General features: G+C 60.0%; 50 protein-coding genes and 1 tRNA gene (1 of these 51 only partly in view). 29 read left to right on the top strand and 22 right to left on the bottom strand.

Features of this window, described 5'->3' with window-relative positions:
* Positions 1–1,394, bottom strand: the start of a protein-coding gene (recC, locus tag ACJO5Y_RS20815) for an exodeoxyribonuclease V subunit gamma (RefSeq protein WP_406989859.1). Its footprint begins 2,200 nt before the window's first position; 1,394 of the gene's 3,594 nt are visible here — the first part of the coding sequence; its start codon is at positions 1,392–1,394; its stop codon lies beyond the left edge, outside the window.
* Positions 1,395–1,530: 136 nt separating this feature from the next.
* Between recC and ACJO5Y_RS20810 the strand changes: the two genes are divergently transcribed.
* From ACJO5Y_RS20810 to ACJO5Y_RS20795, 4 genes are all read left to right on the top strand, one after another.
* On the top strand, positions 1,531–1,968 hold the full coding sequence (locus ACJO5Y_RS20810; protein WP_406989857.1) for a DUF4864 domain-containing protein: 438 nt from the start codon (positions 1,531–1,533) through the stop codon (positions 1,966–1,968).
* Between the two features lie 195 nt (positions 1,969–2,163).
* Positions 2,164–3,870, top strand: a complete 1,707-nt coding sequence (locus ACJO5Y_RS20805; RefSeq protein ID WP_406989856.1) for a VRR-NUC domain-containing protein — start codon at positions 2,164–2,166, stop codon at positions 3,868–3,870.
* Positions 3,867–6,113 carry a helicase C-terminal domain-containing protein gene (locus tag ACJO5Y_RS20800; RefSeq protein ID WP_406989854.1) on the top strand — a complete coding sequence of 749 codons (2,247 nt, stop codon included), beginning with the start codon at positions 3,867–3,869 and terminating at the stop codon, positions 6,111–6,113. The genes ACJO5Y_RS20805 and ACJO5Y_RS20800 overlap by 4 nt, the downstream gene beginning before the upstream one ends.
* Positions 6,114–6,288: 175 nt before the next feature.
* Complete coding sequence (locus tag ACJO5Y_RS20795) at positions 6,289–6,591, top strand: BON domain-containing protein (protein WP_406989853.1); 303 nt, start codon at positions 6,289–6,291, stop codon at positions 6,589–6,591.
* Positions 6,592–6,644: 53 nt separating this feature from the next.
* Here ACJO5Y_RS20795 and ACJO5Y_RS20790 read toward each other — a convergent pair whose 3' ends face one another.
* Together ACJO5Y_RS20790 and ACJO5Y_RS20785 are read right to left on the bottom strand one after the other, a co-directional pair.
* On the bottom strand, positions 6,645–9,173 hold the full coding sequence (locus tag ACJO5Y_RS20790; protein ID WP_406989851.1) for a chemotaxis protein CheB: 2,529 nt from the start codon (positions 9,171–9,173) through the stop codon (positions 6,645–6,647).
* Positions 9,173–9,790, bottom strand: coding sequence for a PAS domain-containing protein (locus ACJO5Y_RS20785; protein WP_406989850.1), 618 nt, complete (start codon positions 9,788–9,790; stop codon positions 9,173–9,175). The genes ACJO5Y_RS20790 and ACJO5Y_RS20785 overlap by 1 nt, the downstream gene beginning before the upstream one ends.
* Before the next feature lie 225 nt (positions 9,791–10,015).
* Between ACJO5Y_RS20785 and ACJO5Y_RS20780 the strand changes: the two genes are divergently transcribed.
* Positions 10,016–11,383, top strand: coding sequence for a diguanylate cyclase domain-containing protein (locus ACJO5Y_RS20780; protein WP_406989849.1), 1,368 nt, complete (start codon positions 10,016–10,018; stop codon positions 11,381–11,383).
* A 38-nt stretch (positions 11,384–11,421) separates the two neighbouring features.
* Here ACJO5Y_RS20780 and ACJO5Y_RS20775 read toward each other — a convergent pair whose 3' ends face one another.
* Positions 11,422–12,144: a Crp/Fnr family transcriptional regulator gene (locus ACJO5Y_RS20775; RefSeq protein ID WP_406989848.1), complete on the bottom strand. Its 723-nt coding sequence runs from the start codon at positions 12,142–12,144 to the stop codon at positions 11,422–11,424.
* Between the two features lie 111 nt (positions 12,145–12,255).
* Positions 12,256–13,257 (bottom strand): catabolite repressor/activator, encoded by a 1,002-nt coding sequence (cra, locus tag ACJO5Y_RS20770; protein WP_406989847.1) that lies wholly within the window; start codon positions 13,255–13,257, stop codon positions 12,256–12,258.
* Positions 13,258–13,408: 151 nt separating this feature from the next.
* Between cra and ptsP the strand changes: the two genes are divergently transcribed.
* Genes ptsP through ACJO5Y_RS20755 form a run of 3 tightly spaced genes read left to right on the top strand, consistent with a single transcriptional unit; the run spans position 13,409 to position 18,956 of the window.
* Positions 13,409–16,240 carry a phosphoenolpyruvate--protein phosphotransferase gene (gene ptsP / locus ACJO5Y_RS20765; RefSeq protein ID WP_406989846.1) on the top strand — a complete coding sequence of 944 codons (2,832 nt, stop codon included), beginning with the start codon at positions 13,409–13,411 and terminating at the stop codon, positions 16,238–16,240.
* Complete coding sequence (gene pfkB / locus ACJO5Y_RS20760) at positions 16,240–17,205, top strand: 1-phosphofructokinase (RefSeq protein ID WP_406989845.1); 966 nt, start codon at positions 16,240–16,242, stop codon at positions 17,203–17,205. Before ptsP ends, pfkB begins: the two co-directional genes overlap by 1 nt.
* Complete coding sequence (locus ACJO5Y_RS20755; RefSeq protein ID WP_406989844.1) at positions 17,202–18,956, top strand: PTS fructose-like transporter subunit IIB; 1,755 nt, start codon at positions 17,202–17,204, stop codon at positions 18,954–18,956. Before pfkB ends, ACJO5Y_RS20755 begins: the two co-directional genes overlap by 4 nt.
* A 50-nt stretch (positions 18,957–19,006) precedes the next feature.
* Here ACJO5Y_RS20755 and ACJO5Y_RS20750 read toward each other — a convergent pair whose 3' ends face one another.
* Positions 19,007–19,378, bottom strand: a complete 372-nt coding sequence (locus ACJO5Y_RS20750; protein ID WP_406989843.1) for a VOC family protein — start codon at positions 19,376–19,378, stop codon at positions 19,007–19,009.
* Between the two features lie 199 nt (positions 19,379–19,577).
* Positions 19,578–19,654, bottom strand: a tRNA-Pro gene (locus ACJO5Y_RS20745).
* Between the two features lie 202 nt (positions 19,655–19,856).
* Between ACJO5Y_RS20745 and ACJO5Y_RS20740 the strand changes: the two genes are divergently transcribed.
* Entirely contained in the window at positions 19,857–21,302 is a 1,446-nt protein-coding gene (locus ACJO5Y_RS20740) for a TrkH family potassium uptake protein (RefSeq protein ID WP_406989842.1), read from the top strand.
* Positions 21,303–21,315: 13 nt separating this feature from the next.
* Here ACJO5Y_RS20740 and gmhB read toward each other — a convergent pair whose 3' ends face one another.
* From gmhB to def, 7 genes are all read right to left on the bottom strand, one after another.
* Entirely contained in the window at positions 21,316–21,864 is a 549-nt protein-coding gene (gene gmhB / locus ACJO5Y_RS20735; RefSeq protein ID WP_406989841.1) for a D-glycero-beta-D-manno-heptose 1,7-bisphosphate 7-phosphatase, read from the bottom strand.
* A 23-nt stretch (positions 21,865–21,887) separates the two neighbouring features.
* A complete protein-coding gene (gene glyS / locus ACJO5Y_RS20730) occupies positions 21,888–23,969 on the bottom strand; it encodes a glycine--tRNA ligase subunit beta (RefSeq protein ID WP_406989840.1) in 2,082 nt (693 codons plus the stop codon).
* A gap of 2 nt (positions 23,970–23,971) precedes the next feature.
* A complete protein-coding gene (glyQ, locus tag ACJO5Y_RS20725) occupies positions 23,972–24,997 on the bottom strand; it encodes a glycine--tRNA ligase subunit alpha (RefSeq protein WP_406989839.1) in 1,026 nt (341 codons plus the stop codon).
* A 135-nt stretch (positions 24,998–25,132) separates the two neighbouring features.
* Positions 25,133–26,536, bottom strand: a complete 1,404-nt coding sequence (gene trkA / locus ACJO5Y_RS20720; RefSeq protein ID WP_406989838.1) for a Trk system potassium transporter TrkA — start codon at positions 26,534–26,536, stop codon at positions 25,133–25,135.
* Positions 26,533–27,834, bottom strand: coding sequence for a 16S rRNA (cytosine(967)-C(5))-methyltransferase RsmB (gene rsmB / locus ACJO5Y_RS20715; RefSeq protein WP_406989837.1), 1,302 nt, complete (start codon positions 27,832–27,834; stop codon positions 26,533–26,535). The genes trkA and rsmB overlap by 4 nt, the downstream gene beginning before the upstream one ends.
* On the bottom strand, positions 27,835–28,770 hold the full coding sequence (gene fmt / locus ACJO5Y_RS20710; RefSeq protein ID WP_406989836.1) for a methionyl-tRNA formyltransferase: 936 nt from the start codon (positions 28,768–28,770) through the stop codon (positions 27,835–27,837).
* 133 nt (positions 28,771–28,903) lie between these two features.
* Positions 28,904–29,407: a peptide deformylase gene (gene def / locus ACJO5Y_RS20705; protein WP_406989835.1), complete on the bottom strand. Its 504-nt coding sequence runs from the start codon at positions 29,405–29,407 to the stop codon at positions 28,904–28,906.
* 351 nt (positions 29,408–29,758) lie between these two features.
* Here def and ACJO5Y_RS20700 point away from each other — a divergent pair, with 351 nt between their 5' ends.
* The 8 genes from ACJO5Y_RS20700 (at position 29,759) to ACJO5Y_RS20665 (ending at position 36,540) form a co-directional block, all read left to right on the top strand.
* Positions 29,759–30,775 (top strand): LysM peptidoglycan-binding domain-containing protein, encoded by a 1,017-nt coding sequence (locus ACJO5Y_RS20700; RefSeq protein ID WP_406989834.1) that lies wholly within the window; start codon positions 29,759–29,761, stop codon positions 30,773–30,775.
* Between the two features lie 151 nt (positions 30,776–30,926).
* Positions 30,927–32,099 (top strand): DNA-processing protein DprA, encoded by a 1,173-nt coding sequence (gene dprA / locus ACJO5Y_RS20695; protein ID WP_406989833.1) that lies wholly within the window; start codon positions 30,927–30,929, stop codon positions 32,097–32,099.
* A 3-nt stretch (positions 32,100–32,102) separates the two neighbouring features.
* Positions 32,103–32,681, top strand: a complete 579-nt coding sequence (gene tsaC, locus ACJO5Y_RS20690) for an L-threonylcarbamoyladenylate synthase type 1 TsaC (protein WP_406989832.1) — start codon at positions 32,103–32,105, stop codon at positions 32,679–32,681.
* A 9-nt stretch (positions 32,682–32,690) separates the two neighbouring features.
* Positions 32,691–33,620: an oxygen-dependent coproporphyrinogen oxidase gene (hemF, locus tag ACJO5Y_RS20685; protein ID WP_406989831.1), complete on the top strand. Its 930-nt coding sequence runs from the start codon at positions 32,691–32,693 to the stop codon at positions 33,618–33,620.
* Positions 33,610–34,437 (top strand): shikimate dehydrogenase, encoded by an 828-nt coding sequence (gene aroE / locus ACJO5Y_RS20680; RefSeq protein WP_406989830.1) that lies wholly within the window; start codon positions 33,610–33,612, stop codon positions 34,435–34,437. The genes hemF and aroE overlap by 11 nt, the downstream gene beginning before the upstream one ends.
* 55 nt (positions 34,438–34,492) lie before the next feature.
* The gene (locus ACJO5Y_RS20675; protein WP_406989829.1) at positions 34,493–35,266 is read left to right on the top strand and encodes a motility protein A; all 774 of its coding nucleotides are present in this window, start codon (positions 34,493–34,495) and stop codon (positions 35,264–35,266) included.
* Positions 35,267–35,270: 4 nt separating this feature from the next.
* The gene (locus tag ACJO5Y_RS20670) at positions 35,271–36,104 is read left to right on the top strand and encodes a flagellar motor protein MotB (RefSeq protein WP_406989828.1); all 834 of its coding nucleotides are present in this window, start codon (positions 35,271–35,273) and stop codon (positions 36,102–36,104) included.
* 118 nt (positions 36,105–36,222) lie between these two features.
* Entirely contained in the window at positions 36,223–36,540 is a 318-nt protein-coding gene (locus ACJO5Y_RS20665) for a PA4642 family protein (protein ID WP_406989827.1), read from the top strand.
* A gap of 33 nt (positions 36,541–36,573) precedes the next feature.
* Here ACJO5Y_RS20665 and ACJO5Y_RS20660 read toward each other — a convergent pair whose 3' ends face one another.
* Both ACJO5Y_RS20660 and ACJO5Y_RS20655 read right to left on the bottom strand, forming a co-directional pair.
* Positions 36,574–37,029 carry an Hsp20/alpha crystallin family protein gene (locus tag ACJO5Y_RS20660; protein WP_406989825.1) on the bottom strand — a complete coding sequence of 152 codons (456 nt, stop codon included), beginning with the start codon at positions 37,027–37,029 and terminating at the stop codon, positions 36,574–36,576.
* A 186-nt stretch (positions 37,030–37,215) separates the two neighbouring features.
* Positions 37,216–37,755: a gamma carbonic anhydrase family protein gene (locus ACJO5Y_RS20655; protein WP_406989823.1), complete on the bottom strand. Its 540-nt coding sequence runs from the start codon at positions 37,753–37,755 to the stop codon at positions 37,216–37,218.
* A 213-nt stretch (positions 37,756–37,968) separates the two neighbouring features.
* On the opposite strand from ACJO5Y_RS20655, the gene prlC reads away from it, so the two are divergent.
* Both prlC and ACJO5Y_RS20645 read left to right on the top strand, forming a co-directional pair.
* Positions 37,969–40,014, top strand: coding sequence for an oligopeptidase A (gene prlC, locus ACJO5Y_RS20650; protein ID WP_406989821.1), 2,046 nt, complete (start codon positions 37,969–37,971; stop codon positions 40,012–40,014).
* Between the two features lie 153 nt (positions 40,015–40,167).
* Positions 40,168–40,419, top strand: a complete 252-nt coding sequence (locus tag ACJO5Y_RS20645) for a YheV family putative zinc ribbon protein (RefSeq protein WP_406989819.1) — start codon at positions 40,168–40,170, stop codon at positions 40,417–40,419.
* A gap of 373 nt (positions 40,420–40,792) precedes the next feature.
* Here ACJO5Y_RS20645 and ACJO5Y_RS20640 read toward each other — a convergent pair whose 3' ends face one another.
* Both ACJO5Y_RS20640 and ACJO5Y_RS20635 read right to left on the bottom strand, forming a co-directional pair.
* Entirely contained in the window at positions 40,793–42,115 is a 1,323-nt protein-coding gene (locus ACJO5Y_RS20640) for a Na+/H+ antiporter family protein (protein WP_406989817.1), read from the bottom strand.
* Between the two features lie 114 nt (positions 42,116–42,229).
* Entirely contained in the window at positions 42,230–42,460 is a 231-nt protein-coding gene (locus ACJO5Y_RS20635; protein ID WP_406989815.1) for a DUF1653 domain-containing protein, read from the bottom strand.
* Positions 42,461–42,619: 159 nt separating this feature from the next.
* Between ACJO5Y_RS20635 and ACJO5Y_RS20630 the strand changes: the two genes are divergently transcribed.
* Complete coding sequence (locus ACJO5Y_RS20630) at positions 42,620–44,440, top strand: sensor domain-containing diguanylate cyclase (protein WP_406989813.1); 1,821 nt, start codon at positions 42,620–42,622, stop codon at positions 44,438–44,440.
* Here the strand turns inward: ACJO5Y_RS20630 and ACJO5Y_RS20625 are convergent.
* From ACJO5Y_RS20625 to ACJO5Y_RS20615, 3 genes are all read right to left on the bottom strand, one after another.
* Positions 44,385–44,771, bottom strand: coding sequence for a DoxX family protein (locus ACJO5Y_RS20625; RefSeq protein ID WP_406989812.1), 387 nt, complete (start codon positions 44,769–44,771; stop codon positions 44,385–44,387). The two genes, ACJO5Y_RS20630 and ACJO5Y_RS20625, sit on opposite strands and share 56 nt — an antisense overlap.
* A gap of 59 nt (positions 44,772–44,830) precedes the next feature.
* Complete coding sequence (locus tag ACJO5Y_RS20620; protein ID WP_406989810.1) at positions 44,831–45,478, bottom strand: hypothetical protein; 648 nt, start codon at positions 45,476–45,478, stop codon at positions 44,831–44,833.
* A 198-nt stretch (positions 45,479–45,676) separates the two neighbouring features.
* Positions 45,677–46,948, bottom strand: coding sequence for an MATE family efflux transporter (locus ACJO5Y_RS20615; protein WP_406989808.1), 1,272 nt, complete (start codon positions 46,946–46,948; stop codon positions 45,677–45,679).
* Between the two features lie 261 nt (positions 46,949–47,209).
* Between ACJO5Y_RS20615 and coxB the strand changes: the two genes are divergently transcribed.
* The 3 genes from coxB (at position 47,210) to ACJO5Y_RS20600 (ending at position 50,933) form a co-directional block, all read left to right on the top strand.
* Positions 47,210–48,334 (top strand): cytochrome c oxidase subunit II, encoded by a 1,125-nt coding sequence (gene coxB, locus ACJO5Y_RS20610; RefSeq protein WP_406989807.1) that lies wholly within the window; start codon positions 47,210–47,212, stop codon positions 48,332–48,334.
* Between the two features lie 53 nt (positions 48,335–48,387).
* Positions 48,388–49,974 carry a cytochrome c oxidase subunit I gene (gene ctaD / locus ACJO5Y_RS20605; protein WP_406989805.1) on the top strand — a complete coding sequence of 529 codons (1,587 nt, stop codon included), beginning with the start codon at positions 48,388–48,390 and terminating at the stop codon, positions 49,972–49,974.
* Between the two features lie 71 nt (positions 49,975–50,045).
* Positions 50,046–50,933 carry a cytochrome c oxidase subunit 3 gene (locus tag ACJO5Y_RS20600; RefSeq protein WP_406989804.1) on the top strand — a complete coding sequence of 296 codons (888 nt, stop codon included), beginning with the start codon at positions 50,046–50,048 and terminating at the stop codon, positions 50,931–50,933.
* A gap of 7 nt (positions 50,934–50,940) precedes the next feature.
* On the opposite strand, the gene ACJO5Y_RS20595 is transcribed toward ACJO5Y_RS20600, so the two are convergent.
* Positions 50,941–51,144 (bottom strand): twin transmembrane helix small protein, encoded by a 204-nt coding sequence (locus ACJO5Y_RS20595; protein ID WP_406989802.1) that lies wholly within the window; start codon positions 51,142–51,144, stop codon positions 50,941–50,943.
* A gap of 50 nt (positions 51,145–51,194) precedes the next feature.
* Here ACJO5Y_RS20595 and ACJO5Y_RS20590 point away from each other — a divergent pair, with 50 nt between their 5' ends.
* The 6 genes from ACJO5Y_RS20590 (at position 51,195) to ACJO5Y_RS20565 (ending at position 56,570) form a co-directional block, all read left to right on the top strand.
* Complete coding sequence (locus ACJO5Y_RS20590) at positions 51,195–51,935, top strand: SURF1 family protein (protein WP_406989801.1); 741 nt, start codon at positions 51,195–51,197, stop codon at positions 51,933–51,935.
* Positions 51,916–52,563, top strand: coding sequence for a redox-active disulfide-containing membrane protein (locus ACJO5Y_RS20585; protein ID WP_406989799.1), 648 nt, complete (start codon positions 51,916–51,918; stop codon positions 52,561–52,563). The genes ACJO5Y_RS20590 and ACJO5Y_RS20585 overlap by 20 nt, the downstream gene beginning before the upstream one ends.
* 75 nt (positions 52,564–52,638) lie before the next feature.
* The gene (locus tag ACJO5Y_RS20580; protein WP_406989863.1) at positions 52,639–53,697 is read left to right on the top strand and encodes a COX15/CtaA family protein; all 1,059 of its coding nucleotides are present in this window, start codon (positions 52,639–52,641) and stop codon (positions 53,695–53,697) included.
* Positions 53,694–54,614 carry a heme o synthase gene (cyoE, locus tag ACJO5Y_RS20575; RefSeq protein WP_406989797.1) on the top strand — a complete coding sequence of 307 codons (921 nt, stop codon included), beginning with the start codon at positions 53,694–53,696 and terminating at the stop codon, positions 54,612–54,614. The genes ACJO5Y_RS20580 and cyoE overlap by 4 nt, the downstream gene beginning before the upstream one ends.
* A 21-nt stretch (positions 54,615–54,635) precedes the next feature.
* Positions 54,636–55,298 carry an SCO family protein gene (locus ACJO5Y_RS20570; protein WP_406989795.1) on the top strand — a complete coding sequence of 221 codons (663 nt, stop codon included), beginning with the start codon at positions 54,636–54,638 and terminating at the stop codon, positions 55,296–55,298.
* A gap of 78 nt (positions 55,299–55,376) precedes the next feature.
* Entirely contained in the window at positions 55,377–56,570 is a 1,194-nt protein-coding gene (locus tag ACJO5Y_RS20565) for a YbfB/YjiJ family MFS transporter (protein WP_406989793.1), read from the top strand.
* Positions 56,571–56,628 lie beyond the last annotated feature (58 nt).

Raw genomic sequence — 56,628 nt, 5'->3', positions numbered from 1 at the left:
TCGGAAATGGTAAAGGGTATATGGCGCTTGCGGCCGGGCTGGTAACGGCCGAACACGGCCTGGATATGGGCCGCATAGACGTTGATATCCGGCACCATCACGATGACATCCCGGGGTCGCAGGTCGGGATCAGCATTGAATGCAGCCAACAGCTGGTCGTGCAGGATTTCCACTTCCCGCTGGGGGCCGTGGGCATCGTGGAACACCAGGGAATGGTCGTGGGTCAGATCCAGCTGCCGCTGCTGCTCGCGGATTTCCTGCAGCGGGGTCAGGTTGTGGATATCGTTCTGCAACTGGTGCAGCAGGCGGGGCTTCTCGCCGGCACCGTGTTCCGAAAAAATATCGATCTTCTGGTCCGGGGTCTGGAAGCTGCCGCGGTAGTCGTCCGGGTTGTCGAATTCATCCAGCAGACGGATATAGTCCCGGCCCTGCTTGCCCCAGGCTGCCAATAGCGGGTTGGCGTGCTGGTGCAGCTGATCCGGATCGTCAATCTGTGACAACACCGGGTGGGCCGCGCCCCGCTTGCGTTCGGCTTTCAGCAGTTCCCGGTCGCTGATGATATCCGCCCAGTAGAACTGGCAGGGATTGTGAACGCACAGCACCACCTGGCTGAAGCGACTGAGAACGTACAGGGCTTCCAGCGCCTGTCGGGGCAGTGACGACACGCCGAACACCACAATGCGTCTGGGCAGCCGGACCGGATTGGCCGGGGTGTGAATGTGCTGGCCCTGTTCCATAAACCGGGTATGGATTTGCGAGCGGCTGGTATCGGAGGCTTCGCCCACGTCTTCCACCAGCTTGCGCCAGAGTAACGGTTGCCAGCGGGTTTCCGGGTCCAGGGCTTTTTCTTCGCCCCGGGCGGTGATGATCACATCTTTGCCCTGCTCCCAGGCGGCCAGCCAGTCGGCGCGGAACACCTGGTATTGGTCGAACAGGTCCGCCACTTTTTCGGCCAGCTGGAAATTCCGCAGATCCGGGTCGGTGCCTTCCAGAAACCGGGCCAGCGGGGTGAACGCCTCATCCTGCCCCACCAGTTCCGGCAGCAGCCGGTACAGCCGCCATACCAGCCGGCGTTTGTCGAAAGGAGACTGCTCCGGCACTTCCCCGTCTGGCAGTACCGCCCGGTAGGCCTGCCAGATGAAACGGGCCGGGAACAGGAAGTCCATGCCGGCGGCAATGCCGAGCCCGCCCTCGACACCGTCATCCGTGCGCTTCTCCGCCAGCGCCAGCTTCAGCCACTGGGCAATACCGTTACTCTGTACCAGAAAGGTTTCGCTCTGCAGCGGCGGCATGGGGTTCTGCCGGCAGATGTACACCACGGCACGGCGCAGGTCTTCCAGATGGTTGGCGTGGATGGCGTGAAAGCCGGGTTCGATGGCGTTTGTCTCGGGCATACCTGCTCTTTTGGGGTCCGGGTAAACGTGGCGACTACAGAGTAGCGCAAACCCGGGTGAAATTTCTCGAAAACCCATCCGCCAACCAAAGAATGGCGTAAGCTGGTAGTAGGGTTCCCTTTGAAGGACGCCGCTTATGATCTCGTCCATGATTCGTGCCCGGTCCGGACCTCCGGCGTTGTTGTTGATTGCAGTGCTGGTTTTTATGGTACCGGTTTCGCCCCATGCGGATGACAAGGATTCCGCCATCCAGGCCACCATATTGAAGCAGATAGAAGCGTTCGCCAACGACGATGATGAAGCAGCCTGGAGGGTGGCGTCGGATGGCATAAAACGTCGCTTCGGCAGCTCCGATGTGTTTATGGCGATGGTGAAGCAGGCGTACCCTGCGGTTCACCGGGCAAACGCCATTGAATTTATGAGACGGGTGCCGCATGGTGATTTCGAGATTCAGGTGGTGCGTCTGAAAGGACCGGAAGGCAAGCGCTGGGATGTTTTTTACCGGATGGTACAGGTCGAAGACGAATGGAAAATCGGTGGTGTACAGATGCAGCCGGCGGATCTGGGGATTTGAGGCTTGTTCTTGGTCATCGTAGAGTTGGGTGGACTGCGACCGAGCGGGTAAGATCTTCCAAAATACGCTGTGAATACGTCCCTGTACGCTCGGCTCCGCCATCCATGGCTCCGCACGATTTTGGAAGATCTTACCCGCTCGATCGCGTGCAGGCTAAGGTAGTTGCGGTCCCTCAATAAGGTTCCCTGGAACAGTATGACCACCGAATTAAAAGGCCAACGCCCCCAGACGGCGGACCTTGAAGATCCCCTGTATTACTTGAGGAACATGGACACAGTCGTGTCGTGGGTGACCAGTCACCACGGGGATCTACTGACCGCCGATGAGCAATCCCGTTTAGGTAATTTCTTCGAGCTATCTACCGCCGCGCGGGGACTGCTGACGCGCATGGTGATGCGTACTGGCGAGTTGTTTCGGGTAGATAAGCTGAACTATCCGGAACTACCGGGATCCGTGGCTGACGCCTTGGTCGAACTGAGCGACAGCAACTGGCTGGAGTTGTCCCCTCTGCTTGGCATTGATGACCTGTTTCGGCTGTTTACCCTGGCGGAGCTCCGACCAGTGTTTGCCGAGTGGCTGGTTGAGCGGAATCTACCGAGAACCCTGCCTAAAGCCCGAATGCGTGAAGTGCTGGCTGAACATTTCCCGGACCCGCAACGTCCGGAGGAATGGGTTGGTGATGAGGTTCCGGCAGTGGTTCGGCTACAGGATATGCCTCTGTTTGACCGCATCCGTTTGATGTTCTTCGGCAACCTTCGCCAGAGCTGGACTGATTTCGTGCTGGTGGAACTGGGTTATCAACAATATGAGCAGGTGACCTTCTCCACCGATTCCCGGGCCTTTCATCAGCGGGCGGATGTGGATTGCTACCTGCAGATGCACCACTGCCGTGAGCGCTTGGACGAGGGCGTGCCCGCCATCGAGGTGTGGCCGGATGTACCGGGCACCACCGATAATCCCTGGCTGACCAGTCGGCGGGAGCGGTTGCTGCTGGAGCTGGGCCGGCAGGCGGAGCAGCAGGGCGAGCGGGAACTGGCGCTGGAAGTGCTGGCGGCCAGTCACCACCGGGAGGCGCGGCTGAAACAGTTGCGGTTGCTGGAGCGCCTGAAACGTTTCGGGGAAGCCTGGGACATTGCCCGCCAGTGGCACACCCGGGATCTCAGCGATGCCGAGGCCCAGGGGCTGGCGCGTATCCTGAAACGGCTGGCGCCGAAAATGGGTGAGGCACCGCCGGTGGTGGATACACCGCCGCCAATCCGCGAATTTACCGTGACCGTGCCAAAACCCGATACCGGTCCGGTGGAACTGGCCGCCCTGGAATATCTGGGAACCGATGAGGCTCCGGTGTTCTATGTGGAAAACACCCTGATCAATGGGCTGTTCGGGCTGCTGTGCTGGGACACCATTTTCGCGGCCATTCCCGGCGCGTTCTTCCATCCTTTTCACGTGGGCCCGGCGGATCTGACGCGGGAAGACTTCGTGGTCCGGCGTCAGCATGACTTCGACCGGTGTTTTGCGCGGTTGCGGGAGGGCGATTACCGGCAACGCATCCTCGAGGCTTGGCAGGAGAAGCAGGGTATTGCCAATCCTTTCGTGGTCTGGCCGGTAATGTCGGAAGACCTGCTAATCATGGCCATGGACTGTATTCCGGCGCCTCACCTGGAGCGGTTGTTTGAGCGCCTGTTGCACAACCTGAAGGAGCATCGCAGCGGCTTCCCGGACCTGATACGGTTTCGCCCCGAGGCCGCCGGTGCGGAGCTGTGTTACGAGATGATCGAAGTGAAGGGGCCCGGCGACCGGCTGCAGGATCACCAGCGGCGCTGGCTGGCTTTCTTTGCCCGGGAGGGCATGCCCGCCAGTGTCTGTTACGTGCGCTGGCAGGCAGATGAGGACAGCGGATGAAGGTTGCTGTCCGTACCCTTTGTGAGTTCGCTGCTCGCCACGGTGATCTGGATTTCCGCTACACGCCGGCACCCAGTGCCGAAGAGGGCATTGCCGGCCATCAGGCCATTCAGTCCCGGCGGGGCTATGGCTACAAAAGCGAGTACTTACTGACCGGGGAGTGTCTGGGATTAGTGCTCTCTGGGCGAGCGGATGTTTACAATCCGCACAAGGGCCGGCTGGAGGAGATCAAGACCCACCGGGGCGATTTGTCCCGTATTCGCGAGCACCAGCGCGCGCTCCACCGCGCCCAGCTCAGAGCCTACGGTGCCCTGCTGTGCCGGCAGGAGAACCGCAAGAAACTGGAACTGGCGTTGATCTACTACGACACCGGCAAGGACAAGGAAACCCCGGTGATGGAAACCGCCACAGCGGATGAGCTCTGGCAGGAGCTTGAAGGTCTGTGCCGGCAGTACAAGGCCTGGGCCGAGCAGGAAGCCCATCATCGGGCGCTGCGGGATGCCCTGTTATCCGAATTGACGTTTCCCTTTGCCGAATTCAGGCCCCGGCAACGCCAGTTGGCGGAAACGGTGTACAAGAATTCGGTAAAGTCCGGCACTTTATTGCTGGAGGCTCCCACTGGTCTGGGAAAAACCCTCGGCACCCTGTTTCCGGCCCTGATGGCCATGCCGGCGGCGCAACAGGACCGACTGGTTTACCTTACCTGTCGCAATACCGCCCGCCAGTTGGCCATGGATGCGGTGGCCCGCCTGCGGACCGCTCAGAATCTGCCACGTTGGCCGCTGCGAACTCTGGAGCTGGTATCGAAAGACGATGCCTGCGAGCACCCGGACAAGGCCTGCCACGGCGATTCCTGCCCGCTGGCGAAAGGCTTTTTCGACCGCCTGCCGGATGCCCGGGCCGAGGCTGCACAGACCACCGGTACGCTCGATCAGGCAACTTTGGCGAAGATCGCCGCAGGTCACGGCATTTGCCCCTATTTTCTCGCCCAGGAGATGGCGCGCTGGTGTGATGTGGTGATTGGCGATGTGAACCGGCTGTTTGACCAGTCCGCCCTGCTCCACGGCCTGATTCGCCAGAACAACTGGAAGACCAGCGTGCTGGTGGATGAAGCCCACAACCTGGTGGACCGGGGCCGGGGCATGTATTCCGTGCGGCTGGAACAGCAACGATTGCTGAAGGTCAAAAAGATCGCCCCGAGACCGTTGAAGGCGGCAATTGATCGGACTGGCCGGGCCTGGCAGAGCCTGATCCGGGATCATCAGACCGACGACGACACCTCGATGTTTCTGGAAACCCTGCCTTCGCAACTGCTGGGGGCGCTGCAAGCCTTGGTCTCCAACCTCACTGATTACCTGACGGACAATCCGCCGGACCTCGCCCTGCAGGAACTGCTGTTTGAAAGCGTGGCCTTCATGAAGCTGGCGGAGTCCTTCGGTGATCATTCCCTGTGCGAATTCCAGCGCACTGGCCGGGGCCGGGCGAGCCTCACCATCCAGAACCTGATACCGGCGGATTTTCTGCGGGAGCGGTTCGAGGCGGCGCAATCGGTCCTGTTGTTCTCTGCCACATTGAGTCCTGGCGTCTATTATCGGGACCTGCTGGGTATGCCAGAGGATGCCCGCTTCACGTCCCTGCCCAGCCCGTTCAGCGCTGACCAGTTACAGGTGCATTTCACGCCGGGCATCAGCACCCGTCAGAATCACCGGGAGGCCTCCCTACAGCCCATCGCGGACCTTATCGCCCGGCAATTCCGCGAACGGCCTGGTCACTACCTGGCGTTTTTCAGCAGCTTCAAGTATGCACGGGCGGTCAGTGAGACCCTTGCCAAAGAGGCGCCGGACATTCCCCAGCGTACCCAGCAGCCCGGGATGAGTCCGCAGCAGCGGGCGGAGTTCCTGGCGGGCTTTCAGGAGCCTGAGGGGCGTGTTGCTTTTGCGGTTCTGGGCGGCGTGTTCAGCGAGGGCATCGACCTGCCTGGCGATCAATTGATCGGCGCCTTTGTGGCCACTCTCGGCCTGCCGCCCTTCGATGCCTGGCATGAAATCCTCAAGGCCCGTCTCGAGCAGCGATTCGGTGCCGGCTACGACTATACCTATCAGATTCCCGGCCTGCAGAAAGTCGCCCAGGCGGCCGGGCGAGTGATTCGTACCCCGGAGGACCGGGGCGTGATCTGGCTGATTGATGACCGGTTTCTGCAACCGGCAATCACCCGGCTTTTGCCTCGCTGGTGGTTCCCGTAAAGCTCCGATTCGGGAAGCTGGCCGGCGGGTTGTGTTGGCAATCGAACAGACTCGATGCGGGGGGCAGCGTTAACCTTGAGAGTGCCCGGTCAGCCAACCACCGGGGCATGGCCCGGCCAGGGCCACACGATGTCTGGTGTTGGCGAGAACAGGAGCGCAAGATATGGAAAGAATAATGGGATTGGTCCCGATGCTGGCGATAGCGGTGCTGCTGGCCTTGTTCGTCGGGTGCGCCTCTACCGAATCCCGTTCGGGCACCGGTGAGTATATCGACGATACGGTGATCACCACCAAGGTTAAGGCCGCGATTTTCAATGAATCAACGCTGAAGAGTGCCGAAATCAACGTTGAGACGTATAAGGGTGTCGTACAGCTGTCGGGCTTCGTAAGCTCGCAGGCCGACATTGATACTGCCGTCAGAGTGACCCGTGGAGTGAAAGGCGTTAAATCGGTCAGCAATGATATGGAGCTGAAATAGATTATAGCGAGCCACTCAGGGATCTTGTGGAAGAGCCCGGCCTGGCCACCCGGTCAGGCCTCGGGTTTCTTCCGTAAGGAGGATTCCAGTTTCTTGGTCGCGGTGATATCCACCAGGGTGATGACGACCCCGTCAATCACATTATCCAACCTCCGGTAGGGTATGATCCTGACCGAAAACCAGCGGTCATCGTCGGTGGTAATCTGCTTCTCGCTGACCGCCAGGGTCGTCAGGGTTTGCCGGGCGTCGTCCTGAAGCTCCGGGTAACGGAGGCTGGTGGTCAGGTCGCTGAGCGGGCGGCCGATGTCGCTTTCCCGCAGGCTGATAATGGCTGCGGCCCGCTCGGTATAGCGCCGCACATTCAGGTCCTGATCCAGGAACAGAACCGCGATTTCGATGCTGTTGAGCACGTTCTGCATATCGCTCTGGGCGAGCGCGAGGTCATCCAGCTTGGTTTGCAGCTCCGTGTTAATGGTTTGCAGTTCCTCGTTCATTGACTGCATTTCTTCCTTGGACGTTGTCAATTCTTCATTGGCGGACTGCAGCTCTTCGTTGGTGGACTGAAGCTCTTCGTTGGACGCCTGCAGTTCCTCCCGCGTCCGCTTTGCCTGTTGTCGCAGGCTTTCAATTTCCTTCTGATACCGCTGGATTTCCGCAGCGTGGTCCGAGTCGGCCGCCGAAGCAGGTTTGCTGCGCCGGGAGGCCGCCAGTGCGGGTGCATCGCGGAACACCACCATGGTCATGCCCTTCAGGGCATCGGGTTCACGGATGGCCTGAAGGGTCACGTCAACGGCCTGAGTGCCAGCGTCGGTCTGTACCAATAATCCTGTGAGCTCCACCGGTTCTGTTTCGCCAGGCGTTTGTTTCAATGCGGTATACAGGGGTTCGCGCAGCCCTTCCCGGGCCATGGCATGGATGTTCCAGTTGGCCTTGCCGGCTGCGGGTTCCAGATACTTGCCGGTACGCCCGCTGATATAAACGATATCGGCGTCCGCATTGAGCACCACAGCGGCCGGTGAATAGACCTGCAGCAGCAGATAATCCGCGGCGGATTGCAGGGTGGTGGCAACCTCTTGTGAGGGAACCTGGTTGGATGGCACGGGATGCTCCTTGGGCAGGGTGGACATCGGAGGAAACGATTTTAGCAGGAAGTCAGAGTGGCGGACGGATTGGAAGGGCTTGCATCGGTACAGGCGCATTTTCGGCTTCAGCGGTGCGAACAGATGATTCAGCCGGCCAATGGTTTCCGAGCTGCCGAGCATCAACAATCCGTTGGGACGAAGGCTGTAGTGGAACAACGGCAGTATCCGCCGTTGCAGCGCGAGGTCGAAATAAATCAGCAGGTTGCGGCAGGCAATCAGATCCAGCTTGGTGAAAGGTGGATCCAGAATGACATCGTGCCGGGCAAACAATACCTTGTCCCGTATCGATGGCCGTATCTGGTAATGGTTGTCGTGTTTGGTGAAAAAGCGCGACAGCCGGGTTTCCGACACGGAGTCTGCAATATTCAGTGGGTATTGCCCTCGTCGCGCCACGGTAATGGCTTCCGGGCTGATATCAGAGGCAAAGATCTGCAGGTCCAGTTTCCTGCCTGGTCCGATGTGTTCCTGAGCTTCGGTGAACGCAATGGCCAGGGAATAGGCCTCCTCCCCGGTTGAGCAGCCCACTACCCAGACGCGCAGGGTGTGTTCCGGTGGCTGCCGGGAAAGAAGTTCTGGCAGCCCCGTATCGACCAGGTAGTCCCAGGTTTCGGGATCCCGGAAAAACTGGGTAACACCGATCAGCAATTCCCGGAACAACAGCTCTACTTCCTGGTTGTTTTCGCTCAGGAAGCGGGTGTAATCGGTCAGATCCGAGATAGCATGAATGGCCATGCGGCGCTCAATCCGACGGTTCAGAGTCGTCGGCTTGTAAAGGGAAAAATCGTGCCGGGTGTACTGTCGCAACAAGCGGAGAATGGGGTCCAGCCGCGTCAGCGAAGTGTGGGCCTTGGGGGTGTGTTCCGGGCTACGGCCCGGTTCGGGAACGCGTCGGACATAAGCCAGTATGCGATCCGGTAATTCATCGGCTGGCGCCACAATGTCGGCACATCCCGCGGCTATGGCGCTTTGGGGCATGGCATCGAATTGCGCCGAGTCAGGAGTCTGCACCACCGACAGCCCGCCAGTGGCTTTGATGGCCTGCAGGCCCAGAGTGCCATCAGAGCCCATGCCGGAGAGTACAACAGCAATGGCCCGCTCACTCTGTGCGCTGGCCAGGGATGAGAACAGCACATTGATGGGTAGGCGCAGCCCTCGGGGTTGCGCTGGCTGATCCAGTTTCAGGGTGTCATCAACCACCCGCAGCTCCCGGTTCGGTGGGATGACATAGACCGAATCCGCACGAACCGGCATGTTCTGCTCCGCTTCATACACCGGCATTTCGGTATAGCGCTGCAGGAGTTCCGGCAGCATTGCCTTCTGGGTCGGGTCCAGATGCTGCACCACCAGAAACGCCATGCCGGTATCGCACGGCGTATTGCGAAAAAAGTCCTCAAGGGAAGCCAGGCCGCCGGCGGACGCGCCAATACCAACAATACGCATCAGGACCTGGCGGAGCCTGTCGTGGCTTCAGTCAGGATCATCAAAACACAGTCGCCGGAGAGGGCAGAATTTGCGGTAATCGTCAGCCTCCTGAGATCCGGGAGCTCAACCGATACGCTTGCAGCGCCCTGTTTACCTGAGTCTTGTTCTTTCGTCTTTCTGAGCAGTGCGTTCACTGCACTTTCCTGGCCGGGGGCCAGAAGCGCGTACAGGGCCTTGCCGGTCAGTGGCTGTGCGGATTCATCGAAAAGCACGCCTGCGGCCTGGTTGCCTTCAATAATCTCACCGTCGTTAGCGACGATCAGATAGGCGGCGGGAGCCAGCTCATAGAGCGACTTATAGTATGCCAGTTCTTCGCTGATTTCGTGTTCGTTAGCCTGAAGCTGCTCATGCAGAAGATCCAGCTCCACCTGATAGGTCTGAAGCTCATGGAGTAGCTTGAGGGCGTCGGCGGCGGATTCGGGTTTGCTCGCGCGCTGGTAAAGCAGTTGCAGCGCCTCCACGCTGAGCGTACCGCTATGGTTGGGCGGCGGCACACCGTGGTCGATCAGGTCCCTGGCGCTGCGGCGCAGCCGTTCATGGCTTTCGGCATTCGGGTTTTCGTGGGTGTCGTCCATAGTGCCTCCCAAAACTGTGCCTCCCAAATCCGGTGTCTGAGTTACGTCAATTGAGTCTACTCCACCTTGAGGCCCCGGAATAGCGAGTGTTGGGGTTTCCGCCCAGAGGAATCCTCCTGTGTGCGTTAGCGAACGGACGATGTGTGGCCTGAGCCCCTAGTGTTAGAAACGAGAAGCGTTGCCGAACCGTGAAGCTGCGGAAATATCGAAAACTGGGAGTAAACCATGCTGCGATATCGAGATTTCTTCCCGATGGCGGCGGACACACAGGCCAACGCCGGCCTGGAAAAAAGCATTCCACTCAGTGATGCCCTGCCATTGGGCATTTTGGTGACGGACCAATATGGCAAATGCCTCTATAGCAATGCGGCCTATCAGAAACTCTGTGGCTGGACCGGCGACGAGCTGATCGGATCGCACTGGAGTTCGGTTGTCCATCCGCTGGATCATGACCGGATCCTCCGCCAATGGAACGCGGCGGTGCAGGGACATAAGTCGTTCCTGTGTGAAACGCGGTTAAAGCGTGCAAACGGAGAGGTTATCTGGGCCCGCCACAACGCGGCGATGTTGACCGACAACGCGCCCGGCGACGGCTATGTACATACGATAGAGGATATCAGCACCTATAAAGCCCGTGAGAAGGCTGGGCGAAAGGCCGAGGAGGAGCTGTTCGAGGAGAAGGAAAGGGCCCAGGTCACCCTCGACTCCATAGGTGATGCGGTGTTGAGCACCGATATTGACGGGCGGGTATCCTACATGAATCTGGTGGCAGAGACGCTGACCGGCTTCAGCCGCTACGAAGCCATCGGGCGGCCCTTGAGTGACATTTTTCGTGTGGTGGATGCGAGCACCCACAAACCGAAAGCCGATCCGGCCCGGCGCGCCATTCAGTCAGACTGCATTGTGGCACTGGAAGCGAACGCACTGTTGGTAGCCAAAGACGGTGTGGAGCTTGCGATCGAAGACTCGGCGGCGCCTATCCACAACCGCTTCGGTGTCGTTGTCGGAGCGGTGATTGTATTCCATGACGCCCGCTTTTCCCGGGAAACCACCGCCCGCATGGCGTATCTTGCCCAGCATGATGAGCTGACCGGCCTGCACAACCGCAACGCGTTCTATGAGCGATTCGAGCAGTCCCTTGCGTTGGCCCGGCGACACGGCAAACAGATGGGCCTGCTGTTCATTGATCTTGATAATTTCAAGGATATCAATGACGTTCTCGGCCATGACAGCGGTGACATTATCCTGGCGGCACTGGCCGGAAAACTGCAGAGTTGTGTAAGGGCGACGGATACAATCTGCCGCTATGGCGGCGATGAGTTTGTGGTGTTATTGAGCGAGATCGCCCAGCCCGACCACGCCTTTGCCGTGGCTGACAAAATACGTGAAGCCGTTGCTGTCCCAATAGATATCGAAGGGCATGATGTGGCGCTTGAGCTCAGTATCGGGGTGAGTGTCTATCCCGACAACGGGGAGACCGCCAACGAGCTTCTGAAACAAGCGGATACAGCCATGTACCGGGTCAAGATATTGAACCGGCGGCCCGTGATCGGGGGGCTGAACCCTGTCCTGGAAAGCCACCAATCAACCTAGTGCCCCGCAGTAGGTTAACGAATTAGCCAGACGGGACACTAGTACTTCAGGTTGTCGGAAGCCAGGCGGTCGGTTTCCCGCTTCACTACGGCGTAGCATTCACAGGAGAGCGCTTCGAGGCGTGACCGGTCAATGACCGTTATGTGGCCGCGATGATACTCGATGACGCCCAGTTTCTGCAGCTTGCCAGCGGCCTCGGTGACCCCTTCCCGGCGGACGCCCAGCATGTTGGCGATCAGCTCCTGAGTCATTGTCAGCCGGTTGTCCGGGAGACGATCAAGAGATAACAGCAGCCAGCGACACAGTTGCTGATCGATCGAATGGTGGCGGTTACATACGGCGGTCTGGGACATCTGGGTGATCAGCGCCTGGGTATAACGCAGCATCAGAACCCGCACGTCGGCGTCGTTGTTGAACTCAACTTTGAGTTCCGTCGAAGGCATCCGGTAAGCAAAGCCTCTGCTTTGCACAATGGAACGGCTGGGGGTGCTGTTTCCCCCCATGAATACTGCAATACCGGCCATACCTTCGTTACCCACCACCGAGATTTCGGCGGAAGCGCCGCTGAGCATAACGTAAAGCAGTGAAATGATGCAGTTGGTCGGGAAATAGACAGACTCGATGGATTGGCCGGATTCGTAAATCACCTCACCCAGCTCCATTTCAACCAGCTTGAGCTGTGGAAAAATCCGCGCTTTGGCGCTGTTCGGCAAGGCCGCCAGCAGATGATTCTGCTCGGGGACGATTGGTACGTCAGCCATTGTCACCTCCCTGGCAGAGTGGTCGTTGATGAGAGCATGCCCCGTGCTGGTGCACGCTAGTACGCACACGAAGCTAACACAAAGTCATCACTCTTGCTGCAACATTATATCTTAATGGTTTCTCCTGGCGACTGGTCGATTTTTGAGCGTTCGGTTAATGGTGACAGTTTTAACCGCGCTCTCACGTCCAATAGCGGCCATCGCCTGTGCCAGGGTCGCATTGGCAATGGCCTCATGGTTCTGGGGCAGGGAGTTCACCGCAAGCGGCAGAAAATCCAGCAGGCGGTCATCGCCGAAGGTGGCCAGGCGCAAGTCGTGCGGCAGTCCCCCGGGTTGTTCCAGCAGTACATCCAGCACCCCCTGCAGCAGGGTGTAGGAGGCGGTTACCAGGGCGTCTGGAAGGCCTCGCTCCCGGAGGATCCGCTGCATCATCTCGGCACCGGTGGCTCGGTCATAATGGGGGCCACTTTCTACGATAGTTGTGACACCGGGGTGATCGGCGGCGGCCAGAAAGCCCTCGCGGCGCTCCCGCGTCATGGCAATCCCGGGAACGGCTTCAAGCCAGGCGATGGTCCTGGTATCACTGTCCAGCACGGACCGGGTCAGGGCCTCCGCCGCTGTCCGGTTATCACTGACCACACAACGGATGATTTCCGGCGACTGGGCCCGGTCCACCGCTATCACTGGCAGCCCCTCCTTCTGTAATCCGGGGTAGAAAGGATCGTTCCGGGCCAGGGCACTGGCGACGATCAGGGCGTCGCAGCGCCGCGCCTTGAGGGCTTGGGCCAAGGCCTTTTCAGTCTCCGGATTATCGTCCGAACCGGCAATCAGCAACTGGTAGCCCTGCGCGCGCGCGCCTTGCTCCAGCAGTTTGGCGAGCCGGGCGTAACTGGTGTTCTCCAGGTCCGGCAGGATGAATCCCAGCGTTCGGCTCGCGCCTCCCCGCAGGGCGGCGGCCTGGGTATCTGGCTGGAAGTTGTGTTCGCGGGCCACCGCCAGAACCTTATCGATGGTGTCTGGCTTGATCCGCCGTGCCGCTCCCTGGCCATTGATGACATAGCTGGCGGTGGTTCTTGATACACCGGCCAGGCGGGCTAGTTCGGCGAGTGTCATGAACGGCTACTCCCTCGGCTTGTTATCGGTATCCAGAGATTGCTTGATTTCTGATCATATCTGTTTCATTATCGATTCTAAGCATGCTGACACGATTCAGCAATGAAAATATGATACCTCCGTATCACAACAACAAAGCGAGGCAACGATCATGCTGACGCTGACCGCCAACGACGTTCGACTCGGCGCAACCGCCACTGACTGGCAGGATGCACTGCAGCAGGCTGCCCGGGATCTGGAATCCGCCGGCCGCACTTCTCCGGATTACCTGGCCGGCATGATGGCCCGGGAACGGCAGTCTTCCACCGTTCTGGGGAATGGCATTGCCATTCCCCACGGTACCCCTGAAAGTCGTGACGCGGTGCTGGAGACCGGTATCCGCATTCTGCAGTTCCCACAAGGTATAAGCTGGCACGATGGCGCTCGCGTTCATGTGCTGGTGGCCATTGCCGCCCAGTCCGATGAGCACCTGGATATCCTGCGGCATCTGACCCGCGTGCTGGACAAGCCGGGCCTCGCCGACCAGTTGGCGAAGACGGCGGATGCCTCCGAGTTGGTGGCACTGCTGTCCCGGGCGCCGGTGGTGCCGAAATGCGATGGTGACACCCTGTGCCTGGGGGTGGAGGCCCGAACAGCCAATGAGCTGGCGTTGATCGCGGCGGCCCGTCTGCAGAGTCTCCAGTGCGTGGGCACGGACTTTCTCAGCGAGATCGTTGGCCAGCCGCCGGTGGCGCTTGGGCAGGGGTTCTGGCTGACCCATCATACGGTCGGTGCCAAACGTCCCACCCTGTCACTGGCGACCCCGAAAAAGCCAACGGCGGAACTCAAGGGGGTGTTCTGTCTCGCCGGTCAGGGGGATGAATGCCATGACCTGCTGGATCGAATTGATAACTTCCTCGCCCGCAACGAATCCATCGAAGGGCTGGGGGCTGATGCTTTGCTGGCCCGGTTGTCCGGCGAGGCGGCGAATGCGGTCACCGCGAAAGTGACCTTGCTCAATGCCCACGGGCTGCATGCCCGACCGGCGAAACAGCTGGTGCAGGAAGCCCGGCGTCACAATGCCAGTATCCGGGTGCGATTGCTGGACGGCGATGGTAGCGCGGTGTCCGCCACCAGCCTGACCCGGGTGATCAGTCTGGGTGCACGCCGTGGTCAGGTGCTGTTGCTGTCAGCCACGGGGGATGAGGCTGAACAGGCCGTTGCAGACCTCTCCCGGGCGATTACCGAAGGGCTGGGAGAAGAAGTAGCCCCGTTGCGGTCCAGTGAACAGCACGCGCCGGAGCAATCCCGGGCCGCGCCCGAGCCGCTGGTGAATGACCAGCCATTGAAAGCCGTTGCCGCCTCCCCCGGCCTGGCCCTGGCACCGGCGTTCGTCCTGCGCCAGCCGACCCTGGATTACCCCGCCACCGCTGACGACAGTGAACAGCAGGTCCAGCGGCTGAATCGGGCCGTTGATGACGCCGATGGCCAGTTACGGACGCTGATTCGTTACGCCGAAGGGGGCGAGGCGGCACCGATCCTGTCGGTGCATGTGGAGATGCTGCAGGACGATGACCTCTACCAGGCGGCAGTGGAAGCCATCAACGAAGGCGGGTCCGCCGAGGCGGGCTGGTGGAAAGCCATCGATACCGCCGCCAGGGCCCAGGAAGCGCTGGCCGACCGCCTGCTGGCAGAGCGTGCTGCCGATTTGCGGGACGTCGGCCGGCGCGTATTGGCCAATCTCTGTGGCGTGGCCATGCCGACGCCGCCGGAGGCGCCCTACATACTGGTGGCGGATGATCTCGGACCTTCCGATGTCGCCCGCCTGGATACCTCCCGCGTTCGGGGTCTGGTGACCGCCCGTGGCGGCGCCACGTCCCACAGCGCCATTCTCGCCCGTGCCCTGGGTTTGCCGGCGGTGGTGGGCGCCGGGGAACAGGTGCTGACCATCGCCGATGGCGCCGACCTGGTGGTGGATGGCGAGCGTGGCTGCCTGGTGCCCAATCCCGGCGCGGAGCGTTGCGAACGTATCCGTCGCCGGCTGGAACAACTGGAAACCCTGCAGGCGCAAGCCCATGAACACCGCCACCAACCCGCCACTACCCGCGACGGCCACACCCTCGAGGTCTGCGCCAATCTCGGCAATACTGCCCACACACCGGATGCCGTGGAGCGGGGAGCGGACGGCATTGGTCTGCTGCGCACCGAATTCATCTTCATGGCGCACCCGGAAGCACCGGATCTCGACACCCAGGTGCGGGAGTACCGCCATGCCTTCGACGCCCTGAATGGCCTGCCCCTGGTGGCTCGTACCCTGGATGTCGGCGGTGACAAACCGCTGGATTACTGGCCCCTGCCCAAGGAAGACAATCCGTTTCTGGGCATGCGCGGCATCCGCCTGTCGCTGACCCGGCCGGAGATACTTGAAACCCAGGTGCGCGCGCTGTTAACCGCTGCCGGCGACCGTCCCCTGCGCATCATGTTTCCCATGGTCAAGGACCTGGAGGAGTTCCGTGCCGCCCGGGCGATTGTGTCAAAGGTGCAGGCCGAGGTGCCCGCCAGCGATGTCCAGGTGGGGGTGATGATCGAAATCCCCTCCTGTGCCCTGCTGGCACGGACCCTGGCGCCGGAAGTGGATTTCTTTTCCATCGGAACCAATGACCTGACCCAGTACACCCTGGCCATCGATCGCGGCCACGGTCAGTTGTCCGCCGACTCCGATGGCCTGCACCCGGCGGTGTTGCGCCTGATCCAGCTGACGGTGGAAGCCGCCCATGCCCATCATCGCTGGGTGGGGGTGTGCGGCGAACTGGCTTCCGATCCCCAGGCGATTCCCGTGCTGGTGGGGCTGGACGTGGATGAGCTGTCGGTGACCAGCCGCCGGGTGCCGCTGGTCAAGGCCTGCATCCGTGGTCTGACCCTGGACGGCGCCCGTCAGCAGGCGGAACTGGCCCTTGGCAAGGCCAGCGCAGTCGAGGTCCGCGATGCCCTGGAGGCCCTGTAATGGCCAGGATTCTCTGCCTCACGCTCAATCCCGCCCTGGATCTGACCGCCGGGGTTTCCACGATCACCCTGGGCAGTGTGAACCGGGCCGATGGCACCCGTCTGGATGCCGCCGGCAAGGGCATTAACGTGGCGCGGGTGCTGGCGCAACTGGGCCACTCGGTGACGGTCAGCGGATTTTTAGGGGACGCTAACGCCGCGCCCTTCGAACGGCTGTTTGAGGATGAAGGTCTGCAGGATGAATTCGTCCGCATTCCGGGCCAGAACCGCATCAATATCAAGATTGCAGAACAGAATGGCCGGGTGACGGACCTGAATGGTCCGGGCTTTGAGGTAACGGAAACCGCAATAACACAACTTGAGCGGCGGCTGGCGTCGCTGATCCCTCGATGCGATGCGGTGGTAATCGGCGGCAGTCTGCCGGCCAGTTTTTCTGAAGCCTCCCTGGTTACATTGATCACAGGGATTAACGATGCAGCAAAACCGGTATGGCTGGATACCAGTGGTGAAGCATTGAAAGCCGGTGTGAAGGCTACGCCTACTGCCGTTAAACCCAACATTGATGAGCTCGCGGATTGGGCCGGTGAGCCCCAGGGATCCCTGGCAGAGGTGGCCGATACCGCAACCAGACTGCAGTCATCCGGGATATCCCAGGTCATTGTCTCCATGGGCCCGGGCGGCGTGCTCTGGCTCCGTCCCGGCGGGAGTCTGCGGTCGGTACCCCCGACGGTGTCTGTGGTCAGTACCGTTGGTGCGGGTGACACCCTGCTGGCGGGCATGGTGCATGGTGACCTCAGTGGCCACGGGGCGGAGCAGGTACTGGCCTTCGCCACCGCCCTGTCCGTTGAATGCGTCCAACATGTCGGTGTTGGCAACCCCGTCGCACCGACATTCCAGAAACTGCTTGCACAAACCCGGGTTCAGCCCTGGCCGGGTGAGAACAACAATGGGGAGATGCCGTTATGAATGTGATTCTTGTGACTTCCTGCCCCCAGGGCGTGGCCACCAGCTTTCTGGCGGCCCGGGCTCTGGAGCGGGCCGCCAGGCAACGCGGGTGGCATGTGACCACCGATATCCGTGGTCCCGGAGGGAAGGTGTCGTCGGCCCCGGATGAGACCGCCATCCGCGATGCGGATCTGGTCATCGCTGCCCTTGGCGCACCGGTGGATCTGACCGCCTACGCCGGCAAGTCCCTGTATCAGTTGACGGTAACCGCTGCCCTGCCGGATCCCGCAGCGGTGCTGGACAGCGCGGAACGGGAAGCCACGCCCTGGGACCCGGCGACGGATGACGTTCCGGAAACCGCTTCGCCGGCTTCCACGGGCGGTGGCCGGACCATCGTTGCCGTCACGGCCTGTCCCACCGGTGTCGCCCACACCTTTATGGCAGCCGAGGCTTTGACGGCGGCGGCGCAGGAGGCCGGGCACCACATCCGGGTGGAAACCCAGGGATCGGTGGGCGCCCAGGATCCCCTGACCGACGAAGAAATCCAGGCTGCGGACGTGGTCATCCTTGCCTGCGATATCGAGGTCGACCCCAGCCGTTTTGCCGGTAAACCGGTGTGGCGTACCTCGACCGGTGCGGCCCTGAAGAAACCGGCGGACACCGTGCGCGCTGCCCTGTCGGATGCTGTCGTCCTGGACGCGGGCCAGCAGAAGGCGACCACCAGTGCCGGCAGTGGCGAGAAACGCGGCCCTTATAAACACCTGCTGACCGGGGTGTCGTTCATGCTGCCAATGGTGGTTGCCGGCGGCCTGTTGATTGCCCTGTCCTTTGTGTTCGGTATCGAGGCATTCCAGGAAGAAGGCACCCTGGCGGCCGCGCTGATGCAGATCGGCGGCGGTACCGCCTTCAAGCTGATGATTCCGTTGCTGGCCGGTTACATTGCCTGGTCCATCGCCGACCGTCCCGGGCTGGCGCCGGGCATGATTGGTGGCTTCCTGGCGGGCGAACTCGGCGCCGGCTTTCTCGGCGGTATCGCCGCCGGTTTCCTGGCGGGTTACGTGGCGCGCTTTATCAGCCAGAAACTGCCCATGCCGGAGAGCATTGAGTCTCTCAAGCCGATTCTGATCATTCCGTTGCTGGCCAGCCTAGTGACCGGTCTGGGCATGATCTACGTGTTGGGTGAACCCATGGCCGCCATCATGGCTGGATTGACCGGTTTTCTGGAGAGCATGGGCACCACCAACGCCATTGTGTTGGGCGGTATCCTGGGCGCGATGATGTGTTTCGATCTGGGCGGACCGGTCAACAAGGCGGCCTATACCTTCGGCGTCGGCCTACTGTCCGAGGGCAGTGGCGGTTCCGCGCCCATGGCCGCCATTATGGCGGCGGGCATGGTGCCGGCCATCGGCATGGGTGTGGCCTCATTTGTGGCACGCCGCAAGTTTGCGGAAGCCGAGCGCCAGGCCGGTAGGGCGTCGTTCGTGCTGGGACTTTGCTTCATTTCCGAGGGCGCCATTCCGTTCATGGCCAAGGATCCGTTGCGGGTGATCCCGGTATGCATGATTGGCGGCGCGATTACCGGTGCCCTGTCGATGCTGTTCACGGTCAAGCTGATGGCGCCCCATGGCGGGCTGTTCGTGCTGGCGATACCCAATGCCGTCAGCGTGGTGTTGCCCTATCTCCTTGCCATCGCAGTCGGTTCGCTGGTGATCGGGTTCGGGTATGCGCTGATAAAAACCGGCAAGGCAGAAGTGGCGGCCACAGCAAGCTGATCAACGAACATTGAGGTTCCAGCAATAGCCCTCATCAGAGGGCTATTGCATTAACCGAAGTGAAAGAATGCCAGCTTGTTGCCATCCGGGTCTTTCACGTAGGCACCGTAGAACTGATTCGGAATGCGCTGCCCCGGCTCACCGTCACAGGTGGCACCCAAATCAATCGCCTTGTGGTAGTGGGCATCCACCGCCTCCTTCGACCCTGGATGAATGGCGACCATGTTGCCATTACCCGGGTGATTCGGTTCACCGTTATACGGTTTGCAAACCGCCAGCATGGATGAACCCATACTCTTGCCAATAAAGGCAATGCGTTCCATATCCAGCAGCACTTTCGCACCCAGATCTCCGAGAAGATCTGCGTAGAACTGCTTGGCCTTGTTCATATCGCTGACGCCAATGGTTACGTATCCGATCATTGCTGTTCTCCGGTGTTGGTCCTGACTTCGTTTGTTGACGCTTGAGGTAAATCAAAGTCTACCAAACAAAATGGTCTAACTAGCGACTACCGGCCACCAGCCAGAGACAGGTACTTTATCTGGTGCCGATACCGGTCCAGAGAATATTCTCGAAAAGAGATTGGGGGAAGATACGGAGACTACTGAAAAGACGGGAAAGTGGTCGGCGTGGCAGGATTCGAACCTGCGACCCCTTCGTCCCGAACGAAGTGCGCTACCAAGCTGCGCCACACGCCGATCAACGGCCGGTATTATACGGATTCGCTCTGGTTTTACCAGCCCCGCTCGTGGGTCGGGTGTAAAAAAACCGGCCGGAATTTATGCGTCGCGGCATGGGAAATCACCGGTAAAGGGTGTATAAAACTTCCTCCAAGCGCGGTGTAGTCCGGTTAGTGTGGCGCACCCCTCCTGCTAACGGTCAATCAGGGTTCTGCTTGCTGTGAATATCCTGCCAATTGTTCAGATTCTGGGCTTCCTTCTGATCCTGCTCAGCTTTCTGATGACGTTACCTGTAAACCTGCTGATGTTCGGTGAGACGCCGGACTGGCTGGCGTTTGTGAAATCCGCCGCCGTTTGCTTTGCGATTGGCCTGACCGCATTGTTGCTCGCGGGACGGGAAAAACACGCGCTCCGACAGCGCCAGATGTTCATGTTGACGGTATCCGCCTGGGTCATTATTCCGCTGTTCTCCAGTTTGCCGCTGTTGTTGAGCGACATGAAGCTGACAGTGACCGATGCCTTTTTTGAGAGTATCTCCGGGGTGACCACAACAGGTTCAACGGTTTTAAGCGGGCTGGACCATCTGCCCGACGATATCCTGTTGTGGCGTTCAATCATGCAGTGGATGGGGGGTATCGGTATCATCGGCATGGCAGTCGCCATCCTGCCATTCCTGCGAATTGGCGGCATGCGGTTGTTTGCCACGGAATCTTCCGAATGGAGTGAAAAAGTAGTCCCCCGGACCAACAGCCTGGCCAGGAGCCTGGTGGTTATATACCTGGGGCTGACGTTCAGCTGTATCCTCACCTACTGGCTGCTTGGCATGGATCTGTTCGGCGCACTGAACCATGCCCTTACCACCGTCTCCACTGGCGGATATTCAACATCTGACAATTCCATGGGCCAGTTCGATTCGCCCTTTATCCTGCTTGCGTCCACCCTGTTCATGGCCACCGGGGCGATGCCATTTTTCCTCTTTGTCCGGTTTATCCACGGCCAGCGCCAACCTCTTCTCAGGGATCAGCAAGTGCGCTTTTTCCTCGGATTGTTGGTGGTGATTGCATTGATGTTAACGATCTACCGGGTTCTGAACGAGTCCGCCAATCCCCTCGATGCATTCGTCCACGCTTTGTTCAACGTCACCTCCGTGGTGACAACCACCGGATACGCCTCGGCAGACTATTCTCTCTGGGGGCCGTTCGCAGTGGTGGTTTTCCTGTTTATTACCTTTGTGGGCGGGTGTTCAGGATCGACTTCCGGAGGGATGAAAATTTTCCGTTTCCAGCTGTCCATGCTACTGCTTCGTGAACAGGTTCGGCGCCTGCTCCATCCCCGTGCGGTATTTGCCCGGCATTATAATGGCAGGGTCATTGGTGACGATATCGTTGCATCCAGTGTGGCATTTTCATTCATTTTTCTCGCCACCCTGGCCGTTGTTACTGCCATTCTCGGGGCGCTCGGTCTGGACCTGATCACCAGCCTTTCCGGTGCTGCTACGGCGCTGACCAATGTCGGGCCCGGTCTTGGCAATATCATCGGGCCGGCGGGTAATTTTCAGCCCCTGCCTGACACCGCCAAATGGGTGCTGATGGTTGCCATGGTGTTGGGGCGGTTGGAGCTGTTGAGCGTTTTTGTCATGCTCTCACCGGACTTCTGGCGAAGCTGAGCCGCCAGACGGGTCAGGGATTGGTCTTGATCACCCAGTCAGTGAAGGTGGCCAGGTTGTCGAACTGACGGACACCCGGGAGTGGCCGGGTTTCAAGGTGGTGTGCGGTATCCATGCCATTGCCGGTCATCACCAGTACCGGCTGACAACCGGCTTTCAGCCCGGCTTTAAGATCCTTACGGCTGTCGCCAACCATAATGGCCCCTTGCAGGCTGTCCAGATGAAAGTGATCGCGGATCTGCTCCAGCAAACCGGTCAGTGGTTTGCGGCAGGCGCAGTGGTCAGTGGGGTGGTGCGGGCAATAGGCAATGATATCGATGCAACCGCCTTGCGCTTCAACCAGCTGTTCCAGCTTGTCGTGCATGGCGTCCAGTTCATCGATGCCATAGTAGCCCCGGGCGATACCGGACTGATTGGTGGCGATGGCGAGGCGGTGCCCGGCGTTGCAGAGCCGGGCTATCGCCTCAATGCTGCCGGGAATGGGGATCCACTCATCCGCTGAGCAGATGTAGTTGCCATCGTATTCGTTGATGACCCCATCCCGGTCCAGAATGATCAGCATTGTGCCTTTACGCTTGCCTCTGCTTAGCTCGCTGTTGGCAGCAGGGAAATGTCTGCCACCCGCAGGAACAGGTTACGGAGCTGATTGAGCATGGCCAGACGGTTGTTGCGAATGGCTTCGTCGTCCGCCATCACCATGACTTCGTCAAAGAAATTATCCACCGGCTCGCGCAGGCTGGCCAGTGAAGTCAGCGCGGCAGCGTAGTCACCTTTCTCGAACAGCGGCAGAACCGTGTCTGCCTGCTGGCCGATCTGCTCGGCCAGGGCCTGCTCGGCCTGATCCTGCAGCAGGCTCTTGTCCACGCTTTCACCGATGGCATCGCCACCCTGCTTGGTGAGAATGTTGGACACCCGCTTGTTGGCGCCGGCCAGGGCCAGGGCTTCCGGCAACTGGCGGAAGGCCTCCACGGCTTTCACCCGACGGTCAAAGTCCAGCGGTTTGGTGGGTCGACGGGCGAGTACTGCCAGGTAGACTTCCGCACCAATGCCCTGCTCTTCGTAATGGGCCCGGAAACGTTCCAGCATGTAGTCCACTACGGTGGCGGCGGTGTCCTTCTCGGTGAGGACCGTGAAGTTCTCTTCCGCCCACTGGCAGCAGGTTTGCAGGTCCAGCGGCAGTTCGCGCTCAATGATGATACGCAGTACGCCCAGGGAGGCGCGGCGCAGGGCGAACGGATCGCGGGTGCCGGACGGCGGCTGGTTGATGCCGAACAGGCCGACCAGGGAATCCAGACGGTCGGCGATGGCGACGGCACAGCCGGTCAGCGTGGTGGGCAGGTCGTCACCGGCGAAGCGCGGCATGTACTGTTCGTTCAGGGCCTTGGCAACGTCTTCCGGCTCACTGTCGTTGGCGGCGTAGTACTGGCCCATGATGCCCTGGAGATCGGTGAACTCCAGAACCATCTCGGTGACCAGGTCGGTCTTGGCGAGCATGGCGGCACGCTCGGCGAGAGCCGGATCAGAGCCAATGGCGTCGGCAATCTTCTTTGCCAACGCGGCAACCCGCACGGATTTGTCGTAGATGCTGCCAAGCTTTTCCTGGAACACGATCGGTTTGAGCTGTTCGATACGGTCTTCCAGCCGCGTCTTGCGGTCGGTCTGGTAGAAGAAGGCGGCATCCGCCAGGCGTGGACGGATCACCTTTTCGTTGCCGGAGATGACCTGGCCCGGATCCTTGCTTTCCAGGTTGGCCACGGTGATGAACAGGGGCAGCATGTCGCCATTGGCAGTCACCACGTGGAAGTATTTCTGGTGTTCCTTCATCGAGGAGATCAGGGCTTCTGCGGGAACCTCCAGGAAACGTTCCTCGAACCGACCGATCAGCGGCACCGGCCACTCATTCAGGGCGGTCACCTCGTCCAGCAGGTCTTCGTCAATCACCGCCTTGCCGCCGGCTTCCTTCTCTGCCAGGGCAGCGACACCGGCACGGATCTGTTCCCGGCGCTCGGCGAAATCGGCGATCACATAGCCTTCCTGCTTCAGCACCACCTCGTAATCGCTCGGTGTCGGCACGATCAGGGATTTCGGGCAGTGGAAACGGTGGCCGCGGGTCTTGTTACCGGGAGTCAGCCCCATGATCGGCGCATCAATCACCTTGTTGCCGAACAGCATGATGGCCCAGTGCACCGGCCGAACAAACTCGGTGCGGTGGGCGCCCCAGCGCATGCGTTTGGGAATAGGCAGCCCGGCCAGGGACTGTTCCACCAGTTCCGGCATCAGCTCGACGGTGGGGCGGCCCTTCTCGACGGTACGGTAGACCACCCAGGCGCCCTTGTCGGTTTCCAGGGTGTCCAACTGGTCCGGGGTGACGCCCAGCGAGGTGGCGAAACCGGTCAGTGCCCGGGTCGGGTTACCGGCGTCGTCAAAGGCGGCTTTCACCGCCGGGCCGCGCTTTTCCACGGACTTGTCCGGCTGGGCATCGGCCAGATCACGGACCCGCACCGCCAGACGGCGCGGCGCGGCAAAGCATTCCGCTTTGCCAAAGGCAATGCCGGCGTCTTCCAGACCTTTGGTAATGCCGGCGGTAAAGGCGTCAGAAAGCGGCTTGAGGGCCTTGGGGGGCAGCTCTTCGGTGCCCAGTTCGACCAGAAAATCCTGTGTTGCCATGATTATGCGTTCCCCTGTTCCTGCTGAGCTTTCTTCGCTTGCTTACCCTTTTTGCCTTTGGCCTTTTCATCGGCAGCTTCGGCCGCAGCCAGCACTTCCTTGCGCAGCGCATCAGACGCCAGCGGGAAGCCGAGCCTGCGGCGGCTGTCGAAGTAGGCCTGGGCAACAGCACGGGCGAGGGTACGAACGCGCAGGATGAAGCGCTGACGCTCGGTCACGGAAATGGCGTGGCGGGCATCCAGCAAGTTGAAGGTGTGGGACGCTTTCAGCACCTGCTCATAGGCGGGCAGTGCCAGGCCGGCTTCGATCAGCCGCGCGCTCTCACGCTCATGGACATCGAAACTGTGAAACAGGAACTCGGTGTCGGCATGCTCGAAGTTGTAGGTGGACATCTCCACTTCCTGCTGGTGGAACACGTCACCGTAGGTGACCACGCCGTCCGGACCTTCGGTCCAAATCAGGTCGTACACGCTGTCCACACCCTGCAGGTACATGGCGATGCGCTCAAGACCGTAGGTCAGCTCGCCGGTGACCGGGTAGCATTCCAGGCCGCCGACCTGCTGGAAGTAGGTGAACTGGGTCACTTCCATGCCGTTGAGCCAGATTTCCCAGCCCAGGCCCCAGGCACCGAGGGTGGGTGATTCCCAGTTGTCTTCCACAAAGCGGATGTCGTGAACCAGTGGGTCCAGCCCCAGGGCCTTCAGGGAATCCAGGTACAGCTCCTGGATGTTATCGGGCGAAGGCTTCAGTACCACCTGGAACTGGTAGTAATGCTGCAGTCGGTTGGGGTTCTCGCCATAGCGCCCGTCGGTGGGACGGCGGCTGGGCTGAACGTAGGCGGCATGCCAGGTTTCCGGGCCAATGGAGCGCAGGAAGGTCGCCGGGTGAAAGGTGCCCGCACCCACCTCCATATCCAGTGGCTGGAGTACCACGCAGCCGTGCTGCGCCCAGAAGTTCTGCAGAGCCAGAATCAGACCCTGGAAGGTTTTGACGTCCGGGGTATTGTGAGAAGTTGCCTTGTCTGTCACGACGATTGCCTGCTGATCGGTCTGTGTGTGGTGTCCCGTTGAACAGATCGGGGTACTCTGAAAAAAGGCGCATTATACGCTGGCCAAACGTGTATTTCTAAGTGGCGTTCACAGCCTTGTTTTTGCTCCGTTTCCCTAGAAGAACGTGAGGCCCACCTGGAACAGCTTTTCCACGTCCCGTATCCGGGTTTTGTCCACCAGGAACAGGATGACGTGGTCGTCCGGTTGCACCCGCAGGTGGTCGTGGGCTATGAGCACTTCGTTGTGGCGCACGATGGCGCCGATGGTTGTGCCTTCGGGCAGTGCAATCTCGTCCAGGCGCTTGCCGACCACCTTGGAGGAGCGGTGATCGCCGTGGGCAATGGCTTCGATGGCCTCCGCCGCGCCCCGGCGCAATGAGTGAACGTTCACCACGTCCCCGCGACGCACGTGGGTCAGCAGGCTGCCGATGGTGGTTTGCTGGGGGGAAATGGCCACGTCAATGTCGCCGCCCTGGATCAGGTCGACATAATCCGGGTTATTGATCAGGGTCAGTACCTTGCGGGCGCCGAGGCGCTTGGCCAGCAGCGACGCCATGATGTTGGCTTCGTCGTCGTTGGTGACCGCGCAGAACACATCGGTACTCTCGATGTTCTCTTCCAGCAGGATGTCCTTGTTGGCGGCGTTGCCCTCCAGCACCACCGTCTTGCGCAGGTTCTCCGACAGCATTACGCAGCGTTCGCGGTCCCGCTCCAGCAGCTTGACCTGATAGCGGCTTTCCAGGGTGTGGGCCAGGCGCTGGCCGATGTTGCCGCCGCCGCAGATAAAGATGCGCTTGTAGGGTTTCTCCAGGGGCTGGAGTTCACTCATCACCGAGCGTATATGGTCGGAGGCGGCAATGAAGAACACCTCGTCGCCGTCTTCAATCACCGTGTCGCCCTGGGGCATAATCGCCCGGCTTTTGCGGAAGATGGCCGCCACCCGGGTGTCGATCTTGGGCATGTGGGTACGCAGGTAAGACAACTCGTGACCCACCAGCGGCCCCCCCTTGGTGGCGCGAATGGCGACCAGCCGGGTCAGGCCTTTCGAGAATTCCAGTACCTGCAGTGCGCCGGGGTATTCGATCAGCCGTGTAATGTGTTTGGTGACCAGGTGTTCCGGACTGATCAGAACGTCGATGGGAAAGCCGCGCAGGCTGTCCAGGTCCTTTTTCTGTTCTCGCTGGTAAAACAGCTCTGATTTTGCCAGGTAGGCATTGGCCCTTACCCGGCAGATCGTCGTTGGTGTTTTGTACAGCAACTTGGCCACCTGGCAGGCCACCATGTTGGTCTCGTCGCTGTTGGTGACGGCGATGACCATGTCGCCATCCTCCGCACCGGCCTGTCTCAGTACCGTAGGATAGGACGCCTTGCCCTGCACCGTACGAATGTCGAGGCGATCCTGCAGCTCCCGCAAGCGGGTGCTGTCGCTGTCGATTACGGTGATGTCGTTGGCTTCGTTGGCCAGGTTTTCCGCCAGTGTGCCGCCGACCTGGCCGGCGCCGAGAATCAGGATTTTCATAGGTCAGGTTTCTCCAGCACGGCGTAGAAAAAGCCGTCATGGCTGTCGGGGTTCGGTAACAGTTGTCTGCCTGCGGCCATGTCACGACCCCAGGGAACGTTCGGCTCCAGCAGCCTGGCTCCGGACTGCTGTTTGAGGAATCGTTGAATTATACGGTGGTTTTCCTGGGGGAACACGGAACAGGTGGCATAAACCAGCCGACCGCCGGGCTTGAGGATGTCCCACATGGCATCCAGCAAGCCGAGCTGAATTGATGCCAGAGGCACAATATCCGACTCCCGTCGTAGCAGCTTGATGTCCGGGTGACGGCGAATGACACCGCTGGCGCTGCAGGGCACATCCAGCAGGATGCGGTCAAACGGCTGGCCATCCCACCATTGACCGATGGCGGCGGCGTCTGCTTCCAGAAGGTTTGCCCGCAGATCAAGGCGGTCCAGGTTTTCCTGTACCCGCGGCAGGCGTTCGGCGGATTCGTCGATGGCCACCACTTCCCCGAGTTCACCGCACGCTTCGAGAATGGCGCAGGTTTTGCCGCCCGGGGCTGCACACGCGTCCAGCACCCGCTGACCGGGAGCGAGGTCCAGCAGCGTGGTGCACAGCTGGGCGGCTTCGTCCTGCACGCTGACGGCGCCGTCGGCAAACCAGGGCAGGTGATCCACCGGCACCGGCGTCTCCAGTTGAATGCCGTGGGGCGCAAACGCGGTGGCTTGCCCCTGGATGCCGGCTTCGGCGAGATGGCCAAGGTACTCTTCGCGGGAAAATCGCAGGGCGTTGACCCGCAGGGTCATGGGGGCCTGGGCGTTGTTGGCAGCGAGAATGGCCGGCCAGTCATCGGGCCAGTTGTGACGCAGTTTTTCCACCATCCACAGCGGGTGGCTGAAGCGGGCGGCATCGTTTGCGGGCTCAGGGGCACCGTCCCTTTCCGCGCTGCGTAACACACCATTAACCAGACCGGTCAGGTTGGGTTTGCCGAGGGCGCGACAAGCTTCCACCGTTTCATTCAGCACGGCGTAGGTGGCCTGCTGGCTGTAGCGGAGCTGAAACAGCGCCACCAGCATCAGATGGTGAACCACCCGGTCCTGTTTGCGCAGGGGCTTCTTCAGGCGCTGATCCAGTTCGTCGTCAAGACGGTGGAACCAGCGGCAGGTACCGTAGCAGATGGCCTGCAGTTCCGGGCGTTCGTTGGGCGCCAGCTGGTTCAGTGCCGGCGGCAGGCACTGGGTCAGTGACTGGCCATTTTCCACCGATTGCAGCACGCGGGCGGCCAGGGCGCGCATGGGCTGGCTGCGGTCGTTCATTCAGTGCAGCTCCTGGCCGGGCAGCAACAGGTCCTTGCCGCCGTTGATCAGGTCGCTGGCACTCTGGGCGCGGGCGCCGGGCAGTTGCAGGCTGGTGATTCTCAGCATGCCGCTACCGCAGGCCACGTCGATGCCGTCCCGTTCCCGTCGCAGCACGGTGCCAGGCGTCTTGTCGGACGATTCGTTCAGGACCAGGGCACGGTGGATGCGAATACGCTGATCGTTGAGATCGGTATAGGTGCCGGGCCAGGGATTGAAGGCGCGAATCAGCCGCTCAATGGTCGCCGCTTCGGCGGACCAGTCAATGTGGCCTTCATTCTTGGACAGCTTGTGGGCGTAGCAGGCCTGATCGTCGTTCTGGGACTCGCCCTGCAGTTCGCCTTGTTTCAGCAGCGCCAGTGCCTTGACGATGGCCTGTCCGCCCATGTCCGCGAGGCGGTCGTGGAGGCTGCCGCCGGTATCGTCGGCTTCGATGGCGGTCACCGCTTTCAGCAGCATGGCACCGGTATCCAGACCCTCATCCATCTGCATGATGGTGATACCGGTTTCCCTGTCCCCGGCGGCAATGGCCCGGTGAATGGGCGCGGCGCCGCGCCAGCGTGGCAGCAATGAGGCGTGGATGTTGAGGCAGCCGTGGGTCGGAATCTCCAGCACCGCTTTGGGCAGGATCAAGCCATAGGCGGCGACAATCATCACATCCGCCTCAAGGCTGCGGAGTTCATTCTGGGCTTCCGCCGTTTTCAGGTTTTCAGGCTGAAACACGGGGATGTCGGCGTCCAGCGCTACCTGTTTCACCGGGCTAGGGGTCAGCTTGCGGCCGCGACCGGCAGGACGATCGGGCTGGGAATACACACCCACCACATTATGGCGGTCGGCAAGGAGAGCTTTGAGGGCGGTAGCTGCAAAATCCGGGGTGCCGGCAAACACGATTCGCACGGTGATAGTGTCTCTGTTCCGTTGAATACGAAAAGACCGGGTATCCACCCGGTCCGTTAATTCTGGCTGTTGTGGCTGAGATCCGAGTGCTGAGAAAGTGCTGGGAAACAGTACCGGGAAAGATTACTGGTGATCAGGCACTCTTCTTGTGGAGCTTTTCCAGCTTCTTGCGAATCCGGTTACGCTTCAGGGCGCTCAGGTAATCCACGAACAGCTTACCGTTGAGGTGGTCCATCTCGTGTTGGATACACACGGCGAGCAGCCCCCGGGCTTCGAGTTCATAGGGCTTGCCGTCACGGTCGAGGGCGCGAATCATGCAATGCTCGATACGGGACACGTCCTCGTAGAAGCCGGGCACCGACAGGCAGCCTTCCTGCATGTCTTCCAGTTCGCCGTCCAGCACTTCCACTTCGGGGTTGATGAACACCCGTGGCTCGCTCTTGTCCTCGGACAGATCCATCACAATGATCTGCTTGTGCACATTGACCTGGGTCGCCGCCAGGCCAATGCCGGGCGCATCGTACATGGTCTCGAACATGTCGTCGATGAGCTTGCGGTCGGCGTCCGTCACCTTGTCCACCGGTTTGGCGATGGTGCGCAGACGGGGATCCGGGTATTCGAGAATCTCTAATATCATGTTGCTCGTACTTTTGGCCTGTTAACCTGAATGACACCGTTATGATTTGTAACAGTGTGACTGCTATCTCCGAAATGCGACAGCGTACTGCGCATTTTTCCACTCCGGGTCTATTATGACCGGATATTTCATATTATCCCCTATCTTGACGATTGAGTACAAACTGATCAGGTGATAGTTAAAATCTCTCGATGGCAAGGTAGAATTTACTGGAAGAACAAAAGATAACATCACAATTTGCGAGACATCTTCTATAGTATCGGAATCAGCAACGTAATAAGCTGCACCCGACTGGCTGCATATCAAGAACAGAATCTGTCGATTCAAGGCACGCGATCAAGGACTTACACAATGAGGAAACTGCTGTACGCTCTGGCAGCAAGCATGCTGCTGCTAACCTCCTGGGCCCATGCACAACCGGAGCTCAGGTCCGATCATCCCGAGCGTTACACTGTCGTGAAGGGTGACACCCTGTGGGATATTTCCGCCCGTTTTCTGCAAGACCCGTGGCAATGGCCGGAAATCTGGCACGTGAATCCCCAGGTGGAGAATCCTCATCTGATTTATCCGGGTGATCGCCTGGCCCTGGTCTATATCGATGGCAAGCCACGCCTGACCAAGGTGACGAGCAATGGTGTGGTGAAATTGTCACCGAAAGTGCGCTCTGAACCGATTGATACGCCGATCCCGGCGATCCCGCTGGATGCAATCAGCAGCTTCCTGTCCGAAACCCGTATCGTCTCTCCTGAGGAAATCAACGGAGCACCCTACGTACTGGAAGGTGAAGACGGCCGGATCATCACCGGCGCCGGCGACCGTATCTACGCCCGTGGTGACAAGCCGGCGGACAAGGTCGGCATTTTCCGCCGCAGCAAGGAATTTCGTGATCCGGAAACCGGTGAGTTCCTGGGGCTGGAAGCGCGCAGCATTGCCAGGGGCAATATCAACGCCGAAAACGGTGATGTGCTGACATTGAACCTCACTAAGTCCAGTGAGGAAGTGCGTATCGGTGACCGGTTGCTGGTGAGTGAAGATCGCCGCCTGACCACCAATTTCGTGCCCAGCTCACCGGACGAAGAGCTGGAAGGCGAAATGATCTCCGTGGAAGGTGGCGTCAACCAGATCGGCCAGTTCGATGTGGTGGCGATCAACCGTGGTGACCGTGAAGGCCTGGAGCCAGGTAACGTGATGGCGGTTCTGAAGAGCGGCAATATGGTTCGTGACCCGGTCACCAACGAAACCATCGAACTGCCGTCCGAGCGCGCTGGCCTGCTGATGGTATTTCAGACCTACGAAAAAATGAGCTACGGTCTGATCCTGCAGGCTACCCGTCCCTTGTCGGTCGGGGACAAGGTAACCAATCCCTGACCCCGCCTGACTTCAGAGCGCGGATCACTGCACGGGAGCCTGTCATCGGCTCCCGTTTTTTATGACATAATCATCATTGCCGGCGCCAGGAAGGCACATGCCGGAGTGCAGCTCTGTCCGCTGCCACATCCACTACCCAGGGAAGGAACCAATGTCTGATGCAGTCACAGCCCCGAGTCCCTCGGAGCTAACCACCGATCTCTTCCAAAGCGTCGCCGGTCCCTGGCTGATGCTTTCCCGTTTGCCGAAATTCGGCATACGCCGTCGCCAGGCGGCGCTGTCCGCAATGGCAGACCTGACTGCGGTTTTGGGCGCCAGCGTCGCCACACTGAAAGCCATCGGCCTGACCATGGAAACCATTGAGCCCGTGCAGGCGTGGCAACGACAGGACCGGAATCATCCGCTGGTGCGGCAGGTCCTTCAGACCTGGGAAACGTGCCGTGCCCAGGGTATCTGGCTGTTAACCCCCGGGGATGATGATTACCCCGATCCTTTGCGCCATATTCACGATGCCCCGATGGTGCTCTACTGCCTCGGTGACCGACAGCTGTTAACGCGGGACCAGATCGGCATTGTCGGCAGCCGTAACGCCACCCGGGCCGGCCTTGACCATGCACGGAATTTTGCGGCCGCCCTTGCCCGGGAGGGGTTCCTGGTGACCAGCGGTCTCGCGCTTGGTATTGATGGCGCCGCCCATGCCGGTGCCCTGGACGCGGGACACGACACCCTGGCGGTCATTGGCAGTGGTTTTGACCAGCTCTATCCCAGCCAGCATCGCAAGCTGGCGGATCGCATCATTCACCAGGGGTTACTGATGTCCGAGTACCCGCCCGGTACCCGCGCCCGCTCGGCCCATTTCCCGCAGCGCAACCGCATTATCAGCGGCATGAGTCGTGGCATACTGGTGGTGGAGGCCGGCCTCAAGAGCGGGTCGTTGATTACCGCCAGGCTGGCGCTGGAACAGGGGCGGGAGGTGTTCGCTATTCCCGGCTCGGTCCATAGCCCGGTGGCCCGGGGCTGCCATCACCTGATCAAGCAGGGTGCACGTCTGGTGGAAACCGTGGACGACGTGCTTGAGGAACTGGGAGCCTGGTGGTCGCCGCCCGTGGCGTCGCAGGCCACGTCTGCTGAGGCCTCCCCAGCAGCGAATCTGGAGCCGCGGGAAATCGCGGTGCTGGAGGCTTTAGGGTATGATCCGCAATCAACCGATCAACTGTGTTCAGAAACCGGATTACCCGCCGATCAGTTGATGCAGTCGCTGCTGTTGCTTGAACTTCAGGGACTGGTCAGCTCGGTTCCGGGAGGTTTCCAGAGGATAGCCTGAGCCATGCCGCATTCGCCCAATAATCCCCTCACTGACTGGCAACTGCACTGTGCCCGCCGCACCCTTCTGGGTGGTGGTGTCATCGCTTATCCGACTGAAGCGGTGTGGGGGTTGGGGTGCGATCCCTGGGATGCAGAGGCGGTAGACCGTATCCTCGACCTGAAGCGGCGTCCGATGGACAAAGGCGTGATCCTGGTGGCGTCCTCCGTCGACCAGGTGCGTTTCCTGCTGGATCCCCTGCCAGCTGCCCTGCAGCGGGAAGCGGAGCAGCACTGGCCTGGGCCGGTCACCTGCCTGTTGCCGGATGTGAAGCAGCAGATTCCCGAGTGGGTGCGCGGGCGTCACAGCTCCATTGCGGTGCGGGTGAGCAGCCACCCGGTGATCCGCGCCCTCTGTGAAACCGCCGGTATGCCGCTGGTGTCCACCTCTTGCAACCCGGCGGGGCGTCAGCCCGCGCGCTCCATCTGGCAGGTCCGCCGGTACTTCGGTAACGAGCTGGACTGGATCGTGCCCGGGGATCTGGGCGGTAATCGCCAGCCCAGCCGGATTCTGGATATCGTCAGCGGCCGTCAATTGCGTTAGGAGAATCAGATGTCGCAGCAACCCGACAGTCATGCCGTCAAACAGTACCTGCTGGCACTGCAGGAAAATATCACCCAGCGACTGGCGGCTGTGGATGGCAAGGCCGGCTTCGTCACCGATGCCTGGGACCGTCCGGAAGGCGGCGGCGGGATCAGCCGGGTGATCACCGACGGCGCGGTGTTCGAGAAAGGCGGGGTAAACTTCTCCCACGTCATGGGGGACACTATGCCGCCTTCTGCCACCGCGCATCGCCCGCACCTGGCGGGGGCGCCCTGGCAGGCCATGGGGGTATCACTGGTGATCCATCCCCACAACCCGATGGTGCCGACCTCCCACGCCAACGTGCGGTTTTTCATCGCCACGCCGAAAGACGCGGAACCGGTGTATTGGTTTGGCGGCGGCTATGACCTGACGCCCTACTACGGCTTCGAACAAGATTGCGTGCACTGGCATCGTACCGCCCGGGACGCCTGCCAGCCCTTCGGTGACGACATTTACCCGCGTTTCAAGCACTGGTGCGATGAGTATTTCTACCTCAAACACCGGGACGAGCCACGGGGCATTGGTGGTCTGTTTTTCGATGACCACAACACCGGCGACTTTGCCCGCGACTTCGGCCTGATGCAGGCGGTGGGCAGCAGTTATATCGAGGCCTATGAGCCCATCGTGCAGCGCCGCAAGGATCTGCCCTACACGGAACAGCAGCGGGATTTCCAGTTGTACCGTCGTGGCCGCTATGTGGAATTCAACCTGGTGTACGATCGTGGCACTCTGTTCGGGCTGCAGTCCGGCGGCCGCACCGAATCCATTCTGATGTCGCTGCCGCCGCTGGTGCGCTGGGACTACAACCGCAGCGCGGAGGCCGGCTCCGAGGAGGCGCGCCTGACCGATTACTTCCTCACGGATCGTGACTGGCTGGAGCTGAACCATGAACAATGATTTCTACGCCGTGATTGGCAACCCGATCAGCCACAGCAAGTCCCCCCGCATTCACAGCCTGTTTGCACGGCAGACCGGCGAGGCTGTGGAATACACGGCGATTCAGGCGCCCCTGGACGATTTCGCCGCCACTGTGCGGGATTTTTTCCGTCAGGGCGGCCAGGGCCTGAACGTCACCGTGCCCTTCAAGGAGCAGGCCTGGTCGCTGGCAGAGCGACGGACGCCGGAGGCTGAAAAAGCCGGGGCTGCCAATACCCTGTTTGTCGACGCTAACGGCTTGTTGACTGCTGATAACACCGACGGCAAGGGGTTGGTGACCGATCTGACCCGCAACCACCAAGTGGCACTCCATGGCAGGCGCATTCTGGTGCTGGGCGCCGGTGGCGCTGTGCGTGGTGTTCTGGGTCCGCTGATCGCCGCACAGCCGGCCGCCATCACCCTCGCTAACCGTACGGTGTCCAAAGCGCAGGCGCTGGCGGACCTGTTCCGCGCCGATGCCGGTGAGGTGGAGCTCTCGGCGTGTGGCTTCGAGGCGCCCAATGAGGCGTTCGACGTGATTATCAACGGCACCAGCGCCAGCCTGCAGGGAGATTTGCCGCCGCTGTCGCCAAATGTGATCGGTGCCGACACCGTGGTATACGACATGATGTATTCTCTGACCACAACCACCTTTAATCAGTGGGCGCTGGATCAGGGCGCCACCCGGGTTTTGGATGGTCTGGGAATGTTGGTGGAGCAGGCCGCCGAGTCTTTTCGTATCTGGCGGGGTATTCGCCCGGAAACGGCGGCGGTGATGGACGAATTACGTAACGACTGAGCCGGGCAGCCCGGGATGGGCTATGCTCAGGGTCAAAACACTGGAAAGGTCCCGGATGGATATTCTTACCCTTGTGGGTCTGGTGGCGGGCGTGTTGATCGTGGTGCTCGCCATGCTGGCCAACGCGTCCCTGCTGACATTCCTGAACCTGCCTGGTCTGGCCATTGTGCTGGGCGGCACCTTCGCGGTGACACTGATCAAGTTCCGCATGCCGTCGGTACTGGAGGCGTTCCGCCTGGCCTTCACGGCTGCCTTCACCGACCGGGTGCCGCGACCGACGGACCTGATCCGGGAAGTCGGCGACCTGGCCAAGGTGGTGCGCAAGGAAGGCATCCTCGGGCTCGAGAACCATCAAACCGACAACGTGTTCCTGAAGAAAGCCATCAACCTGTGTGTCGATGGGCATCCGCCGGAACTGGTGGAAGAGGCCCTGGCCCAGGAAACCCGCCAGACGGAAGAACGCTACGAAGTGGCGGAACGGGTATTCCGGGGCATCGGAGAGTCCGCGCCGGCCATCGGTATGCTGGGCACGCTCGTTGGTCTGGTGCAGATGCTCAATACCCTTGATGACCCTTCCTCCATTGGCCCGGCCATGGCCATCGCCCTGCTGACCACGCTCTATGGCGCCTTTCTGGCCCAGCTCATTGCCCTACCGCTGGCGGACAAGCTCCAGCTCAAGGCCGAGGATGAAAGTCGTAATCACCTGCTCATCATCACCTCCATCAAGAACATCATGCGCGGCGAAAACCCCCGGGTGATGACCGAGCTGCTGTCGTCGTTCGTCACGCCGGAGCATCGCACCGGTCTTGCCCCGGAGCGGGAGGTCTGAGGGTTTGGAACTGGTGAGGAAGAAGAACAAGCTGCGGCTGAAAAATCAGACGCCGGCCTGGATTGTGACCTTTGCCGACCTTGCCACCCTGCTGCTGACGTTCTTTATCCTGATGCTGTCGTTTGCCGAAATGGACGTCGAAAAATACCGGGCCATGGCCAACTCCATGGCGGTGGCGTTCGGTAGCAGCAATGTGGTGGCGGAAGATGTCGGAGGCTCGCCACTGACCCTGATCGAGTCGGACAGCGTTTCCCTGCCCGAGCCGAGCGATTCCATGGCCAGTGAGCCGGAGTTCATTGATGAGCGAACCGAAGGTGGCGGGAAAACCGGCATTCCCGCTGGCATTGTTGATCTGGCCACCCGCATGATCAGTGAGCTGGAGAACGAGGTGGCGTCAGAGGCCCTGAGCGTCAACTACGATGACAGCAAGGTGGTGATCCGTTTTTCCGAGGAGGCCACCTTTCGCTCAGGGGACGCCACCATCAAATCGGAGATGATCCCCATTATCGAGCGGGTGGTGGGGGTGCTGGCGGACTGCAGTGGTGATGTGCTGGTGTCCGGCTATACCGATGACCGTCCGATTTCCAGCAGCCGTTACCGGTCCAACTGGGACCTTTCCGCGGCCCGGGCGGTGTCTGTGGTCCATGAACTGGTCATGAACCGACAGGTGCCGGCGGAACGTGTGGTTGCCGCCGGCAGGGCGGAAACAAACCCGCTTGCCCCCAACAACAGCGAGGATAACCGGGCCAAAAACCGGCGTGTGGAAATCGCCATTCGTGAGCCCGAATGCACCGAATCCACCGCCACGGAAGCGCTACCCGTGGAAATACTGCCCTGACCGCCTTATGCTCCAGTGATAGCTTCTCATAGTCATTTCAACTAACTTCTTTGCTTTCATATCTTTATACTGTGCCCCCAAGTTTGAACCATCAGCCGGACAAAGACCGGGAGAGACTATGAGCGGACCAGACAAACCGAAAGTCATTGGCGAAGAATGGAGCGACGAGCGGGTCAGGAGCTTTCTCGCCATCGAGCCGGCGGACGCCGGCGAAAATGCAGATTTCCACGTGTTGCAGAAAGCCTACCGGGCGATGCGTGCGGAAGATTTCGAACGCTTCATCGGGTTTTTCGTGGAAGCCGGCAGAAATCTGGATGCCGTCGGAGAATCAGGGGAAACCATTCTCGACCATATCCTGCAACATCAGCGCAGCACGGCGTATGCCGATGCCCTCAAAGCTGCGGGTGCAAAGACAAAAGCAGAAGCCGGGAGCTGAAAGCCCCCGGCTCCGCAGCAGGCATCCGGACCGTTACTGAACTTCCACCTCGATGGCTTTGGGTTCAGCCGGTTCGGATTTCTGCAGGGTCAGTGACAGCACACCGTCCTTGAAGTTGGCCTTGATGCTGTCCTCATCCACATTTTCCGGCAGAGTGAAACGGCGCAGGAAACTGCCATAAACCCGTTCGATACGGTGGTGCTTCCTGTCTTGCGTTTCCTCCTCATGCTTGCGTTCACCCTGGATGCTGAGCACACCATCGTGGACGGTGACTTTGACATCTTCCCTGTTCATACCCGGCAGCTCCGCCTCAATGGTGAAGGCTTCCGGGCTTTCCTTGATATCAACGGCGGGCGCCCAGTCACTGCGACTGAACAGATCCTTGCCCTCCCGTTCACCGTTGCCACGGGTCAGGCCCAACAGCCGGTTGTAACGGCTCATCAGGTCATCAAATTCACTGACTGGATTCCAACGTGCAATGTTACTCATGATGAAACTCCTCCTTTACGAATCTGAAATCGTGAGACATCAGCTTCGCTCGCGGAACAGCTCCATACCGGTGGCGCCAGCCGGATGGGACTCCGTGAACTTCTGCTATTTTCGAATGTAGGATCACCGCAGAAGTTTTCAAGCCCCTGTTTGAGCAAATTTTGACCTGAATCAGATGCGAGAGGATCAATCCTGCCCGTTCAGGTATTCGTCCTTCAATTTGACGTAGTTGGCGGCGGTATATTTGAAGAACGTGCGCTCATTGTCGGTCAGGGCGCGCGCCTTCTTGCAGGGAGACCCGACATAAAGATGGCCAGATTCCAGGGTCTTGCCCGGAGGCACCAGGCACCCCGCCGCGACAATAACTTCATCCTCCACCACGGCCCCGTCCATGATGATGCAGCCCATGCCCACCAGCACCCGATTGCCCACGGTGCAACCATGAAGCAGTGCCTTGTGGCCAATGGTAACGTCGTCACCAATGATCAGCGGCCAGCCGCCGGGATTGAAGTCGCTGGCGTGGGTGATGTGCAGCACCGACCCATCCTGGACACTGCAGCGGTCACCAATGCGAATCTTGTGCATGTCACCACGAACAACCGTCATTGGCCAGATGGAGACATCGTTACCGATCTGAACGTCACCGATAACGACTGCGCTGGGATCAATCCAGGCGCGCTCGCCAAATTGTGGCGTGATACCCTTGTGTGAACGTACATTCGTCATTACATATACCCGTATAGCGTTTTCCCGGAGGTTCGGGGGTACCTGTGGGAGGGGGCTTTCCAAAACTGTGCGGAGCCATGGATGGCGGAGCCCAAGCGCCACATGGATGTGCCGCAAGGAGCGTGTTTTGGAAAGCCCCCTCCCACAGGTGCCGTTCCCCGAAGTCTGATACACCGAAGCTACCCTACAAATTGACAGCTGAGAAGGGGACTTATGAATAACCCATTATTGACCGACGACCTGTTGCCGAAGTTTGACCATGTGCGTACCGAACACATGGAAACGGCAATTGACCAGATTCTCAGCGAAAACCGCGTGAAAATCGCCGAACTGGCCCAGCAGGAAGATCCCACCTGGGACACCCTCGCCCAGCCCATGCAGGCAATGGAAGACAAGCTGAGCAACGCCTGGTCGGTGATTTCCCACCTCAATGGCGTGATGAACAGCGACGACCTGCGAAAGGTCTACAAGAACTGCCTGGAAAAGCTCACCGAATACAGCACCGAGCTGAGCCAGAACGAAACCCTGTGCAACGCCTACAAAAAACTGGCGGCGCGGGACGATTTCAGCGAGCTGAACGAAGCCCAGCGCAAGTCTATAGACAACACTCTGCGGGATTTCCACCTGGGCGGTGTCGACCTGCCGGCGGACCAGAAAAAGCAGTACGCCGACCTGTCCCGGGAGCTGGCGGAGCTCTCCAACCGCTTCAGCGACAACGTGCTGGACGCCACCCAGCACTGGTACAAGCACATCACCGATGTGGACGAGCTGTCCGGGTTACCGGAGAGTGCCATTGAGGGCGCGAAACAGGCGGCAAAGCAGAAAGACCTCGACGGCTATGTGATCACCCTCGACTTCCCCAGCTTCTTCCCGGTGATGACCTACGGGGACAACCGCGAGTTGCGTCGCGAAGTCTACGAAGCCTTTGTCACCCGCGCCTCGGACATGGGGCCGGACGCCGGCACCTGGGACAACACCCCGGTGATGGCGGAAATCCTCAAGCGTCGCCATGCCCTCGCCCAGTTGCTGGGCTTTGACAACTACGCCGAACGCTCGTTGGCCAAGAAGATGGCCCGCAGCACCGACGAGGTGCTGGATTTCCTGAACCAGCTGGCGGCCAAGTCTAAGCCGGTGGCGGAGAAAGAGTTTGCCGAGCTGACAGCCTTCGCCCGGGACAGCCACGGTGTGGAAGAGTTGGAAGCCTGGGATATCGGCTATTACAGCGAAAAACTGCGCCAGGAACGGTACGACATTTCCCCGGAAACCCTGCGACCCTGGTTCCCGGTGAACAAGGTGGTTCCGGGTCTGTTTGCCGTGGCGGAAAAGCTGTTCGATGTCCAGATCGAAGCCAGACCCGAGGTGGAAACCTGGCATGAAGATGCCACCGCCTACTGCATCAGCCGCAACGGCGAGCCGCTGGCCTGGTTCTACTTCGACCTGTTCGCCCGTCAGGGCAAGCGTGGTGGTGCCTGGATGGCCGATTGCCGGGTGCGCTGGCGCAATCAGCGCGGTCACCTGCAGCTGCCGGTGGCATTCCTGACCTGCAACTTCACCCCGCCGGTCAACGGCAAACCATCGCTGCTGACCCACGACGAGGTCACCACCCTGTTCCATGAGTTCGGCCATGGCCTGCATCACATGCTGACCCAGGTGGATGTACTGGAAGTATCCGGTATCAATGGCGTGGCCTGGGATGCGGTGGAACTGCCCAGCCAGTTCCTGGAAAACTGGTGCTGGAACCCGGAATCCCTGGCACTGATCGCCTCGCACCACGAAACCGGCGAGCCGTTGCCCGAGGACCTGCTGCAGAAGCTGCTGGCGGCCAAGAACTTCCAGTCCGGCATGGCCATGGTGCGCCAGCTGGAATTCTCCCTGTTCGACTTCCGCCTGCACGCGGAATTCACCAGCGAAGCCCCGACCAACCCACTGGATATGCACCGCAAGGTGAGGGAAGAAATCGCCGTGGTGCGAGCGCCGGAATTCAACCGCTTCCCCAACAGCTTCTCCCACATCTTCGCTGGCGGATACGCCGCAGGCTACTACAGCTACAAGTGGGCGGAAGTACTGGCAGCGGATGCGTTCTCGCTGTTCGAGGAACGCGGAATCTTCGATCCGGAAACCGGCAGGGCGTTCCTGAAGAATATCCTGGAAAAAGGCGGCTCCCAGGAGCCCATGGAACTGTTCAAGGCCTTCCGCGGTCGAGAACCGCAGGTGGATGCCCTGTTAAAGCAGAACGGCATCACGGATGACGCTGCCTGATGAAAACACTGTCGGATTACGGCCTGCGGCCTAATCCGACCTACAGCATTGGCTGCGTTTGCCTGGCTCTGTCCGACCTGCAAAACCGTAGGTCGGGTTAGGCCAAAGGCCGTAACCCGACAAGCCAATGTCCGAATTGACTGGAGCAATCTTATGGCGAGTCCAAAACGCTTTATCGCCGGCGCCGTCTGCCCCCGCTGCGCGGAGATGGACAAAATCATGATGTTCACCACCGACGATGACGATCAGGTGCGCGAATGCGTGGCCTGTGGCTTCACCGATGCGGTGTCCGATACCGAACAGCCGGCCAACCCCGAACTCGAAACACGAGTTAACAAGCGCGACAACGAAGACGATCATACCGTCAAGCAGGTGGTGTTTTTTAAGGCTGGCTCTGAGGATTGAACCTCGGAGGTGTGCCTTGTGGCCTGGTTGATTGGGGGATTGGCTGCGTAGCCTGGTTGTGCGGGGTTGAGAGGGTCTGGGGGAACATTCCAAAACGGAGAAACGTGGTTTCTTTGAATTTTTTGGAATGTTCCCCCAGACCCTCTCTTTTTTGACCACGCAGATATCGCCTGGGTGCGTTTATCCGGCAGAACCGCTGTTTGTTTCTTCGGTTCTCTCTAGCGATTTCTTTGATGCCTGACGTGAGGGTGGGGGTAACGGGGGTCAAAAAATTCAAAGAAACCACGTTTCTCCGTTTTGACCCCCGTTACCCCCACCCTCACAGCCCCCCAATCCAGCCAGGCTACAAAAGGAAGGCAGGCAACTCCCAACCCTAAAGCACCATAGCCGCCAACCACCCAAAGCCGAGCAACGGCAGGTTGTAGTGCAGGAACGTGGGAACAACGGTGTCCCAGATGTGGTTGTGCTGGCCGTCGACGTTGAGGCCTGCGGTGGGGCCGAGGGTGGAATCGGAGGCCGGGGAGCCGGCGTCACCCAGAGCGCCGGCGGTGCCGACCAGGGCCACGATGGCCAGGGGGCTGAAGCCCATTTCCAGGGCCAGGGGCACGTACAGGGCGGCGATGATGGGGATGGTGGAGAACGACGAGCCGATGCCCATGGTGATCAGCAGGCCCACCACCAGCATCAGGAAGGCGGCCATGGCCTTGTTGTCACCGATGGTAGCCACCGAGCTCTCCACCAGGGTGGCGATCTCGCCGGTTTCACGCATGACTTCGGCAAAGCCGGAGGCGGCGATCATGATGAAGCCGATCATCGCCAGCATTTTCATGCCTTCGGTGAACAGATCATCGGCTTCCTTCCACTTCACCACGCCGGACAGATTGAACAGCACGAAGCCGGCCAGCGCGCCGAGGATCATGGAGCCCAGCCAGAGCTGGACCACAAACGCGGTCACAATCGCAATCAGTGCCATGGACAGGGTGCGGCCGTTGTACTGGATGTCGACCCGTTCGGTTTTCTCGATGGTGTCCATGTTGTATTTGCGGTCGCCACGGTAGCTGAAGAACACCGCCACCAGCAGGCCGCAGAGCATGCCCAGGGCCGGCAGCGCCATGGCGGACATGACGTTCAGTTCGGAAGCATCCACGCCGTTGTCACCCACGTTGGCCAGCAGAATTTCGTTCAGATAGATGCCGCCGAAGCCGATCGGCAGGAACATGTACGGGGTGATCAGGCCGAAGGTCAGCACGCAGGCGACCAGGCGGCGGTCCATGTTCAGTTTGGCCATTACGTACAGCAGGGGCGGTACCACCAGCGGAATGAAGGCAATGTGGATCGGCAGGATGTTCTGTGAGGAGATGGCAATGGCCAGCAGCAGACCTACAATGAGAAAGCGGATGCCTCCAGCGGCCTTGCCCTCGTCCTGTTTGCCCACCAGTGCCAAGGCCTTGTCTGCCAGGGCGTGAGCGAGGCCGGACTTGCCGATGGCGACGGCAAACGCGCCGAGAGTTGCGTAGGACAGTGCGACGGTGGCTCCGCCGCCTAGACCATTATTGAAAGCCTCGATGGTGGCTTCCAGGGGCAGGCCGGCGATCAGTCCGCCGGCAACGGCGCCGATGATCAGGGCGACAACAACGTGGATGCGGCACAAACTCAGGACGAGCATGATGGCGACCGCGGCGACAACGGCATTCATGGCAAACTCCGGGTAGGAATTAACGGTTTATCCGACCCCTTGTGAGGGCAGGCATCGTAAAAAACGCGCTAATGTGCAGGAAATCACCGCCGCAGTCAAAAATCCGGGTGGAAGTCAGTCCTCACTGACCCAGGAAAAACGGGGTACCTGTTCGCCGGCAACTTCGACGGTTTCCTGGAACATGGACAGTGGCCTTACCCAGAGGCTGAAATCGCCATACAGGCACCGGTAAACCACCAGTTTCTCCTCGGTCTCGCTGTGGCGGGCAATATCGATGACCTGGTAGTCCTTGCCTTTGTAGTGGCGGTAGCGACCCGGCTTTATCTCCGTTTTTCTCTCGGTCATGTCTGGTCTCCGGGTGTTTTGTGCGGTTTATGTTACCGGCAGGAGAAGTTCTCCCGGTAACCGTCTAAACTTACCACCAATCTGGCAAGGATGCATAAGGGGGCTTACTACCCCGTTCTGTCGTGCGGATTCACTGAACCGGGTGCCGGATATCCGTTTATGAACCACCATGCATCTCATTTCTGTCAGTGGCTGATCCTGGTACTGGCACTGACAGGCTCCGGCGGCCTGAGAGCGGAGACTGCTGCATTTGCATGGCTGGAGGATGACAGTGCCGCTCTGACGGTGGATGAAGTGCGGACACTGCCTGCCGGACAGTGGCAACCGTTCACGCCCTCAGACATCCTCAATCTGGGGTTCAGCAGCGGCGGGTTCTGGCTAAAAGTCCACGTGCCGCCGAAGCCGGTAAACCGGCTGCTGGAAATCGGTTATCCCCTGCTTGATGACGTGTCGGTATTCTGGGAGCTGGACGGTCAGCTGATTGAGCAGCACCGCACCGGCGACCAATGGGCGTTTGACAGCCGCCCGATTCACCATCGCAACTTTGTGTTCCTGGTGCCTTCGAACACCGAGCCCGTAACAGCCTACGTCAGAATAAGAACCCAGGGATCGGTGCAGATTCCGGTCCGGATTGTTCCCTCGGGGCAGTTCCTGAAAGAGGAGCAGTTATCATACGGCTGGCAGGCCGTATTTCTGGGCATCATGGTGGCGATGGCGTTGTACAACCTGTTTGTCTTCGTGATTGTCCGGCACCCCACCTATCTCTGGTACGTACTCACGGTGGTGGCGGCAGCGATGGTGCAGCTTCATCTCCATGGTCTGATGTTCCAGTGGCTGTGGCCTGACTGGCCAGCCATGAACCGCTATTTCACTGCGCCGGTGATCTCCCTCAATATCGCCTTTGCCACCGTGTTCACCATAAGTTTCCTGGCGTTGAAGCGATACAGCCCGTTGTTGTTCCGTGCCTCACAGGTAGTGGTCGGGCTGGCGGTACTGGCGTTTGTCTATGGCCTTTTCGGCCCCTACCAGCACGGCATTGTGGTGGTCAGCGTGTTTGGCGCGGTGATCACGCCGGCAGCCTGGGTGCTGGGGTTGTGGGTCTGGCGTAAGGGGCAGGTGCTGGCGGGGTTTTATGTCCTGGCCTGGACGCCCCTGTTAATGGGGCACCTGATTCTTGCTGTCAGCAAACTGGGGTATCTGCCCCGCAGTTTTGTGACTGAATTTGCCCCGCAGCTGGGGGTGGCGCTGGAGGTTATCCTGTTGTCCTTTGCCCTGGCCTACCGCATCAGCCTCGAGAGGCAGCGGCGGCAGCAGGCGCAGGAGCATGCACTGGCGGTTCAGCGCCAGGCCAACCAGACCCTGGAGGCGCGGGTGCAGGAGCGCACCGAGGCACTGGAGCAGGTGAACGAACAGCTCAAGGCCATCTCGCTCACCGATGGTCTCACCCAGGTGGCCAACCGGCGGCGTTTCGATGAAAAGCTGGCGGTGGAGTGGAGTCGTGCCGCTCGGCAAGGTCATCCATTGTCACTGTTATTGCTGGATATCGACCATTTCAAACTGGTCAACGACCAGCTTGGACACCTGGTGGGAGATGATTGCCTGATCCGTGTGGCCCAGCTGTGTGCGGATGAAATTCAGCGCTCGGGTGATCTGCTGGCCCGTTACGGTGGCGAGGAATTCAGTGTGTTGCTGCCGGCGACCCCCGAACAGGGTGCCCGGAGCGTGGCCGAGCGGTTACGGTTGATCATTGCACGGACGCCGGTCTATGCCGGTGACGGAGACAGCCCGGTCAGCCTGACCGTGAGTGTTGGGGTTGCCACCATGGCGCCAGACCCCGGCGTGGAGCCTGAGGCGCTCATCCGGCAAGCGGATGAAGCGCTCTATCAGGCCAAGGAATCCGGTCGCAACCGGGTGGTGCAGTGGTTCAGTTCTTCAGCTTGTAGCGACCCGGGCCGAGAAAAATCAGGGCAATCGCGGTAAACAGGAAGAAGCCCTGCAGCTCCAGCGCCCAGCCACCACTGCTACCGAGGGCCAGCAGTTCATGGCCATGCACCAGGGCAATGGCCACCAGCATGTTGAAGGCAATCAACAGGGCGCCGATGCGGGTCTGGTAGCCGAGAATCACCATCAGCGGCCCGAGCAGCTCACCGATAAACACGCCATAGGCGAACACCGCCGGAATTCCATGGCTGGCCAGCTGGCCTTCGATGAAACCGGTACCGTGAATCAGTTTCGAGATGCCGTGGAACAGCATCAGCCCGCCCAGGGTCAGGCGAATAATCAGTTTTCCAAGGTCAGCGTTATCCAGCAAGGGAACCTCCGTCAGGTAAGCATGGGGTAGGATTCAGGAAGGTGCTAGATTAACCGCAATCAGAGGCCGTTGCCCAGAGAGAAACGAATGTGGTTTCTTACCAGCAGGTTTTCCCAGTACTGCCGCATCCAGTCCCAGGCGGCGTTTTGTGCGTGCTCTACGAAAGGATCCAGGTTGAGTTCGTAGTAGTCTGGGGTGCCGGCAATCTGCAATACCGTCAGGGTAATGGCATCGTCCAGCTCGTTGGCGAAGGGCTCGCCAATCAGTTGATGAACCAGCAGGTTGGCTTGTGTTGCCTCGATATCCACCAGATCGCTGGCGCGGATAGAGCGGTTGTTTTCGTACATTTCTTCCATCAGGCGATGGCAGAGATAGGCCCGGATAAGCAACCCGTCCAGGCCGTCATAGCGAACAAGCAGCACCGAAGGCTGGGTAAAGTAACGGGTTGCGGCATCAATAAACGGGGCAAACAGGTCTGATTTTCCGGCTTCGCGGGCGCAGGCATCGACGCACTCGATCAGCCGCGGGGCCATCTCGATGTATTCCACGGCAAACTGAAACAGGCAGGTGGCCGGCTGATAGCCTTCAATGGTGATGGTCGCGGGCAGCGACGACGCCTTCTCTCCCAGTTGCCGGAGAAAAGTGCCGGAGTGGGCTTCCTGCCGTCGTGCCTGATCAATAATGTCTAGGACTGCCTGTGGTGTCATTTCAGGAGTTGCCGGTATCTGAACGAATTGAGGTCGCAAGGCGCCTCCCGTTATTCGCTTGGGGTCGCTGGAGGCAGGTAAGCAGGGGCTGGCTACCGCAACAAGCCTGCCGTTTACGACAATTGTAGTCGAGATTTTTTGACCTGCTTCCGGCCCATCATGAAAATCCGGGCATTTAATGTTTGCGCTGTGGGGGCGCTAGGATTTCTCGAACCAGCGGTCGTGCCGGGTATGGGACAGGAACAACCAGCCCATGGTCACGGCGCGGGCCAGCATCAGGCAGATCAGCGAGAACCACAGGCCATGATTGCCCCAGCCGGTGGTCAGCCACCACACCGGAAGGAACACCGCCAGAGCCGAAAACAGCATGGTGTTTTGCATATCCCGGGTGCGGGTAGCACCGATAAACACGCCATCCAGAAGGTAGCCCCAGATGGCGGCGAACGGCAGCATCCAGAGCCAGGGCAGATAGTGCCCCGCCGTGGTCCGGACCTCCTCAATGCCGGTCAGCAGGCTGATCAGCCAGCGCCCGCCCAACACGAATGCCATGGTGAACAGCAATGCTCCCCACAGGGACCAACGCAGCGCCGTCAGGAAAATCATCCGGAAGCGGCGCCGGCTTCCCTTGCCCACCGCTTCGCCAATCAGCGCCTCGGCGGCATTGGCAAAGCCGTCCAGGCCGTTGGAGATAATCAACAGAAAGGTAAGCAGCACCGCGTTGGCGGCCAGGATGGTATCGCCCTGGCGCGCCCCCTGGGCGGTGAAAAAGGCCAGCACCAGCAGCAGCGCTATGGTACGGACCATGATGTAGCGGTTGACCTGGAGTATGCGCAGATAGTCCGCCAACTGCCCTAGCAGGGCACGGCTGAACGACTGCCCCGCCGGCATCCTCAGCAGCACCAGGCGGATACCAATGAGAGTGGCGGAGTATTCGGCGAAGACCGTTGCTGCGGCGACCCCCTGGCTGTTCCAGCCCAGAACCGTCACGAACAGTATGTCGAGCACAATATTCAGGCTGTTTGCCACAATCAGCATGATCATTGGCGCCCGGGCAAACTGGGTACCGATCAGCCAGCCCACCAGGGTGTACTGGCACAATACCGCTGGTGCGCTCCAGATTCTGATGGCGGCATAATCGGCAGCCAGCTCCGCGACCCGCTCACTGGGATTCATCAGCGACAGGCCAATACTGATCAGGGGCTTGTGGAAGACGATAAGCAGCAGGCCAATGCCGACCGCGAGGATGATGGACCTGACCAGCAGTGCGATCTGGGCAAACTCATCGCGTTTGCCCCAGGCTTGCGCGGCAAGCCCGGTGGTGCCCATGCGCATGAAACCGAACGTCCAGTACAGAATGCTGAACAGGTTGGCGCCAATGGCAACGGCACCGAGGTATTCGGGGCTTTCCAGGTGGCCAAGCACGGCGGTATCCACCAGACCCAGGAGGGGAACGGTGAGATTGGTCAGCATCAGCGGCCAGGCCAGCGCCCATAAGCGCCGGTCCGTGGTGGATAGAAAACGACTTATATTCGATTTAATTATCAATATTCCAGGGTTATAACGTTTAGGTTTAGTCGGTGTTGAGCTTTTTCCGGATCTATGTCTATACTCAATCCTGAGTTATCCATAAGCAGACTTCCACTCTGGCCTGACAGGTGTGTGCGAGCTCCGTCAGAACAGAGGGATTGGACGCAAAAATCCGACAAGAATAACACTCTGTGGAGACACAGTATGCGCGTGCACGCTAAGCGGGCAGGTGCCCTTTTGGGCGGCCTTTTGTTCCCCGCCTGGTCCATGGCGGACTGGACATTGAACATGGCCCCGGGGGTTACCGGTACCAGTAACGAAATTTTCAGCCTTCACATGACCATCCTCTGGATATGCGTTGTCATTGGCATCGTGGTATTCGGGGTGATGTTCTGGTCCATCTTTGCCCACCGCAAGTCCCAGGGCTACAAGCCGGCCAACTTCCATGAAAACACCCTGGTGGAAATCCTCTGGACCATCATTCCGTTCGTGATCCTTGTTGTTATGGCCATTCCGGCGACGGCGACCCTGGTGGATATGTATGACACCACCGAGTCCGAGGTGGACATCAAGGTGACGGGATACCAGTGGCGCTGGAAGTATGACTACATCGAAGAAGACTTTGGTTTCTTCTCCAATATGTCGACCAGCAAGGACGAGATCTACAACCGCACCGCCAAGAGCGAGAATTATCTGCTGGACGTGGATAACCCGATGGTGGTTCCGGTAGGCGCCAAAGTACGCCTGCTGTTGACCGCCAATGATGTTATCCACTCATGGTGGGTGCCTGCATTTGGCGTCAAGAAAGATGCTATCCCCGGTTTTATCAACGAAACCTGGACCCGTGTGGACGAGCCGGGTATTTACCGTGGCCAGTGCACTGAATTGTGCGGCAAGGACCATGGCTTCATGCCGGTGGTGGTCAAGGCGGTACCCCAGGAAGAGTACGACGAATGGGTGGCGGAGCAACGCGAAGCCGCCGAGAGTGAGCGCGAACTGACTGAGAAAGACTGGACCCTGGAAGAGTTGATGGAGCGTGGCGAGACAGCCTACGCCAGTGCCTGTGCTTCCTGCCACCAGGCTGACGGCAGCGGCGCGCCTCCGGCCTTCCCGGCGCTGAAGGGCAATCAGGTAGTACTTGAAGACATGGACGCACACCTGGATATCGTGGTTAACGGTGTCTCCGGTACCGCCATGCAGGCTTTCGGCGGCCAGTTGAGCGAAGTGGATCTGGCCGCGGTGATTACCTACGAGCGAAATGCCTGGGGTAACAACACCGGCGAAATGATCACGCCGAAAGAAGTCTTTGAGTACAAGAATCAGGAATGATTCGCCAAATAACATCACCAGCCAGAATAACGAGGCGGTAACGGGGGTTTTTCATGAGTGCGGTTGCAGATACCCACGCCCAGGATCATCATCACCACGGCCCGGCCAAAGGCTTCAGCCGGTGGTTGCTGACGACCAACCACAAAGACATCGGGTCCATGTACCTGATCTTCAGTTTTGCCATGTTCCTGCTCGGCGGCACCATGGCCATGGTTATCCGCGCCGAGCTGTTCCAGCCCGGTCTGCAGATTGTCGAGCCGGAATTTTTTAACCAGATGACCACCATGCACGGCCTGATTATGGTGTTCGGCGCGGTCATGCCGGCCTTCGTGGGGCTGGCCAACTGGATGCTGCCACTGATGATCGGCGCACCCGACATGGCCCTGCCACGGATGAACAACTGGAGTTTCTGGTTGCTGCCGTGTGCCTTCCTGATCCTGGTATCCACCCTGTTCATGTCCGGTGGCGCGCCCGATTTCGGCTGGACCTTCTACGCACCGTTGTCGACGACCTATGGGCCGCCCAGTACGACCTTCTTTATCTTCGCGATCCACATCATGGGGATATCCTCCATCATGGGCGCGATTAACGTCATTGCCACTATCCTTAACCTGCGGGCGCCGGGCATGACCCTGATGAAGATGCCGCTGTTCGTCTGGACCTGGCTGATCACCGCTTTCCTGCTGATCGCCGTGATGCCGGTACTGGCGGGTGTGGTCACCATGATGCTGATGGATATCAACTTCGGCACCAGCTTCTTTGATGCCTCCGGTGGTGGCGATCCGGTACTGTTCCAGCATGTGTTCTGGTTCTTCGGGCACCCCGAAGTGTACATCATGATCCTGCCGGCCTTTGGTGCGGTATCCCACATCATTCCGGCGTTCTCCCGCAAGCCTCTGTTCGGTTACGCCTCCATGGTCTACGCGGTGGGCGCCATCGCCCTGCTGTCGTTCGTGGTCTGGGCGCACCACATGTTCACCGTGGGCATCCCCATCGCCGGTCAGTTGTTCTTTATGTACGCGACCATGCTGATCGCCGTACCCACCGGGGTGAAAGTGTTCAACTGGGTAGCCACCATGTTCCGCGGCGCCCTGAGTTTCGAGGCTCCGATGCTGTTTGCCGTGGCCTTCGTCATCCTGTTCACCATCGGTGGCTTCTCCGGCCTGATGCTGGCCATTGCCCCGGCGGACTTCCAGTACCATGACACCTACTTCGTGGTGGCTCACTTCCACTACGTACTGGTACCGGGTGCCATCTTTGGCATTTTCGCCTCGGCCTATTTCTGGCTGCCCAAGTGGACTGGCCATATGTACGATGAAACCCTGGCCAAGACCCACTTCTGGCTGTCGTTTATCGGTATGAATCTGGCGTTCTTCCCCATGCACTTCCTCGGGCTGGCGGGCATGCCGCGGCGGATTCCGGATTATGCCCTGCAGTTTGCCGACTTCAACATGGTGTCCAGTGTGGGGGCGTTCATGTTCGGCGCCACGCAGCTGCTGTTCCTGCTGATTGTGGTGAAGTGCGTCAAGGGCGGCGAGAAAGCCTCAGCCAGGCCCTGGGACGGAGCCGAAGGGCTGGAGTGGACAGTGCCTTCACCGGCGCCCTACCACACCTTCTCGACACCACCGGAAGTGAAGTAGGACAGAGCCGGTAGGCAATTATCGGATCAGGACAACAACAATCGATAACGGATAAGCCATCGGAGATTGTCATGGCGGAAAACCAGACCTATTACGTGCCCGAACAGAGTAAGTGGCCGATCATTGCAACGGTCGGCCTTGGGGTAACCCTGTACGGCGTTGCCGCAATCATGGTGAATGGCAAGCAGGGGGAATCGACCACCGGTTCCTGGGTCCTGTTTCTCATCGGTGCCCTGATCATGGCCTACATGCTGTTCGGCTGGTTCGGGAGTGTGATCAAGGAAAGCCGCTCGGGCCTGTACAGTCCGCAAATGGATCGTTCGTTTCGCTGGGGTATGAGCTGGTTCATCTTCTCGGAAGTCATGTTCTTCGCCGCCTTTTTCGGCGCCCTGTTCTATGCACGGGTGTTTGCGGTGCCCTGGCTGGGCGGGGAAGGTGACAGAGGCAGCAGTAACATGCTGTGGGAAGGTTTCCAGGCGACCTGGCCGCTGATCAATAACCCGGACCCCGAGGCCTTTCCCGGACCGAGGGAAGTGATTGGGCCCTGGGGCCTGCCGCTGATCAACACCATCCTGCTGGTTACCTCGTCCTTCACGGTCACGGTGGCGCATCACGCGCTGAAAGAAGGTCATCGCAAGAAGATCAAACTCTGGCTTGCGGCTACCATTGCCCTGGCTGCGGTGTTCATGTTTGTTCAGGGCTATGAGTACGCTCACGCCTATCAGGATCTGGACCTGACGCTGCAATCCGGCATATACGGCAGTACGTTCTTCATGCTGACCGGCTTCCATGGTGCGCACGTCATGCTCGGCACGCTGATGCTGGTCATCATGCTGATCCGCATTCACAAGGGACACTTCACTGCCGAGAAACATTTCGGATTTGAGGCGGCCGCGTGGTACTGGCACTTTGTGGATGTTGTCTGGCTGTGCCTGTTTGTCTTCGTGTACGTTATCTGAGGTGGCATCAGGGAGTCGGGTTCAGTACCAGGCTCCCTTGCCACAGGGAAATCACAATCACCAACAGCAGCAACACACTCAGCGCCACCCGCACCGCAAGTGAGTTCACCACCCGGTTGGTTTTACCGCCGTCCTTGAGCAAAAAGAACAGCCCGCTGAACAGACTAAAGATGACAGCCAGCATGAGTATGATTACAACCGCTTTCAGCATGGGGGGTCCCGTTTCTGATTGTGTTTATTCTGAGGCCACTATAGCAGAGCATGTCTGATACCGGTTCTTCCGAACGTCGCCAATGGCATTTTGACTGGCGGCTGCTGTTGTTTGCCGGGCTCTTTCTGCCGGTTCTGATTGGCCTGGGGATCTGGCAACTCGGGCGGGCGGAAGAAAAGCAGCTGCAGCTGAAACAGTGGGACCAGCAGGCAGAGGAGCTTGGCTGGTCCGAGCAGACATCCAGGGGGTTGACGCCGGGGCGCCCGGTGACACTGCAAGGGCAATACAGCGACACTACCTGGCTGCTGGACAACCGCACCCGGGATGGGGCTCCCGGGTATGAGGTGCTGACTCTGTTCTATCCGGACGACGGACCACCGGTGGTGGTCAACCGGGGCTGGATTCAGGCGCCGCGAACCCGGACAAGCCTGCCTGATGTAAGCATCCCGGTCGGGGAAGTGGAAATACGTGGTCGCATGGGCGCATTTCCCGTGCCTCCGGTGCTGGCCGACAGCAGTGAACAGAGTGACGGTTGGCCGCGGCGAGTCCAGGCCCTTCCGGAGTCACTTGCCAGTGAGCAGGAGCCGGATGTGGCATCGTTGGTGGTCAAGTTGTCGGGCCGGGAGCAGCCGGGTGCCTACCGGGCCGACTGGAAGCCGGACCTGATGGGACCACAAACCCATTACGGATATGCATTTCAGTGGTTTTCACTGGCCGTTGCACTGGTTATATTGACGGTGGTAGCGAGTTACCGAAAAACAGGAGCCAATAATGACAATGACAACGGCTAACCGGGTATCCGATCAGCAATCCGGCGGACCCACGCCCGAGCAGGTTCGCCGTGGCCGTCGTACAGCCATCCTGCTGTTTGCGATTGGCTTCGGCCCCATGGTGTTTGCCACTATCATGTACTACACCGGCTGGCTGAATCCCACCGGCCACACCAACAAAGGTGAACTGGTAAAGCCAGCGGTACCGGTCACCGAACTCCACATGCAAACCTCCGATGGCCAGCCGCTGGCTGAGTGGTTCGGCCCCGAACGGGCTGACGCCGAATGGATGATGATGGTGGTTGCCGGCAATTGCGCGGAAGACTGTGAAAATCTGCTTTACCTGGCCAGGCAGGTGAACATCGCTCTCGGTAAAAACGCTAATCGCATGTCCAGGGCGGCGTTTATCGGAACGGTGCCTGCGGAGCTGGAGCGTCGCTGGGCTGAAGAGTACAGCGCCATGGAGCGGCTGCAATCACAAGGTGACCGGGCCCCGGCCTGGCCTGCGGGTGTCCGGCCAGATCAGGAGCCGCGAATCCTGCTGCTGGACCCCTTCGGCAACGTCATGATGCATTACGGCAACGAACATTCAGGCAAAGACATGCTCAAGGATCTCAAGCATCTGATGAAGCTGTCCCAGATTGGTTAACCCGATGCCCGGAGGAAACTGACCTTGCCCAAGGCCAACTGGTCACCGCTGCCCTTATCAATCCGTGCCCGCATCATGGGGCGCTGGTCGTTGTTTGCCACGCTGCTTGCGGTGGTGGTTATCATGCTGGGGGCCTGGACCCGGCTGGTGGACGCCGGCCTCGGGTGTCCGGACTGGCCCGGCTGTTATGGCTTCCTGGCGGTGCCGCAGAGTGCCGAGAGCATCGCCATTGCCAATGCCCGTTTCCCGGAGACGCCGGTAGATGTGGCCAAGGGCTGGCCAGAGATGATCCACCGGTACGCTGCCGGCACCCTCGGATTGGTGGTCTTTGGGCTGGCGGGCTATGCCATTCGTCATCGCCGGGAAGGTCTGCCGGTGAAACTGCCGTTGTTTATTGCCGCCTTTATTGTACTGCAGGGCGCGTTCGGGATGTGGACCGTTACCCTGAAGCTGTGGCCACAAGTTGTAGCACTGCACCTGCTGGGTGGCTTTACCACACTCAGCGCCCTGACCCTGTTAACTCTCCGCTTGCGAGCGAGACATAAAGCAAGTTCGGACTCCGGCCCCTCACGACTGGCGCTTAACCGTTTCCGGCCGTGGTTATACGGTGGCCTTGCCCTGGTCATACTGCAGATTGCCCTTGGCGCCTGGACGGCGGCCAACTACGCTGCCGTGGCATGCCCGGAGCTGCCGACCTGCCAGGGAGAATGGTGGCCAGCGGACATGGATTTCCAGCACGGCTTTGACATTGCCCAGCACGTGGGCCCCAACTACCTGGGGGGGCAGCTGACAGCGGACGGCCGCGTGGCAATCCATTTCAGTCACCGTCTGGGCGCGATACTGGTGCTCGGCTACTTTGCCTTGCTGCTGGGCCTGATGTGGCGGCGAACCCGCAATACCGGCATGGCCTGGCACGTCCAGCTGGTCGCTATTGTGTTGGCGGCCCAGGTGACCCTTGGGCTTGCCAATGTGGCCTTCCATATTCCACTCTCTATTGCGGTTGCTCATAACGCAATGGGGGCGGGCTTGCTACTGGCGGTGATTAACCTGCTGTGGCGCCTGCACGAACACCCGCAAGCAAACGCTGAAAGCAGTCCACACACAACAACAATCAACCGAGAGGTGACGGCATGAGCGAGCATGTGAAACCACTGCCGGCCCATAGCGCAGAGACACAGACAGACGCATCCATTTCCTGGCGGGATTTCCTGGAGCTGACCAAGCCCCGGGTCGTCGCGCTGATGATTCTGACCTCGGTGATTGGCATGCTGCTGGCGGCGCCGGGCGTGCCTGGCTGGGAGGTCCTGCTATACGGCAACCTGGGCATTGCGCTGCTGGCGGGCGCCGCGGCAGTGGTCAACCATGTGGTAGACCAGAAGATCGACACGGTGATGGCGCGCACCCGCAAGCGTCCGGTAGCCACCGGTAAGATCAGTCCGGTGGACGCCATGGTTTTTGCGACCCTGCTGGCCGCCGCCGGCATGGGCATCCTGATGTGGCAGGTCAATGCCCTGACTGCCTGGCTGACCCTCGCTTCCCTGGTCGGGTACGCCGGTGTTTATACCCTGTTCCTCAAGCGGGCAACACCCCAGAACATCGTGATCGGCGGCCTCGCCGGCGCAATGCCGCCACTGCTGGGCTGGACAGCCGTGACCGGTCAGGTGGAAGGTCACGCCCTGTTGCTGGTGCTGATCATCTTCGCCTGGACACCACCGCATTTCTGGGCCCTGGCCATCCACCGCAAAGAGGAATACGCCAAGGCCGGCATTCCCATGCTGCCGGTGACCCATGGCAACAAGTACACCGAACTTCACATCGTGCTGTACACCCTGATGTTGCTGGCAGTCAGCCTGCTGCCGTTCGTAACCGGCATGTCCGGGGGTATCTACCTGATTGGCGCGCTGGCTCTCGGGCTGCGTTTCCTGCAGTATTCCGTTCGTTTGCTGAGAGGCGACGACCGCCGCGTTGCCCTCAATACCTTCAAATATTCCATCACCTATCTGATGGCCCTGTTTGTGGTATTGCTGGTAGACCACTTCGTATTCTTCTGATTCGCCTACACCGGAGACTGCATGAACCGCTCGATTCGCCTGACCCTGATTGCCCTGCTGCTGATTGTGGTGCTGATCTTCGGTCTGGTGGTCGCGCGGCAGGTATTTCTGGGCGGTGAGCAGGAACCGGCCCCCGCGCCCGAACTTGCCGAGTTGAATACCTACGTATACGACCAGGGCCGCCCCCTGCCCGAGTTCGAACTGCTGGATGAAAACGGTGACACAGTAACCCGTGACAGCCTGAAAGGACGCTGGACGTTCGCCTTTGTCGGCTACACCAATTGCCCCGACATCTGCCCGGCCGCCATGGCCAACCTGCGGCGGACCGACAGCCTGCTGGCGGATGACCTGCCTCAGCCGGAGTACCTGCTGATCAGCGCAGACCCCGAACACGACACCCCGGAGCAGCTGAAGAACTATGTCGGCTTCTTCGGCGACAACTTCCACGGACTGACCGGCGATCTGGACACCTTGCGGGCGCTTGCCAAGAGCCTCAATGCAGTGTTTGTTCACCGGGATGTAGACGGCGAACTGCTGGTTGATCACAGCGGCCATTTCGCCTTGCTGAATCCCGAAGGCGAAATGATCGCGGTCATTCAGCCGCCGCACGATCCCGAAGACCTGGCAGAGGCGTTCGAAAGGATCTACGAGTGGGCGAAGGCCAATCATCCCCGGGCGAGCTGACAGGCCTCGCCATCGGTCCACTGACTTCATTGCCCAAGTGGCTTAAACTGCCGCCCTGTTTTTTCAGGGATGTCTGCTATGTCTGTTTCTCGCCAGAGCTGCACTTCACCGCGGGAACTGTTTTCGGTACTGGCCGCTGGTGCGGTGGTTCTTCTGGTTGTTCATGGTCTGGGTCGGTTTATTTACACGCCGTTGCTCCCTTACCTGGTGGACGATGGCCAGTTCGGCGCCGTAGAAGGGGCCGCCGTCGCAACCTGGAACTACCTCGGCTACCTGATGGGCGCCATGGTGGCGATCCGCTGGCACCGCATAGACCAGATCCGCACCCTGCTGCCGGTCTCGCTGGCCGTGCACGTCGCCACCACCCTGATCGTCACCCAGACCGACCACCTCACTGTTATCTCCGGTGCCCGCTGGTTGAACGGCGTGGCCAACGGCATCGTCTTCGTACAGGCACCGGCACTGATCCTGGAATGGCTGGTGTTGCGCAATCGCGCATCCATGAGCGGACTGGTCTACATCGGCGTCGGCCTTGGTCTGCTGCTATCCAGTGGTGTGGTGACCGGCAGTGCCGACTGGCTTGAGGGCGCTCAGCGCTGGTGGCCCGCCGCCCTGTTATCGATTCCCCTGGCCTGGTGGGGCGCGGCACGCCTGATAAAACTGGACGTACCGGTTCGCCAGCGGGCAGACAACAACACCCGCGCCGTCACAACCAGCCCCCTGTTCGACCGCGCCAGCATCCCGCTGTTCCTGTCCTACGCAGGCGCTGGTCTGGGCTACATCCTGCCGATGACCTTCCTGCCCTTACTGGCGAAAATCGAGTTGGCCGCCGGCCATTGGCTGTTGAACGGAACCTGGCTGATTGTCGCGCTGACCACCATTCCCGGGCCCTGGATCTGGAACAAACTGGGAGCCAGTATCGGCGATCTGCCGGCCTTGAAACTGAACCTCCTGATCCAGCTGATCGGTGTCCTGGCGGCCGTGGTTCTGCCCGCCGAGATCGGCCTGATCCTCTGCGCCGCCCTGATTGGCGGTACCTTCCTCGGCGCCGTGCTGCTGACCCAGCGCATAGGTCGTGCGCTCCATCCCCACCAGGGGCCCCGACTCTCCGCGGCCATGGTGGCGCTATACGGTTTCACCCAGATGGTCGGCCCGTGGCTGACCAAGCAGTGGCTGGATGGCGGTGGCACCCTGGTCAGTGCGTTCGGCATTGGTGTGGCGGCTCTGCTCTTTGGGCTGGTTTTTGTGTTTTTTGTGCCTCGGTCGGAGTAGGGGTGTTTGTTGCTTTTCAGGACTGGTGGTTGTGGGGATTGATCGGGGTGGCGGGGGT

This window comes from Marinobacter alkalisoli (genome assembly GCF_045449855.1).
Classification (GTDB): Bacteria; Pseudomonadota; Gammaproteobacteria; order Pseudomonadales; family Oleiphilaceae; genus Marinobacter.
This window is presented reverse-complemented; position numbering and strand designations above follow the sequence as displayed.

Excerpts from the sequence above, each read along its gene's own strand:
- cra (WP_406989847.1), bottom strand. The coding sequence starts at position 13,257 with ATGACACTCGCCGAACTAGCCCGCCTGGCCGGTGTATCAAGAACCACC.
- ACJO5Y_RS20585 (WP_406989799.1), top strand. The coding sequence starts at position 51,916 with ATGACAATGACAACGGCTAACCGGGTATCCGATCAGCAATCCGGCGGA.
- ACJO5Y_RS20630 (WP_406989813.1), top strand. The coding sequence starts at position 42,620 with ATGAACCACCATGCATCTCATTTCTGTCAGTGGCTGATCCTGGTACTG.
- ACJO5Y_RS20775 (WP_406989848.1), bottom strand. The coding sequence starts at position 12,144 with ATGGCTGACGTACCAATCGTCCCCGAGCAGAATCATCTGCTGGCGGCC.
- ACJO5Y_RS20795 (WP_406989853.1), top strand. The coding sequence starts at position 6,289 with ATGGGATTGGTCCCGATGCTGGCGATAGCGGTGCTGCTGGCCTTGTTC.
- pfkB (WP_406989845.1), top strand. The coding sequence starts at position 16,240 with ATGGCCAGGATTCTCTGCCTCACGCTCAATCCCGCCCTGGATCTGACC.
- ACJO5Y_RS20655 (WP_406989823.1), bottom strand. The coding sequence starts at position 37,755 with ATGACGAATGTACGTTCACACAAGGGTATCACGCCACAATTTGGCGAG.
- ACJO5Y_RS20620 (WP_406989810.1), bottom strand. The coding sequence starts at position 45,478 with ATGACACCACAGGCAGTCCTAGACATTATTGATCAGGCACGACGGCAG.
- ACJO5Y_RS20645 (WP_406989819.1), top strand. The coding sequence starts at position 40,168 with ATGGCGAGTCCAAAACGCTTTATCGCCGGCGCCGTCTGCCCCCGCTGC.
- ACJO5Y_RS20570 (WP_406989795.1), top strand. The coding sequence starts at position 54,636 with ATGAACCGCTCGATTCGCCTGACCCTGATTGCCCTGCTGCTGATTGTG.
- ACJO5Y_RS20580 (WP_406989863.1), top strand. The coding sequence starts at position 52,639 with ATGGGGCGCTGGTCGTTGTTTGCCACGCTGCTTGCGGTGGTGGTTATC.
- ACJO5Y_RS20660 (WP_406989825.1), bottom strand. The coding sequence starts at position 37,029 with ATGAGTAACATTGCACGTTGGAATCCAGTCAGTGAATTTGATGACCTG.
- ACJO5Y_RS20665 (WP_406989827.1), top strand. The coding sequence starts at position 36,223 with ATGAGCGGACCAGACAAACCGAAAGTCATTGGCGAAGAATGGAGCGAC.
- dprA (WP_406989833.1), top strand. The coding sequence starts at position 30,927 with ATGTCTGATGCAGTCACAGCCCCGAGTCCCTCGGAGCTAACCACCGAT.
- ptsP (WP_406989846.1), top strand. The coding sequence starts at position 13,409 with ATGCTGACGCTGACCGCCAACGACGTTCGACTCGGCGCAACCGCCACT.
- ACJO5Y_RS20785 (WP_406989850.1), bottom strand. The coding sequence starts at position 9,790 with ATGGACGACACCCACGAAAACCCGAATGCCGAAAGCCATGAACGGCTG.
- ACJO5Y_RS20750 (WP_406989843.1), bottom strand. The coding sequence starts at position 19,378 with ATGATCGGATACGTAACCATTGGCGTCAGCGATATGAACAAGGCCAAG.
- ACJO5Y_RS20675 (WP_406989829.1), top strand. The coding sequence starts at position 34,493 with ATGGATATTCTTACCCTTGTGGGTCTGGTGGCGGGCGTGTTGATCGTG.
- ACJO5Y_RS20805 (WP_406989856.1), top strand. The coding sequence starts at position 2,164 with ATGACCACCGAATTAAAAGGCCAACGCCCCCAGACGGCGGACCTTGAA.
- ACJO5Y_RS20810 (WP_406989857.1), top strand. The coding sequence starts at position 1,531 with ATGATCTCGTCCATGATTCGTGCCCGGTCCGGACCTCCGGCGTTGTTG.
- ACJO5Y_RS20790 (WP_406989851.1), bottom strand. The coding sequence starts at position 9,173 with ATGCGTATTGTTGGTATTGGCGCGTCCGCCGGCGGCCTGGCTTCCCTT.
- prlC (WP_406989821.1), top strand. The coding sequence starts at position 37,969 with ATGAATAACCCATTATTGACCGACGACCTGTTGCCGAAGTTTGACCAT.
- ctaD (WP_406989805.1), top strand. The coding sequence starts at position 48,388 with ATGAGTGCGGTTGCAGATACCCACGCCCAGGATCATCATCACCACGGC.
- ACJO5Y_RS20635 (WP_406989815.1), bottom strand. The coding sequence starts at position 42,460 with ATGACCGAGAGAAAAACGGAGATAAAGCCGGGTCGCTACCGCCACTAC.
- ACJO5Y_RS20595 (WP_406989802.1), bottom strand. The coding sequence starts at position 51,144 with ATGCTGAAAGCGGTTGTAATCATACTCATGCTGGCTGTCATCTTTAGT.
- coxB (WP_406989807.1), top strand. The coding sequence starts at position 47,210 with ATGCGCGTGCACGCTAAGCGGGCAGGTGCCCTTTTGGGCGGCCTTTTG.
- ACJO5Y_RS20755 (WP_406989844.1), top strand. The coding sequence starts at position 17,202 with ATGAATGTGATTCTTGTGACTTCCTGCCCCCAGGGCGTGGCCACCAGC.
- ACJO5Y_RS20615 (WP_406989808.1), bottom strand. The coding sequence starts at position 46,948 with ATGCTGACCAATCTCACCGTTCCCCTCCTGGGTCTGGTGGATACCGCC.
- aroE (WP_406989830.1), top strand. The coding sequence starts at position 33,610 with ATGAACAATGATTTCTACGCCGTGATTGGCAACCCGATCAGCCACAGC.
- ACJO5Y_RS20600 (WP_406989804.1), top strand. The coding sequence starts at position 50,046 with ATGGCGGAAAACCAGACCTATTACGTGCCCGAACAGAGTAAGTGGCCG.
- gmhB (WP_406989841.1), bottom strand. The coding sequence starts at position 21,864 with ATGCTGATCATTCTGGACCGGGATGGGGTCATCAACGAATACGATGGC.
- tsaC (WP_406989832.1), top strand. The coding sequence starts at position 32,103 with ATGCCGCATTCGCCCAATAATCCCCTCACTGACTGGCAACTGCACTGT.
- ACJO5Y_RS20700 (WP_406989834.1), top strand. The coding sequence starts at position 29,759 with ATGAGGAAACTGCTGTACGCTCTGGCAGCAAGCATGCTGCTGCTAACC.
- hemF (WP_406989831.1), top strand. The coding sequence starts at position 32,691 with ATGTCGCAGCAACCCGACAGTCATGCCGTCAAACAGTACCTGCTGGCA.
- rsmB (WP_406989837.1), bottom strand. The coding sequence starts at position 27,834 with ATGAACGACCGCAGCCAGCCCATGCGCGCCCTGGCCGCCCGCGTGCTG.
- glyS (WP_406989840.1), bottom strand. The coding sequence starts at position 23,969 with ATGGCAACACAGGATTTTCTGGTCGAACTGGGCACCGAAGAGCTGCCC.
- cyoE (WP_406989797.1), top strand. The coding sequence starts at position 53,694 with ATGAGCGAGCATGTGAAACCACTGCCGGCCCATAGCGCAGAGACACAG.
- ACJO5Y_RS20565 (WP_406989793.1), top strand. The coding sequence starts at position 55,377 with ATGTCTGTTTCTCGCCAGAGCTGCACTTCACCGCGGGAACTGTTTTCG.
- ACJO5Y_RS20590 (WP_406989801.1), top strand. The coding sequence starts at position 51,195 with ATGTCTGATACCGGTTCTTCCGAACGTCGCCAATGGCATTTTGACTGG.
- ACJO5Y_RS20800 (WP_406989854.1), top strand. The coding sequence starts at position 3,867 with ATGAAGGTTGCTGTCCGTACCCTTTGTGAGTTCGCTGCTCGCCACGGT.
- def (WP_406989835.1), bottom strand. The coding sequence starts at position 29,407 with ATGATATTAGAGATTCTCGAATACCCGGATCCCCGTCTGCGCACCATC.
- ACJO5Y_RS20640 (WP_406989817.1), bottom strand. The coding sequence starts at position 42,115 with ATGAATGCCGTTGTCGCCGCGGTCGCCATCATGCTCGTCCTGAGTTTG.
- ACJO5Y_RS20780 (WP_406989849.1), top strand. The coding sequence starts at position 10,016 with ATGCTGCGATATCGAGATTTCTTCCCGATGGCGGCGGACACACAGGCC.
- trkA (WP_406989838.1), bottom strand. The coding sequence starts at position 26,536 with ATGAAAATCCTGATTCTCGGCGCCGGCCAGGTCGGCGGCACACTGGCG.